The sequence below is a fragment of the Streptomyces sp. NPDC096013 genome (assembly GCF_044763565.1).
Classification (GTDB): domain Bacteria; phylum Actinomycetota; class Actinomycetes; order Streptomycetales; family Streptomycetaceae; genus Streptomyces.
In genome coordinates this window covers 57,672-114,597 of record NZ_JBIWGK010000022.1, presented here as the reverse complement: position 1 = coordinate 114,597, position 56,926 = coordinate 57,672, and the positions used below count along the sequence as shown (strand labels likewise).

Annotated in this window: 51 protein-coding genes (2 of these 51 only partly in view); 35 read left to right on the top strand and 16 right to left on the bottom strand. The window is 69.8% G+C overall.

Annotation, left to right across the window (positions count from 1 at the left end):
• The 24 genes from lysA to ACIRB1_RS42410 form a co-directional block, all read left to right on the top strand.
• Positions 1 to 992, top strand: the 3' portion of a protein-coding gene (gene lysA, locus ACIRB1_RS42525) for a diaminopimelate decarboxylase (RefSeq protein WP_352180599.1). The gene continues 400 nt to the left of window position 1, outside the view; 992 of the gene's 1,392 nt are visible here — the last part of the coding sequence; the start codon falls outside the window, past its left edge; its stop codon occupies positions 990 to 992.
• A 152-nt stretch (positions 993 to 1,144) separates the two neighbouring features.
• On the top strand, positions 1,145 to 2,437 hold the full coding sequence (locus ACIRB1_RS42520) for a homoserine dehydrogenase (RefSeq protein ID WP_352180598.1): 1,293 nt from the start codon (positions 1,145 to 1,147) through the stop codon (positions 2,435 to 2,437).
• Between the two features lie 6 nt (positions 2,438 to 2,443).
• Positions 2,444 to 3,502, top strand: a complete 1,059-nt coding sequence (gene thrC / locus ACIRB1_RS42515) for a threonine synthase (protein WP_403469340.1) — start codon at positions 2,444 to 2,446, stop codon at positions 3,500 to 3,502.
• 258 nt (positions 3,503 to 3,760) lie between these two features.
• Positions 3,761 to 4,690 (top strand): homoserine kinase, encoded by a 930-nt coding sequence (gene thrB / locus ACIRB1_RS42510; RefSeq protein ID WP_352180596.1) that lies wholly within the window; start codon positions 3,761 to 3,763, stop codon positions 4,688 to 4,690.
• Positions 4,691 to 5,092: 402 nt separating this feature from the next.
• Positions 5,093 to 7,144: a transcription termination factor Rho gene (gene rho, locus ACIRB1_RS42505; protein ID WP_403469339.1), complete on the top strand. Its 2,052-nt coding sequence runs from the start codon at positions 5,093 to 5,095 to the stop codon at positions 7,142 to 7,144.
• A gap of 182 nt (positions 7,145 to 7,326) precedes the next feature.
• Complete coding sequence (locus ACIRB1_RS42500; RefSeq protein WP_403469338.1) at positions 7,327 to 9,141, top strand: trypsin-like serine protease; 1,815 nt, start codon at positions 7,327 to 7,329, stop codon at positions 9,139 to 9,141.
• 219 nt (positions 9,142 to 9,360) lie between these two features.
• Positions 9,361 to 10,503 (top strand): LCP family protein, encoded by a 1,143-nt coding sequence (locus tag ACIRB1_RS42495; RefSeq protein ID WP_352180593.1) that lies wholly within the window; start codon positions 9,361 to 9,363, stop codon positions 10,501 to 10,503.
• Positions 10,504 to 10,663: 160 nt separating this feature from the next.
• Positions 10,664 to 10,888 carry a 50S ribosomal protein L31 gene (rpmE, locus tag ACIRB1_RS42490; RefSeq protein WP_019073185.1) on the top strand — a complete coding sequence of 75 codons (225 nt, stop codon included), beginning with the start codon at positions 10,664 to 10,666 and terminating at the stop codon, positions 10,886 to 10,888.
• A 106-nt stretch (positions 10,889 to 10,994) separates the two neighbouring features.
• The gene (prfA, locus tag ACIRB1_RS42485) at positions 10,995 to 12,071 is read left to right on the top strand and encodes a peptide chain release factor 1 (protein WP_352180592.1); all 1,077 of its coding nucleotides are present in this window, start codon (positions 10,995 to 10,997) and stop codon (positions 12,069 to 12,071) included.
• A gap of 88 nt (positions 12,072 to 12,159) precedes the next feature.
• Positions 12,160 to 12,999, top strand: coding sequence for a peptide chain release factor N(5)-glutamine methyltransferase (gene prmC / locus ACIRB1_RS42480; protein ID WP_234468096.1), 840 nt, complete (start codon positions 12,160 to 12,162; stop codon positions 12,997 to 12,999).
• Between the two features lie 79 nt (positions 13,000 to 13,078).
• Complete coding sequence (locus tag ACIRB1_RS42475) at positions 13,079 to 13,726, top strand: L-threonylcarbamoyladenylate synthase (RefSeq protein ID WP_266772590.1); 648 nt, start codon at positions 13,079 to 13,081, stop codon at positions 13,724 to 13,726.
• Positions 13,723 to 14,391, top strand: coding sequence for a protein-tyrosine-phosphatase (locus tag ACIRB1_RS42470; protein WP_352180591.1), 669 nt, complete (start codon positions 13,723 to 13,725; stop codon positions 14,389 to 14,391). The genes ACIRB1_RS42475 and ACIRB1_RS42470 overlap by 4 nt, the downstream gene beginning before the upstream one ends.
• 73 nt (positions 14,392 to 14,464) lie before the next feature.
• Positions 14,465 to 15,703, top strand: a complete 1,239-nt coding sequence (gene glyA / locus ACIRB1_RS42465; RefSeq protein WP_403469337.1) for a serine hydroxymethyltransferase — start codon at positions 14,465 to 14,467, stop codon at positions 15,701 to 15,703.
• Positions 15,704 to 15,831: 128 nt separating this feature from the next.
• Positions 15,832 to 17,151, top strand: a complete 1,320-nt coding sequence (locus tag ACIRB1_RS42460) for an MraY family glycosyltransferase (RefSeq protein ID WP_352180589.1) — start codon at positions 15,832 to 15,834, stop codon at positions 17,149 to 17,151.
• A gap of 294 nt (positions 17,152 to 17,445) precedes the next feature.
• Complete coding sequence (locus ACIRB1_RS42455) at positions 17,446 to 17,859, top strand: hypothetical protein (protein ID WP_352180588.1); 414 nt, start codon at positions 17,446 to 17,448, stop codon at positions 17,857 to 17,859.
• 210 nt (positions 17,860 to 18,069) lie between these two features.
• Positions 18,070 to 18,906 (top strand): F0F1 ATP synthase subunit A, encoded by an 837-nt coding sequence (gene atpB / locus ACIRB1_RS42450; protein WP_352180939.1) that lies wholly within the window; start codon positions 18,070 to 18,072, stop codon positions 18,904 to 18,906.
• 74 nt (positions 18,907 to 18,980) lie between these two features.
• Positions 18,981 to 19,217, top strand: a complete 237-nt coding sequence (locus tag ACIRB1_RS42445; RefSeq protein ID WP_067273352.1) for a F0F1 ATP synthase subunit C — start codon at positions 18,981 to 18,983, stop codon at positions 19,215 to 19,217.
• 41 nt (positions 19,218 to 19,258) lie between these two features.
• Positions 19,259 to 19,801, top strand: coding sequence for a F0F1 ATP synthase subunit B (locus ACIRB1_RS42440; protein ID WP_352180587.1), 543 nt, complete (start codon positions 19,259 to 19,261; stop codon positions 19,799 to 19,801).
• Positions 19,798 to 20,613, top strand: a complete 816-nt coding sequence (locus ACIRB1_RS42435; RefSeq protein WP_352180586.1) for a F0F1 ATP synthase subunit delta — start codon at positions 19,798 to 19,800, stop codon at positions 20,611 to 20,613. Before ACIRB1_RS42440 ends, ACIRB1_RS42435 begins: the two co-directional genes overlap by 4 nt.
• A 129-nt stretch (positions 20,614 to 20,742) precedes the next feature.
• On the top strand, positions 20,743 to 22,332 hold the full coding sequence (gene atpA, locus ACIRB1_RS42430; RefSeq protein ID WP_352180585.1) for a F0F1 ATP synthase subunit alpha: 1,590 nt from the start codon (positions 20,743 to 20,745) through the stop codon (positions 22,330 to 22,332).
• A 20-nt stretch (positions 22,333 to 22,352) separates the two neighbouring features.
• On the top strand, positions 22,353 to 23,294 hold the full coding sequence (locus tag ACIRB1_RS42425) for a F0F1 ATP synthase subunit gamma (protein WP_352180584.1): 942 nt from the start codon (positions 22,353 to 22,355) through the stop codon (positions 23,292 to 23,294).
• Complete coding sequence (gene atpD / locus ACIRB1_RS42420; protein ID WP_328828803.1) at positions 23,294 to 24,730, top strand: F0F1 ATP synthase subunit beta; 1,437 nt, start codon at positions 23,294 to 23,296, stop codon at positions 24,728 to 24,730. The genes ACIRB1_RS42425 and atpD overlap by 1 nt, the downstream gene beginning before the upstream one ends.
• Before the next feature lie 111 nt (positions 24,731 to 24,841).
• Positions 24,842 to 25,216 carry a F0F1 ATP synthase subunit epsilon gene (locus ACIRB1_RS42415; protein WP_352180583.1) on the top strand — a complete coding sequence of 125 codons (375 nt, stop codon included), beginning with the start codon at positions 24,842 to 24,844 and terminating at the stop codon, positions 25,214 to 25,216.
• Positions 25,217 to 25,354: 138 nt separating this feature from the next.
• Positions 25,355 to 25,801 (top strand): DUF2550 domain-containing protein, encoded by a 447-nt coding sequence (locus tag ACIRB1_RS42410; RefSeq protein WP_352180582.1) that lies wholly within the window; start codon positions 25,355 to 25,357, stop codon positions 25,799 to 25,801.
• Positions 25,802 to 26,041: 240 nt separating this feature from the next.
• Here the strand turns inward: ACIRB1_RS42410 and ACIRB1_RS42405 are convergent, their stop codons facing one another.
• On the bottom strand, positions 26,042 to 27,868 hold the full coding sequence (locus ACIRB1_RS42405) for a glycosyl hydrolase family 18 protein (RefSeq protein ID WP_403469335.1): 1,827 nt from the start codon (positions 27,866 to 27,868) through the stop codon (positions 26,042 to 26,044).
• Positions 27,869 to 28,087: 219 nt separating this feature from the next.
• Positions 28,088 to 28,660, bottom strand: coding sequence for a cob(I)yrinic acid a,c-diamide adenosyltransferase (locus ACIRB1_RS42400; RefSeq protein WP_352180580.1), 573 nt, complete (start codon positions 28,658 to 28,660; stop codon positions 28,088 to 28,090).
• A gap of 205 nt (positions 28,661 to 28,865) precedes the next feature.
• Here ACIRB1_RS42400 and ACIRB1_RS42395 point away from each other — a divergent pair, with 205 nt between their 5' ends.
• The 3 genes from ACIRB1_RS42395 to ACIRB1_RS42385 all read left to right on the top strand — a co-directional run bounded on the left by ACIRB1_RS42395 (position 28,866) and on the right by ACIRB1_RS42385 (position 32,985).
• A complete protein-coding gene (locus ACIRB1_RS42395; RefSeq protein ID WP_352180579.1) occupies positions 28,866 to 29,714 on the top strand; it encodes a 3-hydroxyacyl-CoA dehydrogenase family protein in 849 nt (282 codons plus the stop codon).
• Between the two features lie 145 nt (positions 29,715 to 29,859).
• Entirely contained in the window at positions 29,860 to 30,183 is a 324-nt protein-coding gene (locus ACIRB1_RS42390; RefSeq protein ID WP_054220485.1) for an STAS domain-containing protein, read from the top strand.
• 276 nt (positions 30,184 to 30,459) lie between these two features.
• Complete coding sequence (locus ACIRB1_RS42385; protein ID WP_403469334.1) at positions 30,460 to 32,985, top strand: ATP-binding protein; 2,526 nt, start codon at positions 30,460 to 30,462, stop codon at positions 32,983 to 32,985.
• Between the two features lie 86 nt (positions 32,986 to 33,071).
• On the opposite strand, the gene nucS is transcribed toward ACIRB1_RS42385, so the two are convergent.
• Positions 33,072 to 33,743 (bottom strand): endonuclease NucS, encoded by a 672-nt coding sequence (gene nucS / locus ACIRB1_RS42380; protein WP_352180577.1) that lies wholly within the window; start codon positions 33,741 to 33,743, stop codon positions 33,072 to 33,074.
• Between the two features lie 286 nt (positions 33,744 to 34,029).
• On the opposite strand from nucS, the gene ACIRB1_RS42375 reads away from it, so the two are divergent.
• A complete protein-coding gene (locus ACIRB1_RS42375; protein WP_019060740.1) occupies positions 34,030 to 34,422 on the top strand; it encodes an SCO5389 family protein in 393 nt (130 codons plus the stop codon).
• Positions 34,423 to 34,500: 78 nt separating this feature from the next.
• Here the strand turns inward: ACIRB1_RS42375 and ACIRB1_RS42370 are convergent, their stop codons facing one another.
• On the bottom strand, positions 34,501 to 35,529 hold the full coding sequence (locus tag ACIRB1_RS42370) for an LLM class flavin-dependent oxidoreductase (RefSeq protein ID WP_352180576.1): 1,029 nt from the start codon (positions 35,527 to 35,529) through the stop codon (positions 34,501 to 34,503).
• A gap of 221 nt (positions 35,530 to 35,750) precedes the next feature.
• Between ACIRB1_RS42370 and ACIRB1_RS42365 the strand changes: the two genes are divergently transcribed.
• Complete coding sequence (locus ACIRB1_RS42365; RefSeq protein ID WP_352180575.1) at positions 35,751 to 36,083, top strand: ATP/GTP-binding protein; 333 nt, start codon at positions 35,751 to 35,753, stop codon at positions 36,081 to 36,083.
• Positions 36,084 to 36,163: 80 nt separating this feature from the next.
• Here the strand turns inward: ACIRB1_RS42365 and ACIRB1_RS42360 are convergent, their stop codons facing one another.
• The 7 genes from ACIRB1_RS42360 to mce all read right to left on the bottom strand — a co-directional run bounded on the left by ACIRB1_RS42360 (position 36,164) and on the right by mce (position 46,052).
• Positions 36,164 to 37,009: an ABC transporter permease gene (locus tag ACIRB1_RS42360; RefSeq protein ID WP_352180574.1), complete on the bottom strand. Its 846-nt coding sequence runs from the start codon at positions 37,007 to 37,009 to the stop codon at positions 36,164 to 36,166.
• Entirely contained in the window at positions 37,006 to 38,319 is a 1,314-nt protein-coding gene (locus ACIRB1_RS42355) for an ATP-binding cassette domain-containing protein (protein ID WP_403469333.1), read from the bottom strand. Before ACIRB1_RS42355 ends, ACIRB1_RS42360 begins: the two co-directional genes overlap by 4 nt.
• Positions 38,320 to 38,432: 113 nt before the next feature.
• Positions 38,433 to 39,203, bottom strand: coding sequence for an ABC transporter permease (locus ACIRB1_RS42350; protein WP_352180572.1), 771 nt, complete (start codon positions 39,201 to 39,203; stop codon positions 38,433 to 38,435).
• A gap of 1 nt (position 39,204) precedes the next feature.
• The gene (locus ACIRB1_RS42345) at positions 39,205 to 40,185 is read right to left on the bottom strand and encodes an ABC transporter ATP-binding protein (protein WP_352180571.1); all 981 of its coding nucleotides are present in this window, start codon (positions 40,183 to 40,185) and stop codon (positions 39,205 to 39,207) included.
• Between the two features lie 248 nt (positions 40,186 to 40,433).
• Entirely contained in the window at positions 40,434 to 41,369 is a 936-nt protein-coding gene (locus ACIRB1_RS42340; protein WP_019073154.1) for a cellulose-binding protein, read from the bottom strand.
• 184 nt (positions 41,370 to 41,553) lie between these two features.
• Positions 41,554 to 45,402, bottom strand: a complete 3,849-nt coding sequence (gene scy, locus ACIRB1_RS42335; protein WP_403469332.1) for a polarized growth protein Scy — start codon at positions 45,400 to 45,402, stop codon at positions 41,554 to 41,556.
• A 209-nt stretch (positions 45,403 to 45,611) separates the two neighbouring features.
• Positions 45,612 to 46,052 carry a methylmalonyl-CoA epimerase gene (gene mce, locus ACIRB1_RS42330; RefSeq protein WP_352180569.1) on the bottom strand — a complete coding sequence of 147 codons (441 nt, stop codon included), beginning with the start codon at positions 46,050 to 46,052 and terminating at the stop codon, positions 45,612 to 45,614.
• A 149-nt stretch (positions 46,053 to 46,201) separates the two neighbouring features.
• Between mce and ACIRB1_RS42325 the strand changes: the two genes are divergently transcribed.
• The 3 genes from ACIRB1_RS42325 (at position 46,202) to ACIRB1_RS42315 (ending at position 49,814) form a co-directional block, all read left to right on the top strand.
• Positions 46,202 to 47,404 carry an acetyl-CoA C-acetyltransferase gene (locus ACIRB1_RS42325; RefSeq protein WP_403469331.1) on the top strand — a complete coding sequence of 401 codons (1,203 nt, stop codon included), beginning with the start codon at positions 46,202 to 46,204 and terminating at the stop codon, positions 47,402 to 47,404.
• Between the two features lie 35 nt (positions 47,405 to 47,439).
• A complete protein-coding gene (gene meaB / locus ACIRB1_RS42320) occupies positions 47,440 to 48,396 on the top strand; it encodes a methylmalonyl Co-A mutase-associated GTPase MeaB (protein ID WP_352180567.1) in 957 nt (318 codons plus the stop codon).
• Positions 48,397 to 48,581: 185 nt separating this feature from the next.
• Positions 48,582 to 49,814, top strand: coding sequence for an MFS transporter (locus ACIRB1_RS42315; RefSeq protein ID WP_403469330.1), 1,233 nt, complete (start codon positions 48,582 to 48,584; stop codon positions 49,812 to 49,814).
• A gap of 486 nt (positions 49,815 to 50,300) precedes the next feature.
• Here ACIRB1_RS42315 and ACIRB1_RS42310 read toward each other — a convergent pair whose 3' ends face one another.
• The 5 genes from ACIRB1_RS42310 to ACIRB1_RS42290 all read right to left on the bottom strand — a co-directional run bounded on the left by ACIRB1_RS42310 (position 50,301) and on the right by ACIRB1_RS42290 (position 53,254).
• Positions 50,301 to 50,777 carry a MarR family winged helix-turn-helix transcriptional regulator gene (locus ACIRB1_RS42310; protein WP_403469329.1) on the bottom strand — a complete coding sequence of 159 codons (477 nt, stop codon included), beginning with the start codon at positions 50,775 to 50,777 and terminating at the stop codon, positions 50,301 to 50,303.
• Positions 50,778 to 50,869: 92 nt separating this feature from the next.
• Positions 50,870 to 51,667 carry an AIM24 family protein gene (locus tag ACIRB1_RS42305; RefSeq protein WP_403469328.1) on the bottom strand — a complete coding sequence of 266 codons (798 nt, stop codon included), beginning with the start codon at positions 51,665 to 51,667 and terminating at the stop codon, positions 50,870 to 50,872.
• Entirely contained in the window at positions 51,664 to 52,314 is a 651-nt protein-coding gene (locus ACIRB1_RS42300) for an AIM24 family protein (RefSeq protein ID WP_403469327.1), read from the bottom strand. Before ACIRB1_RS42300 ends, ACIRB1_RS42305 begins: the two co-directional genes overlap by 4 nt.
• A gap of 1 nt (position 52,315) precedes the next feature.
• Complete coding sequence (locus ACIRB1_RS42295) at positions 52,316 to 52,948, bottom strand: AIM24 family protein (RefSeq protein ID WP_266776754.1); 633 nt, start codon at positions 52,946 to 52,948, stop codon at positions 52,316 to 52,318.
• Positions 52,949 to 53,026: 78 nt separating this feature from the next.
• Positions 53,027 to 53,254, bottom strand: a complete 228-nt coding sequence (locus tag ACIRB1_RS42290) for a hypothetical protein (RefSeq protein ID WP_403469352.1) — start codon at positions 53,252 to 53,254, stop codon at positions 53,027 to 53,029.
• Between the two features lie 124 nt (positions 53,255 to 53,378).
• On the opposite strand from ACIRB1_RS42290, the gene ACIRB1_RS42285 reads away from it, so the two are divergent.
• The 3 genes from ACIRB1_RS42285 to ACIRB1_RS42275 all read left to right on the top strand — a co-directional run.
• Positions 53,379 to 53,723 carry a DUF3817 domain-containing protein gene (locus ACIRB1_RS42285; RefSeq protein WP_403469326.1) on the top strand — a complete coding sequence of 115 codons (345 nt, stop codon included), beginning with the start codon at positions 53,379 to 53,381 and terminating at the stop codon, positions 53,721 to 53,723.
• Positions 53,720 to 54,016, top strand: a complete 297-nt coding sequence (locus tag ACIRB1_RS42280) for an MTH1187 family thiamine-binding protein (RefSeq protein WP_403469325.1) — start codon at positions 53,720 to 53,722, stop codon at positions 54,014 to 54,016. Before ACIRB1_RS42285 ends, ACIRB1_RS42280 begins: the two co-directional genes overlap by 4 nt.
• A gap of 1,721 nt (positions 54,017 to 55,737) precedes the next feature.
• On the top strand, positions 55,738 to 56,926 hold the 5' portion of the coding sequence (locus ACIRB1_RS42275; protein WP_403469324.1) for a glycosyltransferase family 2 protein. 614 nt of this gene lie beyond the right edge of the window; only the first 1,189 of its 1,803 coding nucleotides appear in the window; the start codon lies at positions 55,738 to 55,740; its stop codon lies beyond the right edge, outside the window.

The window sequence follows — 56,926 nt, the reverse complement described above, 5'->3', positions numbered from 1 at the left end:
GCATCGCCTTTCACGGCAACAACAAGTCCGTGAGCGAGATCACGAGGGCCGTCGAGGCCGGGGTCGGGCGGATCGTGCTCGACTCCTTCCAGGAGATCGTGCGGGTCGCCCATATCGCGCAGTCCCTCGGCAAGCGGCAGCCGGTGCAGATCCGGATCACCGTGGGCGTGGAAGCGCACACGCACGAATTCATCGCCACCGCCCACGAGGACCAGAAGTTCGGGATTCCGCTGGCCGGGGGACAGGCCGCCGAGGCCGTTCGTCGGGCTCTTCAGCTCGACGGGCTGGAGCTGATCGGCATCCACTCCCACATCGGGTCGCAGATCTTCGACATGTCCGGGTTCGAGGTCGCGGCCCACCGGGTGGTCGGGCTGCTGAAGGCCGTCCGCGACGAGCACGGCGTGGAGCTGCCCGAGATCGACCTCGGCGGCGGGCTCGGCATCGCCTACACCAGCGACGACGATCCCCGCGAGCCGCACGAGATCGCCAAGGCGCTCACCGAGATCGTCACCCGCGAGTGCGAGGCGGCGAAGCTGCGGACCCCGCGGATCTCCGTCGAGCCGGGGCGCGCGATCGTCGGACCGACCGCCTTCACGCTCTACGAGGTCGGCACCGTCAAGCCCCTCGACGGGCTGCGGACATACGTCTCCGTCGACGGCGGGATGTCGGACAACATCCGGACCGCGCTCTACGACGCCGAGTACAGCGTCGCGCTCGTCTCCCGCCGCTCGGACGCCGAGCCCATGCTCTCCCGTGTCGTCGGCAAGCACTGCGAGAGCGGGGACATCGTGGTCAAGGACGCGTTCCTGCCGGGGGACCTGGCGCCCGGTGATCTCATCGCCGTGCCCGCGACGGGCGCGTACTGCCGTTCCATGGCGAGCAATTACAACCATGTGCTCCGGCCGCCGGTCGTCGCCGTGAAGGATGGGGAGTCGCGGGTCGTCGTGCGCCGGGAGACGGAGGAGGACCTGCTCCGGCTCGACGTCGGCTGAGGCGGGCGGAGAAAAGGAAGGGGTGGAAGATCTCCGGTCTTCCACTTCTCTGGAAATGAAATCGATGTCTCACGATCCGGACCATGGATAGAAACTCCCGTCCGGTGAGTGAGACTGGTCCAACCGATGACGGTATGAGGAAACGAGGTCGGATGATGCGTACGCGTCCGCTGAAGGTGGCGCTGCTGGGCTGTGGAGTGGTCGGCTCAGAGGTGGCGCGCATCATGACGACGCACGCCGACGACCTCGCCGCCAGGATCGGGGCTCCCATCGAGCTCGCGGGCGTGGCGGTACGGCGGCCCTCCAAGGTCCGCGAAGGCATCGACCCCGCCCTCGTCACCACCGACGCGACCGCCCTCGTCAAACGCGGGGACATCGACGTCGTGGTCGAGGTCATCGGCGGTATCGAGCCCGCCCGCTCCCTCATCACCGCCGCCTTCGAGCACGGCGCGTCCGTCGTCTCCGCCAACAAGGCGCTGCTCGCCCAGGACGGCGCAGCGCTGCACGCCGCGGCCGGGCAGCACGGCAAGGACCTCTACTACGAGGCCGCCGTCGCCGGCGCGATTCCGCTGATCCGACCGCTGCGCGAGTCCCTCGCCGGCGACAAGGTCAACCGGGTGCTCGGGATCGTCAACGGGACCACCAACTTCATCCTCGACAAGATGGACAGCACCGGCGCGGGCTATCAGGAGGCCCTCGACGAGGCCACCGCCCTGGGATACGCCGAGGCCGACCCCACCGCCGACGTCGAGGGCTTCGACGCCGCCGCCAAGGCCGCCATCCTCGCCGGAATCGCCTTCCACACGCGCGTGCGTCTCGACGACGTCTACCGCGAGGGCATGACCGAGGTCACCGCCGCCGACTTCGCCTCCGCGCGGAACATGGGCTGCACCATCAAGCTGCTCGCCATCTGCGAGCGCGCCGAGGACGGCGGCAGCGTCACCGCGCGCGTGCACCCCGCGATGATCCCGCTCAGCCACCCCCTCGCCTCCGTCCGCGGCGCCTACAACGCCGTGTTCGTCGAGTCCGACGCCTCCGGACAGCTGATGTTCTACGGCCCCGGAGCGGGCGGCGCCCCCACCGCCTCCGCCGTGCTCGGCGACCTCGTCGCCGTGTGCCGCAACCGGCTCAACTCGACCACCGGGCCCGGCGAGTCGGCGTACGCCGCGCTCCCCGTGTCGGGCATGGGCGAGGTCGTCACGCGGTACCACATCAGCCTCGACGTCGCCGACAAACCAGGTGTTCTCGCACAGGTCGCCACCGTGTTCGCCGAGCACGGTGTCTCGATCGATACGGTTCGGCAGCAGGGGAAGGACGGCGAGGCCTCTCTCGTCGTCGTCACGCACCGCGCGTCCGACGCCGCCCTCACCGGGACCGTCGAGGCGTTGCGCAAGCTCGACACCGTGCGGGGTGTCGCCAGCATCATGCGGGTTGAAGGAGAGTAACCAGCAATGACCCACCAGTGGCGCGGAATCATCGAGGAGTACCGGGACCGGCTGCCGGTATCCGACAGCACGCCGGTCGTCTCCCTCCGCGAGGGCGGCACGCCCCTCGTGCCCGCGCAGGTGCTCTCCGAGCGCACCGGCTGCGAGGTCCACCTCAAGGTGGAGGGCGCCAACCCCACCGGGTCCTTCAAGGACCGCGGTATGACCATGGCCATCACCCGGGCCAAGGAGGAGGGCGCGCAGGCCGTCATCTGCGCCTCCACCGGCAACACGTCGGCCTCCGCCGCCGCCTACGCCGTGCGCGCCGGGATGGTCTGTGCCGTCCTCGTGCCGCGGGGCAAGATCGCGCTCGGCAAGATGGGCCAGGCCCTCGTGCACGGCGCGAAGATCCTCCAGGTCGACGGCAACTTCGACGACTGCCTCACCCTCGCCCGCCAGCTGAGCGACAACTACCCCGTGGCGCTGGTGAATTCGGTCAACCCGGTGCGCATCGAGGGCCAGAAGACGGCCGCCTTCGAGATCGTCGACATGCTCGGCGACGCGCCCGACATCCACGTCCTGCCGGTGGGCAACGCGGGCAACATCACCGCGTACTGGAAGGGCTACAAGGAGTACGCCGGTGACGGCATCGCCGCGAGGACCCCGCGCATGTGGGGCTTCCAAGCTTCGGGGTCCGCGCCCATCGTGCGCGGCGAGGTCGTCAAGGACCCCTCGACGATCGCCACCGCGATCCGCATCGGCAACCCGGCGTCCTGGCAGTTCGCGCTGGACGCGCGGGACGAGTCCGGCGGGTTCATCGACGAGGTGACGGACCGTGAGATCCTGCGCGCCTACCGGCTGTTGGCCGCCCAGGAGGGCGTTTTCGTCGAGCCCGCCTCCGCCGCCTCCGTCGCCGGTCTGCTGAAGGCGGCCGAGCAGGGCAAGGTCGACCCGGGCCAGACCATCGTCTGCACGGTCACCGGAAACGGCCTGAAGGACCCCGACTGGGCCGTCGCGGGCGCCCCGCAGCCCGTCACCGTCCCGGTCGACGCGGCCACCGCCGCCGTGCGCCTCGGTCTGGCGTAACCCCGTACGACAGGGAGATCCCTGACGGGGGTGCACAGGGGGCTTACGACACGCATCGTGCGCCTCCTGTGCGCCCTATGTCGCCACAGAACCTTCCTTCGATAGGCTGTACCGAACCCGCCCGCCGCATATGCCTGCGCGCATGTCCCGGCGCCGCGCCGTCTCCACGGCCCGAGGGTCTCCACGTACCCATCGGATGTCATCGAACTTCATCGAATGTCTTCGACAACCACGCAGCTCAAGGAGAGTCATCGAGCGATGGCCGGTCCAGCCTTCCGCGCCGCCGCCGTCCGGGTGCGCGTCCCCGCCACCAGCGCCAACCTGGGCCCGGGCTTCGACGCCTTCGGCCTCTCGCTGGGGCTCTACGACGACGTCGTCGTCCGTGTCGCCGACTCCGGGCTGCTCATCGACATCGCGGGCGAGGGCAGCGAGACCCTCCCGCGCGACGAGAACCACCTCCTCGTACGAGCCCTGCGCACCGCCTTCGACCTGCTCGGCGGGCAGCCGCGCGGCCTCGAGATCGTGTGCGCCAACCGCATTCCGCACGGCCGCGGCCTGGGCTCCTCCTCCGCCGCCATCTGCGCGGGCATCGTCGCCGCACGCGCCGTGACCATAGGCGGGGACTCCCGGCTCGACGACACGGCCCTGCTGGAACTCGCCACCGAGATCGAGGGCCACCCCGACAACGTGGCGGCCTGTCTGCTCGGCGGATTCACGCTCTCCTGGATGGACGGCGGAGCAGCGCGGGCGATCAGGATGGACCCCGCCGACTCCATCGTTCCGGTGGTTTTCGTGCCCGGCAAGCCGGTGCTCACCGAGACCGCGCGCGGCCTGCTCCCGCGCAGCGTCCCGCACGTCGACGCCGCCGCCAACGCGGGCCGCGCCGCACTGCTCGTCGAGGCCCTCACCCGGCGCCCCGAGCTGCTGCTGCCCGCCACCGAGGACCGCCTGCACCAGGAGTACCGCGCGCCGGCGATGCCCGAGAGCGCCGCGCTCGTGGACCGCTTGAGGGCGGATGGAGTTCCGGCCGTCATCTCCGGCGCCGGGCCCACGGTGCTGGCACTCGTCGACGCCGACAACGCCGACAAGGTGGCCCACCTCGCCGGCGAGGGCTGGGCCGCCAACCGGCTGGATCTCGACGCACAGGGTGCCTGCGTACTTCCGCTCGCGGCCCCCAGTGCCCCTTGACTACGTACCGTCGCCGGATTTCGAGAGGGGGAATGTTTGTTGGATCCGGTAGTGTTAATCTCAAGTCTGCACCCGACCCCACCATGGCGAGGTGCTTGTTGTCCCCGTCCGGGACAGACATTCTTCCGGGAGCCTCCCAAGCCGCACCGTGTTCCGTCCGGGCACTGAGCGGTTCGCCGGGCACGCTCCGGAAGCCGGGCTCGTTCCGGAATTGGTGCGACCAAGCCACGTGACACAGACATTCGGTGCCACGGTTTTCGGAAGCGCCGTCACCACATATCTCTTCCGCCGCTTTGGCGGACCACCGCCCCGGCACGGTTCACACAGCAAGAACCGAAGCCGGACAGCACAACCGGTCGCCGAGCCAGACAGGCCGACGTCCGCTCCAGGGAAGGACCCTTCGTGAGCGACACCACCGATCTGATGGGCGCACGTGTCGAGGAGACCGCTGCCGCGCCCGCCACGGACGCCTCCGCGCCTGCCACCGGTGCCGGCTCCCGGCGGCGCCGCGGTACCGGCCTCGACGGCATGGTGCTGGCCGAGCTGCAGCAGGTCGCAACCGGCCTCGGCATCAAGGGCACCGCGCGGATGCGCAAGAGCCAGCTGATCGAGGTCATCAAGGACGCGCAGGCGGGAGGGGGCGCTCCGGCCAAGGCCGAGACCGCCACCGAGACCAAGCCGAAGCGCCGCGCCACCTCCAAGACCCGCACGGGCGACGAGACGATCGCCCCGGCCGAGCAGAAGGCCGAGAAGGTCGCCACCGAGAAGGCCGTGGCCCAGCAGCAGATCGACATCCCCGGCCAGCCCGCCGGCGGCCCTTCCCGCGCGAGCGACGCCGAGCGCGGGGGAGACGACGCCCCCGCCGAGCGCCGCCGTCGCCGTGCGACCGCCGAGGCCGGCAGCCCGGAGACGGTCACCGCCGAGGCGAAGAACGAGCCCAGGGCCGAGACGCCCGCCGCCGCGCAGGGCGACGCCGGTGACGACGGCCGGCAGGGCCGCCGGGACCGCCGCGACCGCGGTGGCCGCCAGGACCGCCAGGACCGTGACCGCGGCGACCGCCGCAAGGACAACGAGCAGCAGGGCGGCGGCCAGCAGCAGGGCGGCGGACGCCAGGACCGGCAGGACCGTCAGCAGCAGGGCCAGCAGCAGAGCGGTGGCCGCCAGGACCGCCAGCAGCGCGACAACGGCCCGCAGGACGACGACGACTTCGAGGGCGGCCGGCGCGGCCGTCGCGGCCGGTACCGGGACCGCCGGGGCCGTCGTGGACGCGACGAGTTCGGTGGTGCCGCGGGTGAGCCGCAGGTCGCCGACGACGATGTGCTGATCCCCGTCGCGGGCATCCTCGACATCCTCGACAACTACGCGTTCATCCGGACCTCCGGCTACCTGCCGGGCCCGAACGACGTGTACGTCTCCCTCGCCCAGGTCCGCAAGAACGGCCTGCGCAAGGGCGACCACGTCACCGGCGCGGTCCGGCAGCCGAAGGAGGGCGAGCGCCGCGAGAAGTTCAACGCGCTCGTGCGCCTCGACTCCGTCAACGGCATGGCACCCGAACACGGCCGCGGGCGACCGGAGTTCAACAAGCTGACGCCGCTGTATCCGCAGGACCGGCTCCGCCTGGAGACCGACCCGGGGGTGCTGACGACCCGCATCATCGACCTCGTCGCGCCCATCGGAAAGGGCCAGCGCGGTCTGATCGTGGCCCCGCCGAAGACCGGCAAGACCATGATCATGCAGGCCATCGCCAACGCGATCACGCACAACAACCCCGAGTGCCACCTGATGGTCGTCCTGGTCGACGAGCGTCCGGAAGAGGTCACCGACATGCAGCGGTCGGTGAAGGGCGAGGTCATCTCCTCGACCTTCGACCGCCCCGCCGAGGACCACACCACGGTCGCCGAGCTCGCCATCGAGCGCGCCAAGCGGCTGGTGGAGCTGGGCCACGACGTCGTCGTGCTGCTCGACTCCATCACGCGTCTGGGCCGTGCCTACAACCTCGCCGCCCCCGCCTCCGGCCGCATCCTCTCCGGTGGTGTCGACTCCACGGCGCTGTACCCGCCCAAGCGCTTCTTCGGTGCCGCGCGCAACATCGAGGACGGCGGCTCGCTGACCATCCTCGCCACCGCGCTCGTCGACACCGGCTCGCGCATGGACGAGGTCATCTTCGAGGAGTTCAAGGGCACGGGCAACGCCGAGCTCAAGCTCGACCGGAAGCTCGCCGACAAGCGCATCTTCCCCGCGGTGGACGTCGACGCGTCCGGTACCCGTAAGGAAGAAATCCTGCTCGGCAGCGACGAGTTGGCCATCACCTGGAAGCTGCGCCGGGTGCTGCACGCGCTCGACCAGCAGCAGGCGATCGAGCTGCTGCTCGACAAGATGAAGCAGACGAAGTCGAACGCGGAGTTCCTGCTCCAGATCCAGAAGACGACGCCCACTCCCGGCAACGGTGACTAGTCGTCCTGTCGGCTGAGCCCGGTCTGTCGGCCGAGCCCCGCCTCCAAAGGGCCGCCCCCTCCTTTCCGAGGGGGCGGCCCTTTGGGTTGTCAGTGGCTCGCTGTAGGCTCTCGCCCTTCGGACTTGCTTTCGACGATCGTCCGAACTTCTGATCCCGAGGGGGGACTTGAGTGGGTACGCCCATGCCTGGGGCCGGTCGGCACAGACGCCGGATCCGTTTCGGACTTCCTGTCGCCGCGGCCGGTATCGCCGCCGCCGTGACCGCCGCCCTGCTGACGACGTCCGCCGGCGCGGCCACCGCGCTGCCGACGCCGACCGCGAAGCCCGTCGTGGCCCAGCCGTCGCTCACGACGCTGAAGGCGCGCATCGCGGGCGCGCAGGCCGGTGACGACACTGCCGGACAGACGACCAAGAAGTCGTCCCTGAGCGCGAGCACCACCGGCAAGGCCGTCGACCCGAAGATCATCGGGGGGACGACGACCACCATCAACACCGCGCCGTTCATGGCGCAGCTCTGGTACTACGACGACAAGGGCACCACCGCCACGTCCGACGACGTCGGCTTCTTCTGCGGTGGCTCGGTCGTCTCGCCGTCGAAGATCCTGACGGCCGCGCACTGCGTCAAGGGCTACAACTGGGCCAAGTACGGCGCCGTCGTCACCAGCGCCACCCAGCTGCCCACCGACGACGACCTGCACGGCGGCCAGGCCACCGCGGTCCTGCGCCAGTGGAACAACCCGTCGTACACCGTCTCGACGGACGGCGCCCCGAACAACGACATCGCGGTCCTCACCCTGGCGGCCCCCGTCAAGGCGACCCCGATCCGCATGACGACGAGCACCGACACGGCGTCGTACACGGGCACCCCCGCCAAGACCGCCAAGGTCTACGGCTGGGGCCGCACCAGCTCCACCACGCAGGACATCTCCGAGACGCTGAAGACGGCCACGCTGCCGATCAACTCGGACGCCACCTGCACCGCCGCCTACGGCAGCGTCGACTACGTCAAGGGCCACATGGTCTGCGCGGGCGAGCCCGCCACCGGCAGCGACACCGGTACGACGACCACCTGCAACGGCGACTCCGGCGGCCCCCTGGTCGTCGGCGGCCGGATCGTGGGCGTGGTGTCCTGGGGCGTCGAGGACTGTGTGGCGGAGGGCGCCTACAGCGTCTTCACGAAGGTCAGCACGTACGCCGGCGCGGCCTACGCGCAGATCGACGACGGCAACCTGAGCTACACCGACAACAAGGCCGACGTCTACGCCCGCAAGTCCTCCAGCAAGGTGGGCTACGAGCTGGACTCCAAGGGCACCTCGCTGGCCACCCGCCAGTCCCTCGGCGACTGGAGCGCGGTCAACCTGGTCCGCTCGGCCGACCTGAACCGCGACGGCTACCAGGACTGGATCTACCGGATCGGCAACGGCGCGGTCTACTGGGACCACTTCCAGCTCAACAGCGCCCGGGACGACGGCAGTTGGGTCAGCACGAAGATCTTCGCCAACTGGAAGACCCGCACCCGGATCGTCGCCCCCGGCGATGTCACCGGCGACTACCTGCCCGACCTGATCTCGGTCGACAGCTCCGGCGTGCTGTGGATCTACCCGGGCAAGGGCAACGGCACCTTCAGCTCGCCCTCGCGCGTCGGCGGCGGCTGGAGCCAGTACAACGTGCTCGTCGGCCACGGCGACTTCAACGGTGACGGCAACGCCGACCTGCTCGCCCGCAACAAGAGCACCGGCGTCGTCTACCTGTACAAGGGCGCCGGCAAGGCCGGCTCGGGTGCCTTCGCGGCCCGCGTGAAGGTGCGCACCTGGGGCAGCTACAACGCCTTCGACGCGGTCGGCGACTTCACCGGCGACGGCAAGGCGGACCTCCTGATCCGCAACGCGAGCAACGCGCTGTACCTGTACCCGGGCACCGGCAAGGCCACCAGCGAGATCTTCGGCACACCGAAGTCGCTCGGCACCGGTTTCCAGCAGTACGACATCTTCGGCTGAAATCGCAGGTGAGCGGGGCATGACCCGCTCACCTCGAATACACAGAGTGCCCATCGCCGTACGCGATGGGCACTCTGCGTTGTGCAACCCTTTCCCGAGTTTCCCTGTCTGACCTGGTGGAGCGACCATAGAGCGAGGATTGAGCGGTATCAGTCGCTTCGGCCAGGCCTGAACCCTGAAAGCAGGGGGTACCCGACCGGAACGAGATGCGAGGAGCCCATGTCCGCCGAGAGCACGCCGGAGCCCGCCATACCGGGCAAGGACGGCACCAACGGCAACAACGGCCCACGCCACCGCGCGGGAGGCCCCAAGAAGGACCGCAGCCCACGACACAAGGCCCTGCTGATCACCGCCTGGGTCGCCGCGGGCGTCGTGGTGCTGGGCGGTACCGGCGCCGGGTACGTGTACTTCAAGCTCAACGGCAACATCAAGAGCGTCGACATCAACCAGGCCCTCGGCACCGACCGGCCGGTCAAGGTCGACAACGGCTCCGAGAACATCCTGGTCCTGGGCTCCGACAGCCGCTCCGGCACCAACAAGAAGCTGGGCGGCGGCACCGACGACGGCAGCGCCCGCTCCGACACCGCGATGATCATCCACGTCTACAAGGGCCACAAGAAGGCCAGCGTGATCTCGATCCCGCGCGACACCCTCGTGGACCGCCCCCAGTGCACCGACACCAAGGGCGTCAAGCACGACGCGGCGTCCGGCGTGATGTTCAACGAGGCGTACTCCACCGGCGGCGCGGCCTGCACGGTGAAGACCGTCGAGTCCGTCTCCGGGCTGCGCATGGACCACTACCTCGAGGTCGACTTCTCGGGCTTCGAGAAGCTCATCAACGAACTCGGCGGCGTCCGGATCACCACCACGAAGGACATCAAGGACCCGCAGAGCCACCTGAACCTCAAGGCCGGCGCGCACACGCTCAACGGCTCGCAGGCCCTCGGCCTGGTCCGCACCCGGCACGGCGTCGGTGACGGCTCCGACCTCGGCCGCATCCAGCTCCAGCAGGCGTTCATCAAGGCGCTCGTCAACCAGGTCAAGCACATCGGCGTCCTGACCAGCCCCACCAAGCTGTACGAGCTCGCGAACACCGCCACCCAGGCCGTCACCACCGACTCCGACCTCGGCTCGGTCAACTCCCTCACGTCCTTCGCCAACGGCCTCAAGGGCATCAGCTCCACGAACATGAACATGGTCACGATGCCGGTCGAGTACGACCCGGCCAACCCGAACCGGGTCATCGTGGAGAAGGCGAAAGCCCAGATGGTCTGGACGGCCCTGAAGAACGACCGCCCGATCCCGGCGGCGGCCACCAAGGGCACGGCGACAGGCGAAGCCAAGGGCGTCGTGACGTCGTAGTTCGGCCCGCGACCAGCCCCCACCGACCCGCGGGGAATAGATCACCCAAGCCCCCGGTTTGGGGAGATGGCTCCAGTCCTGGCAGACTGGTACGTCGGCCCCGGTTCACGCCCCGCAACCCGCGGAGCGACCCGGCGCCCTCCCGAAACTAGGAGACACCTTGAAGCGCGAGATCCACCCCGAGTACGTCGAGACCCAGGTCAGCTGCACCTGTGGCGCGTCGTTCACCACCCGCAGCACGATCACGAGCGGCAACATCCGCGCCGAGGTCTGCTCCGAGTGCCACCCGTTCTACACGGGCAAGCAGAAGATCCTCGACACCGGTGGCCGCGTGGCCCGCTTCGAGGCCCGCTTCGGCAAGGCTGGGGCCGGCTCCAAGAAGTAGCGAGCCTCAATTTCGCCGGTCCACGGCCGCGCCCTCCACAGGCGCGCCGGGACCGGCGTTTTTGGTCGCCCGCCTTCCCTTTCTCCACCGCATTTCAGGAGCCCAAATGTTCGAGGCTGTCGAGGACCTCATCGGCGAGCACGCCGACCTTGAGAAGAAGCTCGCCGACCCGTCGGTCCACGCCGACCAGGCCAACGCGCGCAAGCTGAACAAGCGCTACGCCGAGCTCACCCCGATCGTCGCCACGTACCGCTCCTGGAAGCAGACCGGCGACGACATCGACACCGCGCGTGAACTCGGCGCCGACGACCCGGAGTTCGCGGCCGAGGTCAAGGAGCTGGAGAAGCACCGCGACGAGCTCACGGAGAAGCTGCGCCTCCTGCTGGTCCCGCGCGACCCCAGTGACGACAAGGACGTCATCCTGGAGATCAAGGCGGGCGCCGGCGGCGACGAGTCCGCGCTCTTCGCGGGCGACCTGCTGCGCATGTACCTGCGGTACGCGGAGCGCGTCGGCTGGAAGACCGAGATCATCGACGCCACCGAGTCCGAGCTGGGCGGCTACAAGGACGTCCAGGTCGCCGTGAAGACCAAGGGCGGCAACGGCGCGACCGAGCCCGGCCAGGGTGTCTGGGCCCGCCTGAAGTACGAGGGCGGAGTGCACCGCGTGCAGCGCGTCCCGGCGACCGAGTCCCAGGGCCGTATCCACACCTCCGCGGCCGGTGTCCTCGTCACCCCCGAGGCGGAGGAGGTCGACGTCGAGATCAACCCGAACGACCTCCGCATCGACGTCTACCGCTCCTCCGGTCCCGGCGGGCAGTCCGTCAACACGACCGACTCCGCCGTGCGCATCACGCACATTCCGACCGGAGTGGTCGCTTCCTGCCAGAACGAGAAGAGCCAGCTGCAGAACAAGGAACAGGCACTGCGTATCCTGCGCTCCAGGCTGCTCGCCGCGGCGCAGGAGGAGGCGGAACGCAATGCCGCCGACGCCCGCCGCAGCCAGGTCCGCACGGTCGACCGCTCCGAGAAGATCCGTACGTACAACTTCCCGGAGAACCGCATCTCGGACCACCGCGTCGGATTCAAGGCGTACAACCTGGACCAGGTCCTCGACGGCGACCTCGACGCGATGATCCAGGCGTGCGTGGACGCGGACTCGGCCGCCAAGCTCGCGGCGGCGTAAGGCACGGCACGGTTCGGCACGGACGAGTACGACACGGAGGACTTGCGTGCAGCAATCATTTGGGGAGCGACCCCCAAACCCCCGGGGGGTGCTGCTAGCAGAGGTGGCCCAGGCCACCCAGCGGCTGGCCGACGCCGGCGTGCCCTCACCGCGCAACGACGCGGAGGAGCTCGCCGCGTTCGTGCACGGCGTGAAGCGGGGCGAGCTGCACTCCGTGAAGGACGTGGACTTCGACGCCCGCTACTGGGAGACCATCGCCCGGCGCGAGCAGCGCGAGCCGCTCCAGCACATCACCGGCCGCGCCTTCTTCCGGTACCTGGAACTCCAGGTCGGGCCAGGGGTGTTCGTGCCGCGCCCCGAGACCGAGTCGGTGGTCGGCTGGGCCATAGACGCGGTCCGCGCGATGGACGTCGTCGAGCCGCTGATCGTCGACCTCTGCACCGGGTCCGGAGCCATCGCGCTCGCCCTCGCGCAGGAGGTCCCGCGATCCCGGGTGCACGCCGTGGAGCTGTCCGAGGACGCGCTCCAGTGGACCCGCAAGAACATGGAGGGCTCCCGCGTCGACCTGCGGCAGGGCAACGCCCTGGACGCCTTCCCCGACCTCGACGGCCATGTCGACCTGGTCATCTCCAACCCTCCGTACATCCCGCTCACGGAGTGGGAGTACGTCGCTCCCGAGGCCCGGGACTACGACCCCGAACTCGCCCTGTTCTCCGGGGAGGACGGCCTCGACCTGATCCGCGGCATCGAGCGCACCGCGCACCGGCTGCTGCGCCCGGGCGGTGTCGTCGTCATCGAGCACGCCGACACCCAGGGCGGCCAGGTGCCGTGGATCTTCACCGAGGAGCGTGGCTGGGCCGACGCGGCCGACCACCCCGATCTCAACAACCGCCCGCGCTTCGCGACCGCCCGCAGGGCGACGCCGTGACGGCCGCATTCGCCAGGCAGGCAGCGACAACAGGCGCCCCGGAGGCGAACCGAGCTACAAAAAAAGGAGACCGCTAGACATGGCACGGCGATACGACACCAATGACGCGACCGACCGCACGACGGGTCTGCGCGAGGCCGCGTCCGCCGTCCGCCGGGGTGAACTCGTGGTCCTGCCGACCGACACGGTCTACGGCATCGGGGCCGACGCGTTCTCCTCGGAGGCCGTCGCCGATCTCCTGGACGCCAAGGGCCGGGGCCGCAACATGCCCACCCCCGTCCTCATCGGCTCCCCGAACACGCTGCACGGCCTCGTCACGGACTTCTCCGAGCTGGCCTGGGAACTCGTCGACGCGTTCTGGCCGGGCGCCCTCACCCTGGTCGCCAAGCACCAGCCGTCCCTCCAGTGGGACCTGGGGGACACCCGGGGCACGGTCGCCGTCCGTATGCCGCTGCACCCGGTCGCGATCGAGCTGCTGACCGAGGTCGGCCCGATGGCGGTCTCCTCGGCGAACCTCACCGGGCACCCTTCGCCGGAGGACTGCGACGCGGCCCAGCAGATGCTCGGGGACTCCGTCTCCGTCTACCTCGACGGCGGTCCGACGCCCGGCAACGTGCCGTCGTCGATCGTCGACGTCACGCGCGAGGTGCCGCTGCTGCTGCGCGCGGGCGCGATCTCCGCGGAGGAGCTGCGCAAGGTCGTACCCGACCTCGAGGTGGCGAATTGACAGCCCCTGACGCGGGGCGTGGCATAGGCAACGGGGAAGTGACGGGGACCTTCGGGCTTCCCATGGACAACTTCCGCATCCTCCACGTCAGCACCGGCAACGTGTGCCGCTCGCCGATCACCGAGCGGCTGACCCGTCATGCCCTGGCGGACCGGCTCGGCGACCCGCTGTGGGGCGGGCTGATCGTGGAGAGCGCCGGGACGTGGGGCCATGAGGGCGCGCCCATGGAGACCAACGCGGCGACGGTCCTCACCGACTTCGGCGCGGACCCCTCCGGGTTCACCGGCCGCGAGCTGCTCGACGACCATGTGATCCGCGCCGACCTGGTGCTGACGGCCACCCGGGACCACCGGGCCCAGGTCATCTCGATGGGCCACTCGGCGGGCCTGCGCACCTTCACCCTCAAGGAGTTCACCCGCCTGGTGAAGGCGATAGACCCGACGACCCTGCCACCCCTGGAGGACGGCATGGTGGCCCGCGCCCGGGCCCTGGTCCGTGCTGCGGCGGCCCTCCGCGGCTGGCTCCTGGCCCCCACGGCGGAGGCGGACGAGGTCTTCGACCCCTACGGGGCACCCCTCCCGTTCTTCCGCTCCATCGGCGACGAGATAAACCAGGCGATCGACCCGGTGGTGACGGCGCTGACGGGTGTCCCCGCGAGGACGTAGGCAACGGCCGCGCGCCCCACCCGCCCCGGGCCTACATTGGACGTACGTCAACGTCGACGCCCCGGAGTCCACCATGTCGGTCGTCCCTGTCCTTGAGACCGATGTCCTGCGCCGGCAGGACCCCGAGCTGGCCGAGATCCTGCTCGGGGAGCTGACGCGGCAGTCGACGACGCTTCAGCTGGTCGCCGCCGAGAACTTCAGCTCGCCCGCCGTGCTGGCCGCGCTCGGCTCGCCGCTCGCCAACAAGTACGCCGAGGGATACCCCGGCGCCCGCTTCCACGGCGGCTGCGAGATCGTCGACGTCGCCGAGCGCGTCGCCGTAGAGCGGGCGAAGGCGCTGTTCGGGGCCGAGCACGCCAACGTGCAGGCGCACTCCGGGTCTTCGGCCGTGCTCGCCGCCTACGCCGCGCTGCTGCGGCCCGGTGACACCGTCCTGGCGCTGGGCCTGCCGTACGGCGGGCATCTCACGCACGGGTCGCCGGCGAACTTCTCCGGGCGGTGGTTCGACTTCGTGGGCTACGGGGTCGATGCCGAGACCGGGCTCATCGACCACGCGCAGGTGCGTTCCCTGGCCCGTACACATCGGCCCAAGGCGATCGTCTGCGGGTCCATCGCCTATCCCCGGCACATCGACTACGCCTTCTTCCGCGAGGTCGCCGACGAGGTGGGCGCCCATCTCATCGCCGACGCCTCGCATCCGATCGGCCTGGTCGCCGGGGGAGCGGCGCCCAACCCGGTGCCGTACGCCGACATCGTCTGCGCGACCACGCACAAGGTGCTGCGCGGGCCGCGGGGCGGGATGCTGCTGTGCGGGAGCGGGCTGGCGGAGCGGGTCGACCGGGCGGTGTTCCCGTTCACCCAGGGCGGGGCGCAGATGCACACCATCGCCGCGAAGGCCGTCGCGTTCGGCGAGGCGGCGACCCCGGCCTTCACGGCGTACGCCCATCAGGTGGTCGCCAACGCCCGGGTGCTCGCGGCGGGTCTCGTGGGGGAGGGGTTCGTCGTCACGACGGGCGGCACCGACACCCACCTGATCACCGCCGACCCGCTGCCCCTCGGCGTCGACGGACGCGCCGCACGCGGTCAACTCGCCGCCGCGGGGCTGGTGTTGGACTGCTGCCCGCTTCCGCACGGAGACGCGCGCGGGCTGCGCCTCGGCACCGCCGCGGTGACCACGCAGGGCATGGGCGAGGGCGAGATGGCGACCGTCGCGGCACTGCTGGCGGGCGTCCTGCGCGGCCGGGTCGACACCCGGCGGGCCCGTGACGAAGTGCGGGATCTTGTGGGTGGATTCCCGCCCTATCCGGGCTGAACGGGGGTACCTGTACGAGGTGCACAGCCACACGTGCAACCATCGTCGCTACCCGGAAGTCCCCAACCATATGCGCGCCTCGCTAGGGTGTGGGGCTGTGATGGCCAGCGAGACCTGTGGGGAAGCCTGTGCGTGAATACCTGCTGACGCTCTGCGTGACGGCCGCGGTGACGTATCTGCTGACCGGGCCGGTGCGTAAATTCGCGATCGTGGCCGGAGCGATGCCGGAGATCCGGGCCCGTGACGTGCACCGGGAACCCACTCCGCGGCTCGGCGGTATCGCCATGTTCTTCGGACTGTGCGCCGGCCTGCTGGTCGCCGACCACCTGACCAACCTCAGCGAGGTCTTCCAGAACTCGAACGAGCCGCGCGCCCTGCTCTCCGGAGCGGCCCTGATCTGGCTGATCGGGGTCCTGGACGACAAGTTCGAGATCGACGCCCTGATCAAGCTGGGCGGCCAGATGATCGCCGCCGGCGTGATGGTCATGCAGGGTCTGACGATCCTGTGGCTGCCCGTCCCGGGCGTCGGCAACGTCGCGCTGACCCAGTGGCAGGGCACCCTGCTCACGGTCGCCCTGGTCGTCATCACCATCAACGCGGTCAACTTCGTCGACGGCCTCGACGGCCTCGCCTCCGGCATGGTCTGCATCGCCGCCGCCGCGTTCTTCCTGTACGCCTACCGGATCTGGTACTCGTACGGCATCGAGGCCGCCGCCCCGGCCACGCTCTTCTCGGCGATCCTGATGGGCATGTGCCTCGGCTTCCTGCCGCACAACATGCATCCCGCCCGGATCTTCATGGGCGACTCCGGCTCGATGCTGATCGGCCTGGTGCTGGCCGCGGGTGCGATCTCCATCACGGGGCAGGTCGACCCGGACGCGCTCCAGCTGTTCGTCGGCTCCGAGAAGGCGGCGGTGCACCAGACGGTGCCCGTGTACATCCCGCTGCTGCTGCCGCTGACGATCATCGCGGTGCCGGCCGCCGACCTGGTGCTGGCCATCGTCCGCCGCACCTGGCGGGGCCAGTCGCCCTTCGCCGCGGACCGCGGCCATCTGCATCACCGGCTCCTGGAGATCGGCCACTCGCACAGTCGGGCGGTGCTGATCATGTACTTCTGGTCGGCGCTGATCGCGTTCGGCGCCCTGTCGTACTCGGTCAACTCGGCCTCGATGTGGATCGTCCTCGGCATCGTCATCCTGAGCGCGCTCGGGCTCGTGCTGCTTCTGCTGCCGCGCTTCACGCCGCGTACTCCGCGCTGGGCCGAGCACCTGGTGCCGCCGCGATATCGCCGTCGCAGGGCCGGAGTTGACCCCGTCGTGGTGCTGGCGGAGGAAGACCGTGACCCGCGCCCGCCGGTTGTCTCCGGTGTGTCAGGAGTCAACGGAGCGACCGCCGTCGGGGCCCGTTCACGCCTTCTCGACGGTCGTAAAGCGGAGTCCTCACGCTGACGCCAAGGTAAGAATCTGACTAAAGCGTTGCCATCTCGTGGGGGGACAAAGCCTCCCCATACCAGACAAGTTGGCCGCTATTTTGCACAGACGCGCACTGTCACTCTCATGTGTGACAGCAAGCACACCTTCTAGGTAAAGACCGCATCAAATAGTTTGTGATACGGTTCACGAGAACCCGGGACAGAGCCGAAGGACCGTAGTGCGACGGTCCATTGGCGTGAGGTTCTCTCTCATCCCGGGACTACGCTCGTCCATGACGACACGCCCCCCTTAGTAAGCGGAGTTGCCGCCATGCCGTCCAATGACGCCCGGATTCTCCTTCAGGCCGCTGTGCCCACAGCTGCCGTCGGCGCGATTGCCGCCGTCGTCAGTGGTGTGGTCGCCGGCGGCAAAGGAGCTATTGGGGCAGCCGTTGCGACGCTGATCGTGATCCTCTTCATGGGAATCGGGCTCTACGTTCTGCAGCGCACTGCCAAATCGCTTCCGCACCTGTTCCAGGCGATGGGCCTCATGCTCTTCGCGGCGCAGATTCTGCTGCTGTTCATTTTCCTCGCCGCGTTCAAGCACACCTCGCTCTTCAATCCCAAGGCCTTCGCGTTCACCCTGCTCGTCGACACCGTCATCTGGACCGCCGCGCAGACCCGTGCCCACATGAAGGCCAAAATCCTCTATGTCGAGCCCGACAAGTCGGGGCACTCGTCGTGAGAGGTAGGGCCGGGATAAGAGGGCGTAAGAGACCCTGCTATCGTCCGGTGCCAACTGCGGCATCGCGGGCGCGGGCATCTGAGCTGACGCCTGCTCAATCGCGAGGCTTGATGCCCCACTGCCGCCCCCACATCCGTAACACCAGTCCAGTGCCGAACCGCGGCCGCGTGCCGCGCCGACACAACGAGGTTGCCGTACCTATGCGCCACGCTGAAGGAGCCCGCGGTGAGTGCTGACCCGACGCAGGTGCTCGCCTTCGAGACCGACTGCCACATCTTCGACGGCTGTGGCTTCCCGGCTCCCGGCCTGCACTCGTTCCTGTTCAAGCCCCTTCTCGGGGACGGCGACAGCAACTTGTACTTCAACAAGACGATGCTGCTGGCGCTGCTCGGCTCGATCATCGTCGTCGGCTTCTTCTGGGCCGCCTTCCGCAAGCCGAAGGTCGTCCCCGGCAAGCTGCAGATGGTCGCCGAGTCCGGCTACGACTTCATCCGCCGCGGTGTCGTCTACGAGACGATCGGCAAGAAGGAAGGCGAGAAGTACGTACCGCTGGTCGTCTCGCTCTTCTTCTTCATCTGGATGATGAACATCTGGTCGATCGTCCCGGTCGCCCAGTTCCCGGTGACGTCGATCATTTCGTACCCGGCCGTCCTCGCGGGCATCGTCTACATCGTGTGGGTGTCGCTGACCTTCAAGCGGCATGGATTCGTCGGCGCCTTCAAGAACTTCAGCGGTTACGACAAGTCGCTCGGCGCGGTTCTCCCGCTGGCGATGGCCATCGAGCTGCTCTCGAACCTGATCGTCCGGCCGTTCACGCACGCGGTGCGACTGTTCGCGAACATGTTCGCGGGCCACACCCTGCTGCTGCTCTTCACGATCGCCAGCTGGTACCTGCTCAACGGCATCGGCATCGCCTACGCGGGTGTCTCGTTCGTCATGGTCCTCGTGATGACGGCCTTCGAACTCTTCATCCAGGCCCTGCAGGCGTATGTCTTCGTGCTGCTGACCTGCACCTTCATCCAGGGCGCGCTCGCCGAGAACCACTGAGCACCCCCACCAGAACCCCCCTTAGCGTCCGGTGGCCAACCCCCGCCGGTCCGTACAGATAAGGAAGAATCAGCATGGCTGCCACTGAGACCCTCGCTGCCGTCTCCGGTTCGCTCGGCTCCATCGGCTACGGCCTCGCCGCCATCGGTCCCGGCGTCGGCGTCGGCATCATCTTCGGCAACGGCACCCAGGCGCTCGCCCGTCAGCCCGAAGCTGCCGGCCTGATCCGCGCCAACCAGATCCTCGGCTTCGCCTTCTGTGAGGCCCTTGCCCTCATCGGCCTGGTCATGCCGTTCGTCTACGGCGTCTGATCAGTCGATCAGCAACAGCCCACTAGACGAAAGGCACTGACATGAGCCAGCTGCTCATTCTGGCGGCCGAGAAGGAAAACCCTCTCATCCCGCCGATCCCTGAGCTTGTCATCGGCCTGCTCGCCTTCGTCATCGTCTTCGGCTTCCTCGCCAAGAAGCTCCTCCCGAACATCAACAAGGTTCTGGACGAGCGCCGCGAGGCCATCGAGGGCGGTATCGAGAAGGCCGAGGCCGCCCAGACCGAGGCACAGAGCGTTCTTGAGCAGTACAAGGCTCAGCTCGCCGAGGCCCGGCACGAGGCCGCGCGTCTGCGCCAGGAGGCGCAGGAGCAGGGCGCGACGCTCATCGCCGAGATGCGCGCGGAAGGCCAGCGGCAGCGCGAGGAGATCGTCGCCGCCGGTCACACGCAGATCGAGGCCGACCGCAAGGCCGCTTCGCAGGCGCTGCGCCAGGACGTGGGCAAGCTCGCCACCGACCTGGCCGGCAAGCTCGTCGGCGAGTCCCTTGAGGACCACGCCCGGCAGAGCCGCGTGATCGACCGTTTCCTCGATGAACTCGAGGAGAAGGCCGAGGCCGCACGATGAACGGAGCGAGCCGCGAGGCCCTGGCAGCCGCACGTGAGCGTCTCGACGCGCTGACGGACTCCACGTCCGTGACCGCGGCGCAGCTCGCCGACGAGCTGGCCGCCGTCACCGCGCTGCTCGGCCGTGAGGTGTCCCTGCGCCGGGTCCTCACCGACCCGGCGCAGGACGGCGAGGCCAAGGCCGCGCTGGCCGAGCGTCTGCTCGGCGGCCAGATCGGCGGCCCCGCGCTCGACCTGCTGTCCGGCATGGTGCGTTCCCGCTGGTCGCAGTCCCGCGACCTGGTGGACGCGCTGGAGGAGCTGGCGGCCACCGCCGACCTCACCGCCGCCCAGCAGTCGGGCGAGCTCGACGACGTCGAGGACGAGCTGTTCCGGTTCGGCCGGATCGTCTCCTCGAACACCGGGCTGCGCGCCGCGCTGACCGACCGCGCCGCCAGCGCCACGGCCAAGAGCGAGCTGCTGCGCAGCCTGCTCGGCGGCCGGGCCAAGCCGACCACCGAACGACTGGTGACGCGCCTGGTGACCGCGCCCCGAGGACGTAGCCTGGAAGCGGGACTCGAGTCCCTGTCCAAGCTCGCCGCCGAGCGCCGCAGCCGCCTGGTCGCGGTCGTCACCACGGCGGTCCCGCTGAGCGACCCGCAGAAGCAGCGCCTGGGCGCCGCCCTCGCGAAGCTCTACGGCCGCACCATGCACCTGAACATCGACGTGGACCCCGAGGTCCTCGGCGGTATCCGGGTGCAGGTCGGCGACGAGGTCATCAACGGCTCCATCGCGGACCGCCTCGATGACGCCACCCGCCGCATGGCGAGCTAGCAGCACCACAACAAAGACGTAGTAAGGCGGCCCGAGTTGGGCCGTGCAGAGGATTCACCTCGTTCAGGGGGGAGTCCCCCATCCCCCCAAGTGAAACTTCGGGCCCAACAAGGAGAGCAGGGAACCCAGATGGCGGAGCTCACGATCCGGCCGGAGGAGATCCGGGACGCGCTGGAGAACTTCGTCCAGTCGTACAAGCCGGACGCGGCCTCGCGCGAGGAGGTCGGTACGGTCACCCTTGCCGGCGACGGCATCGCGAAGGTCGAGGGCCTGCCCTCGGCCATGGCCAACGAACTGCTGAAGTTCGAGGACGGCACCCTCGGTCTTGCGCTCAACCTCGAAGAGCGTGAGATCGGTACCGTCATCCTCGGCGAGTTCAGCGGTGTCGAGGAGGGCCAGCCGGTCACCCGCACCGGAGAGGTCCTGTCCGTCGCCGTCGGCGAGGGCTACCTCGGCCGCGTCGTCGACCCGCTCGGCAACCCGATCGACGGCCTCGGCGAGATCGAGACCACCGGTCGCCGCGCGCTCGAACTTCAGGCCCCGGGCGTCATGGCCCGTAAGTCGGTGCACGAGCCGATGGAGACCGGCTACAAGGCCGTCGACGCGATGACCCCGATCGGCCGCGGCCAGCGCCAGCTGATCATCGGCGACCGCCAGACGGGCAAGACCGCCCTGGCCGTCGACACGATCATCAACCAGCGCGACAACTGGCGCTCCGGCGACGTGAACAAGCAGGTCCGCTGCATCTACGTCGCCATCGGCCAGAAGGGCTCCACCATCGCCTCCGTGCGTGGTGCGCTCGAAGAGGCCGGCGCCCTGGAGTACACGACCATCGTCGCCGCCCCGGCGTCCGACCCGGCCGGCTTCAAGTACCTGGCGCCGTACACCGGTTCGGCCATCGGCCAGCACTGGATGTACGACGGCAAGCACGTCCTCATCATCTTCGACGACCTCTCCAAGCAGGCCGACGCCTACCGCGCCGTGTCCCTGCTGCTGCGCCGTCCGCCGGGCCGCGAGGCCTACCCGGGCGACGTCTTCTACCTGCACTCCCGTCTGCTGGAGCGCTGCGCGAAGCTCTCCGACGAGATGGGCAAGGGCTCGATGACCGGTCTGCCGATCGTCGAGACCAAGGCCAACGACGTCTCGGCGTTCATCCCGACCAACGTCATCTCCATCACCGACGGCCAGTGCTTCCTGGAGTCGGACCTCTTCAACGCCGGTCAGCGCCCCGCGCTGAACGTCGGTATCTCCGTCTCCCGAGTCGGTGGTTCCGCGCAGCACAAGGCGATGAAGCAGGTCTCCGGCCGACTGCGCCTCGACCTCGCCCAGTACCGCGAGCTGGAGGCGTTCGCCGCCTTCGGTTCCGACCTGGACGCCGCGTCGAAGGCCCAGCTGGAGCGCGGTCAGCGTCTGGTCGAGCTGCTCAAGCAGCCGCAGTACCAGCCGATGCCCACCGAGGACCAGGTCGTCTCCGTGTGGTCCGCGACCACCGGCAAGATGGACGACGTACCGGTCGAGGACATCCGCCGCTTCGAGAAGGAGCTGCTCGAGTACCTGCACCGCAAGGAGCAGGGCCTCATGACCTCCATCAAGGAGGGCGGCAAGATGTCGGACGACACCCTCACCGCCGCCGCGGACGCGATCACCGAGTTCAAGAAGCAGTTCGAGACCTCGGACGGCAAGCTCCTCGGCGAGGACGCCCCGGCCGCGGCCAAGTGACGTAGGAAGGGACCTGACTCATGGGAGCCCAGCTCCGGGTCTACAAGCGTCGCATCCGATCCGTCACCGCGACCAAGAAGATCACCAAGGCGATGGAGATGATCGCCGCCTCGCGCGTCGTCAAGGCGCACCGCAAGGTGCAGGCCTCGACGCCGTACGCGAAGGAACTGACGCGCGCGGTCACGGCGGTCGGTACGGGTTCCAACACCCGGCACCCGCTGACCACCGAGGCGGAGACGCCGACCCGTTCCGCGGTCCTGCTCCTCACGAGCGACCGCGGTCTGGCCGGCGCCTTCAACGCCAACGCCATCAAGGCCGCGGAGCAGCTGACCGCGCGTCTCGTGGCCGAGGGCAAGGAGGTCGACACGTACATCGTCGGCCGCCGCGGTGTCGCCCACTACAACTTCCGTGAGCGCAAGATCTCGGAGCAGTGGACCGGCTTCACCGACGAGCCCACGTACGCGGACGCGAAGAAGGTCGCGGGTCCGCTGATCGAGGCCATCGAGCGGGACACGGCGGAGGGCGGCGTGGACGAACTCCACATCGTCTACACCGAGTTCGTCTCGATGATGACGCAGACGGCGATCGACAGCCGGCTGCTGCCCCTCAGCCTCGAAGAGGTCGCGGAGACGGATCGATCTGCGGCTGCCGCCGCGGGCACGCCCCAGGGCGAGATCCTTCCGCTGTACGACTTCGAGCCGTCGGCGGAGGACGTCCTGGACGCCCTTCTGCCGCGGTACGTCGAGAGCCGTATCTACAACGCGCTGCTCCAGTCGGCCGCCTCCAAGCACGCGGCCACGCGCCGCGCGATGAAGTCGGCGACCGACAACGCGGGAGACCTGATCACCACGCTCTCCCGTCTTGCCAACGCGGCCCGCCAGGCCGAAATCACCCAGGAAATCAGCGAGATCGTCGGTGGCTCCGCAGCCCTGGCCGACGCGACCGCGGGGAGTGACAAGTAATGACGACGACAGTTGAGACGGCCGTTGCCACGGGCCGCGTCGCCCGGGTCATCGGCCCGGTCGTCGACGTGGAGTTCCCCGTCGACGCGATGCCGGAGATCTACAACGCTCTGCACGTCGAGGTGGCCGACCCGGCCCAGGACGGTGCGAAGAAGACGCTGACCCTGGAAGTCGCCCAGCACCTGGGTGACGGCCTGGTCCGCACGATCTCGATGCAGCCCACCGACGGTCTGGTCCGCCAGGCCCCGGTCACCGACACCGGCGACGGCATCACCGTCCCGGTCGGCGACTTCACCAAGGGCAAGGTGTTCAACACCCTCGGCGAGGTGCTGAACGTCGACGAGAAGTACACGGGCGAGCGCTGGTCCATCCACCGCAAGGCCCCGAACTTCGACGAGCTCGAGTCGAAGACCGAGATGTTCGAGACCGGCGTCAAGGTCATCGACCTGCTCACCCCGTACGTCAAGGGCGGCAAGATCGGCCTGTTCGGCGGTGCCGGCGTCGGCAAGACGGTGCTCATCCAGGAGATGATCTACCGCGTCGCCAACAACCACGACGGTGTCTCCGTGTTCGCCGGTGTCGGCGAGCGCACCCGTGAGGGCAACGACCTCATCGAGGAGATGGCCGACTCGGGCGTCATCGACAAGACCGCGCTTGTCTTCGGTCAGATGGACGAGCCCCCGGGCACCCGTCTGCGCGTGGCCCTCGCGGGTCTGACCATGGCGGAGTACTTCCGCGATGTGCAGAAGCAGGACGTGCTGTTCTTCATCGACAACATCTTCCGCTTCACGCAGGCCGGTTCCGAGGTCTCGACCCTGCTCGGCCGTATGCCCTCCGCGGTGGGCTACCAGCCGAACCTGGCCGACGAGATGGGTCTCCTCCAGGAGCGCATCACCTCGACCCGCGGTCACTCGATCACCTCGATGCAGGCGATCTACGTCCCCGCGGACGACCTGACCGACCCGGCCCCGGCCACCACCTTCGCCCACCTCGACGCGACGACGGTTCTCTCCCGTCCGATCTCCGAGAAGGGCATCTACCCGGCCGTGGACCCGCTGGACTCCACGTCCCGCATCCTCGACCCGCGCTACATCTCGGCGGAGCACTACGCCACCGCGATGCGCGTGAAGACGGTCCTCCAGAAGTACAAGGACCTCCAGGACATCATCGCGATCCTCGGTATCGACGAGCTGGGCGAGGAGGACAAGCTCACCGTCCACCGTGCCCGTCGCGTGGAGCGCTTCCTGTCCCAGAACACCCACGTCGCCAAGCAGTTCACCGGCGTCGACGGGTCGGACGTCCCGCTGGACGAGTCGATCGTGGCCTTCAACTCGATCATCGACGGCGAGTACGACCACTTCCCGGAGCAGGCGTTCTTCCTCTGCGGTGGTATCGAGGACCTGAAGGCGAACGCGAAGGAGCTGGGCGTCTCCTGACCCCTTGCTTCACCTGAGGGGGTGGGGTGTGTCCCACCCCCTCAACCACGCCCACTAGAATTTGACCCAACACCCGGCACGACCGCCGGGTGGTGACCCGAGGAGCCCACCTTGGCTGCTGAGCTGCATGTCGAGCTCGTCGCCGCGGACCGCCAGGTCTGGTCCGGCGAGGCCACCCTGGTCGTCGCGCGCACCACGTCCGGCGACATCGGCGTCATGCCCGGTCACCAGCCGCTGCTCGGTGTGCTGGAGTCGGGCCCGGTGACCATCCGTACGAGCGACGGAGGGACGGTCGTCGCCGCGGTGCACGGCGGTTTCATCTCGTTCGCGGACAACAAGCTGTCGCTGCTCGCCGAGATCGCCGAGCTGTCGGACGAGATCGACGTCCAGCGCGTGGAGCGTGAGCTGGAGCAGGCGAAGGCGGAGGGTGATGCCTCCGCCGAGCGCCGCGCGGACGTCCGACTGCGTGCGGTGGAGACCCGCTGAACCCAGAAGTGACGCGATGACGTGACTCAGCCGCGGCTGGGACCGGAGGAATCCGGCCCCAGCCGCGGCTGAGGCGAATGTGGGTGTTTTTTCCGTTCCGTTACCTGTTTTACCTAGGAGACGAGGAGGTCGGTGTCGATGGTCCTCGCTCTGACTGTGTGCGGAATCGTGGTGGCCCTGGTAGTCGTGGGGCTGTTCGTCTTCGGCCTGCGCCGCAGACTCATCCAGCGTTCCGGCGGCACCTTCGACTGTTCGCTCCGCTGGGACGTCCCGGAGAAACCCGACACCAACGGCAAGGGCTGGAGCTACGGCGTCGCCCGCTACAACGGCGACCGCATCGAGTGGTACCGCGTCTTCTCCTACGCCTACCGCCCGCGCCGCACGCTGGAGCGCTCGGCGATCGAGGTGGCCGGCCGCCGTCTCCCCGAGGGCGAGGAGGAACTCGCCCTGCTCTCCGACGCGGTGATCCTGACCTGTCTGCACCGGGGCACCCGGCTCGAACTCGCCATGAGCGACGACGCGTTGACGGGTTTCCTGGCCTGGCTGGAGGCGGCCCCGCCCGGCCAGCGGGTCAACGTGGCGTGACCGGGCACACCGGGTTTGGCCCGTCGGCCTGACTGACGGCGGCGGCGACCGCCGTGGCGAGGGCACTCTGTCGTAGGCCCAGGTGCCCACATCGAACAGCTCGCTACCGGCGCCGATCGGCCTTCGCCCCGGGCCGAAGGGCCCCGTGCGGCGCACGCCGGGGGCGCGCGGTGCGGACAACGCACCGCGGGCGGACCGGAGAGGTCCGCCCGCGGCGTTCGGTGCTGAGCGGTGTGGGGATCAGCTCAGCCCGCTGTTGATGGCGGTCACCAGCTCACCGTTGCTCGTGTCGCCGCTGAAGTCCCAGAAGAACGCGCCGCCCAGACCCTGGGTCTTGGCCCAGCTCATCTTTCCGGCGATGGTGCTCGGGGTGTCGTAGGACCACCAGTTGTTGCCGCAGTGCGCGTACGCCGTGCCCGCGATGGTGCCGGTGGCCGGGCAGGACGTCTTGAGGACCTTGTAGTCCTCGATGCCCTGCTCGTAGGTGCCGGGCGCCGGGCCGGTGGCGGTGCCGCCGGGGGCGTCCTGGGTGACGCCGGTCCAGCCTCTGCCGTAGAAGCCGATGCCGATCAGGAGCTTGTTCGCGGGGACCCCCTTCGCCTTGAACTTGGCGATCGCGTCAGCCGTGGTGAAGCCGGGGGTCGGGATGCCGCTGTAGGTGGTGAGGGGGGAGTGCGGGGCGGTGGGGCCGGTCGCGTTGAAGGCGCCGAAGAAGTCGTACGTCATGACGTTGTACCAGTCGACGTACTGGGCCGCGCCCGCGTAGTCGGCGGCGTCGATCTTGCCGCCGGAGGTGCCGTCCGCCGTGGTGGCGGCGGTGACCAGGTTGTTGGAGCCGAACTTGGCGCGCAGGGCCTGCATCAGGTTCTTGTAGGCCGCGGCACCGCTGGTGTCGCAGGACAGGCCGCAGGCGTTCGGGTACTCCCAGTCGATGTCGATGCCGTCGAAGATGTCGGCCCAGCGCGGGTCCTCGACCAGGTTGTAGCAGGAGTTGGCGAACGCGGTCGGGTTGGCCGCGGCCTGGCCGAAGCCGCCGGACCAGGTCCAGCCGCCGAAGGACCAGAGGATCTTGATGTTCGGGTACTTGGCTTTCAGCTCGCGCAGCTGGTTGAAGTTGCCCGCGACCGGCTGGTCCCAGGTGTCGGCGACGCCGCTGACCGACTGGTCGGCGGTGAACGTCTTCTGGTAGTCGGCGTAGGCGTCACCGATCGCGCACTGGCCGTTCGTCACGTTGCCGAAGGCGTAGTTGATGTGCGTGATCTTCGCGGCGGAGCCGGAGGTCACCAGGTTCTTGACCTGGTAGTTGCGGTCGTAGGTGCCCCACTCGGTGAGGTACCCGAGCTTGACCTTGCTGCCGCCGGTCGGGGGAGTGGTCGTACCGCCCGTGGTGTGCACGGCGACGGCGCCGCTGACCGGTCCCGTCTGGTCGGCGGTGTCGCGGGCCTGCACGGTGTACGAGTAGTCGGTGCCGGCGGTGAGGCCGGTGTTCGTGTACGACGTCGTCGTGACGGTGGCGACCTTGGTGCCGTCGCGCAGGACGTCGTAGTTCTTGATGCCCTTGTCGTCGGTGGCGGCCGACCAGGAGAGGTTCACCGAGGTGTCGGTGATGCCGGAGGCGGTGGGGGTGCCGGGCGCGGAGGGCGCCGAGTCACCGGGGACCGTGGTGCCGCCGTCACAACTGCCGCCGTTGAGGCGGCAGTTGGAGGGCGCTCCGGGGCCTGCGCCATTGAAGCCGAAGGAGACGGAGGCGCCCGCGGCGATGGTGCCGTTGTAGGACTTGTTCTTCGCGGTCCAGTGGTTGCCGGAGCTGGTGACGTCCGCGTCCCAGGCCGACGTGACGGACGTGCCGGAGGGGAAGTCCCACTCGACCGTCCATGAACTGATCGCGCTGGTACCGGTGTTCTTCACGGTCCACTGACCGCCGAAGCCGGTGCCCCAGTCGCTGGACTTGGTGAAGGTGGCGGTCGCGGTGGAGGCGGCCTGGGCGGGGGCCGCCAGTCCGACGAGCGCGGCGAGCGGAAGCAGCAGGGTCGCGAACCCGGCAACTGCTCGATGTCTGAAGCGCATTGAGCGCCTCCTCGGGGTGTCGGGGGGTGTCTCGAGGATCGGGGCGCGACTGAGCCTTCGCACCACGGTGCCGTGAGAATAGAAAGGTCTGGACCACGGGTCAATAGGTCTGGACCACTTCCGCGACAGTGCGCTAAACCCCCAACTCCTCCGCCAGTACGGCCGATTGCCCCCGTCCGCCCATGTGAAGGGAGACGAGGGCACCGCCGCATCGCCCGCCTAGCGCTCCCCGCCCGGTACCCACAACACGTCCCCCGTCTCCTTGTTGGCCGTGCGGGCCAGGATGAACAGGAGGTCCGAAAGCCGGTTCAAGTACGTCGCCGTCAGCGGGTTCATCACCTCACCGTGGGCTTCCAGCGCCGACCAGGTCGAGCGTTCCGCGCGGCGGACGACCGTGCAGGCCTGGTGGAGGAGGGCCGCGCCCGGGGTGCCGCCGGGGAGGATGAAGGAGCGGAGTTTCTCCAGCCGCTCGTTGAAGTCGTCGCAGTCCGACTCCAGTCGGTCGATGTAGAACTGCTCGACCCGCAGGGGCGGGAACTCCGGGTTCTCCACCACCGGGGTGCACAGGTCCGCGCCGACGTCGAAGAGGTCGTTCTGCACGCGGGTGAGGACCTTGACGATGTCCTCGGGGAGGGCGCCGAGGGCGATGGCCGTGCCGATCGCCGCGTTCGCCTCGTTGGTGTCGGCGTACGCCGAGATCCGGACGTCGGTCTTGGCGACCCGGCTCATGTCGCCGAGGGCGGTGGTGCCCTGGTCGCCGGTCCTGGTGTAGATGCGCGTCAGATTGACCATACGGCCAGCGTAGTGAGGCTCCCGGGTTTCGGCGCAGGGGGCCAACTAGGCCGTACGGGCGGTCGAATGGCCCGAGCCGGTGTGATGTCCGTCAGATGAGACGTGACGCGCGTTACTAACCGGTCACACAGCGCCGCAGCTTCGCTAAGGTCCGCCGAGAGGCATACGGATACACGCTGTAAGCGTTTCAAAGGGGAGTCGCACAGTGGCACGGAAGCTTGCCGTCATCGGCGCCGGACTCATGGGTTCCGGAATCGCCCAGGTCTCCGCGCAGGCGGGCTGGGACGTCGTCCTGCGCGATGTCACCGACGAGGCGCTCAAGCGCGGTACGGACGGCATCAAGGCCTCGTACGACAAGTTCGTCAGCAAGGGCAGGCTGGAGGCGCACGACGCCGACTCGGCCCTCGGGCGGATCACGGCCACCACCGATCTGGACGCCGTCGCCGACGCGGACATCGTCGTCGAGGCCGTCTTCGAGAAGCTGGAGGTCAAGCACGAGATCTTCCGCGCGCTGGACAAGATCGTGCGCGAGGACGCCGTCCTCGCCTCCAACACCTCCGCCATCCCGATCACGAAGATCGCGGCCGTGACGGAGCGTCCGGAGCGTGTCGTGGGCGCGCACTTCTTCTCGCCCGTCCCGATGATGCAGCTGTGCGAGCTGGTGCGCGGCTACAAGACGAGCGACGAAACCCTCGCCGCCGCACGGGAGTTCGCCGAGTCGGTCGGCAAGACCTGCATCGTCGTCAACCGCGACGTCGCCGGGTTCGTGACGACCCGTCTCATCTCGGCGCTCGTCGTCGAGGCGGCGAAGCTGTACGAGTCGGGCGTCGCCACCGCCGAGGACATCGACCTCGCCTGCAAGCTGGGCTTCGGTCACGCGATGGGCCCGCTGGCCACCGCGGACCTCACCGGCGTCGACATCCTGCTGCACGCCACGAGCAACATCTACACCGAGTCACAGGACGAGAAGTTCGCCCCGCCGGAGCTGATGCGCCGAATGGTGGACGCCGGTGACATCGGGCGCAAGAGCGGGCAGGGCTTCTACAAGCACTGAATCCGTACAGCCCCCTGGCCTGTCACACGCAGGGGTGAATTCGGTATCGGTTCGCTCACAGACGGCAACCTCCCGGCACTTCACACAGTCAGAGGTTGCATCACCTGCATCACGGAGTACGCCACCGCACTCACGGGGAGCGCATATGCACATCAGGGGCGACCACGTCGAGCTGGTCGTCGGGGGCCGCCTCGACGTCCGCAGCGCGGCGGACGCCCGTACGGTCCTGCACTCGGCCGTCGACGACGGAGTCGGCGATCTGGTGCTGGACCTGTCCGAGCTCGACTCATGGGACGCCACCGGCCTCGGCGTGATCATGGGAGCCCATCGACGGGCCGGCCGCTGCGGCCGCCGCCTGGTGCTGCGCGACGTACCGCCGCAGATGCAGCGCCTGCTCGTGGCCACCCGGCTGCACCGCATCCTCGCCATCGAGGGCGGGATCGGCGTGGAGTCGCTGCCCAGGGTGTGACACTTTCGGAGAAAGTGTCACGTTCTCCCGAAGAGCCCACGTCAGCCGCCCCGGACATGTGCACCGCGCACAATCCTCACGAGACTGTGACGTCTCGGACGGCGCGGTACCCCGGCCTGTCGTAGATACTGTGCGAAGGTTTAGGGTTCGGTCGCCCGCTGCCACACAACCCTTCGAGCGGGCCCGGACCAGAAGCGACAGCGCGGTGTGCACAAGGCCGGGAGGGGCCCTGGGTCCTGTCGACCCGCACACGACGCTTTTGGGGGGCTTGGACCTATGGACCCGATCGACCGGGGACCCGAGGAGTACGGCCATGACGGCGACGACACGTCGTCGCGTCAGCGCCCGCCGCGGGAACCCCTCACATCCGACTTCGGCCAGCACGCACCCGCGCTCGCCCGCACCGTGCAGCTGGTCACCGGCGACTTCCTGCTCACCGTCAACCCCGTCGACGGCAGCGAGATCGAGGCCTGCCCGCCCGGCCGGCGCCCCGGCACGCCCGCGAAGCGCACCGCCGCCGACCGCGCCGAGACGGACCGCGCCGCCAGACCACCCGTCCCGCCGGGCCTGAGCCGCCCCGCACCGCCCCTCCTGGAACGCCAGGAGGAGCGCGAGCGTCTGGTACGACTGCTCGCCCGCGGCCGTTCCGTACGCCTCACCGGACCCTCCGGCTCCGGGCGCACCAGCCTGCTCGACCTGGTCGCCGAGGACTGCCTCGACCTCGCCCCCGACGGCGTGATCCGCCTCAGCGGCTTCCACCGCACCGCGGGCGACCTCCTCCACGACCTCTTCCACGCCGTCTACGACGCACCCCTGTACCGGCCCGACCGGGACGAACTGCTCGCCCTGACCCGGGAGATCGGCGCGGTCGTCGTCCTCGACGACATCGAGTTCGGCGCCGCCGCCCTCGACGAACTCCTCGACGCGACACCCGAGTGCGCCTTCCTGATCGCCGCGACCCCGGAGGTCCCGGCACCGTCCGCGGACTCCGCCGTCGAGGAGATCTTCCTCGGCGGTCTCGGCAGGCCCGGCGCCGTGGAGGTCCTGGAGCGTGCCGTGGGCCGCGTCCTCACCGAGGAGGAGGCGAACTGGGCGGGCGACCTGTACTTCGAGTCCGAGGGCCTGCCCCTGCGCTTCGTCCAGGCCGGTGCCCTGCTCCGGCAGCGCGACGAACTGCGCGTCGGCACCAGCGCCGTCGAGGAGTTCGGCGTCTTCCAGGACACGCCCCCGGCCGACGCCCCGCCGCCCGACCTCGACGAGGCCGACGCCGTACCCCTGCCGTCCCTCGGAGAGGCCGCCGCGCCCGCGGCGCTGCTCGCCTCGCGGCTCAGCACCTCCGCCCGGGCCACCCTGCGCTTCGCCGTCGCGCTCGACGGCGAGGTGCCGCACCAGGCGCATCTGCCCGCGCTGGTCGGCGACACCCACGCGGACGCCGCCCTCGGTGAACTCGCGGGCTGCGGACTGGTCTCCCCGGTCGGCTCCCGCTACCGGCTCGCCGCCGGTGTCCAGACCCAGCTGGAGGCCGCCGGGTACGCCGACGACATCGCGTCCGGCGCCCTCATCGCCGCCCTGCACTACTCCTGGTGGGCCGGGCACCCCTCGGTCACGCCCGCACGCGTCTGCGCCGAGGCGGACGCCCTGCTCGCCGCCCTCGTCACGCTCCTGCCGGCGACGACCCCGCCCGGCGACGGCGAGGAGAGCACCACCGTCCACCTCGCTCGCACGGCGGCCCCCGCGTTCGCCGCCGGGCTGCACTGGAGCGCGTGGGAGCGTGTGCTGCGGTCCGGTGCCGAGGCCGCGCAGCTCGCCGGCGATGTGAGTGAACAGGCCTATTTCCAGCACGAGTTGGGGGTCCTCGCGCTCTGCGAGGGCGACCTCGACCGGGCCCGCGCCGAGCTGGAGTCGTCCATCGGCCTGCGCGCCGTCGTCGCCGACAAGCGCGGCACCGTGGCGGGCCGCCGTGCCCTCGCCCTGGTCGCCGACCGCTCCGGCGTCGCGCTCGGCCTCGGCGCCGAGGCCGGTGAGGAGGTGCCGGACGCGCGCCACGAGGAGTCGGCGTCGCCGCCCGGCGGCACACCGACGCCCTTCCCGCCGCTCCAGCTGCCCGCCGACACGTACACCCTCGTCTCGCACCAGCCGGCCCTGCCCACGGCTCACAACAAGGCCCGGGGCGGTCTGCGCGGCTACGCCCGGCGCAACCTCGTCGCGGCCGGCGCGGGCGTCCTGCTCGCCGCCGTCCTCGGCACGGTCGTCACCCTCGGCGCCACGTCCAACAACAACGCCGACAACCCGTCCGACAAGGTCGGCGTCAACCCGTCGGCCAGTCAGGGCGGCGGCGACGACAGCCTGGGCGCCGACCCGGCGAAGAACGACGACGGCAGCAACACGGGCACGGCGACCAGCCGGCCGACCGATCCGGGGCCCGACGGGACGTACGGCACGTCGGACGATCCGACACCGCCGGCCGGCAATGGTCAGCCCTCGGACACGCCGAGCGGGACGAGCAGTTCGGGGGGCGGGCACACGAGCCCGTCGCCGACGAAGTCCACGAGCAGGCCGACTTCGCCGACCCCGACCACCTCGCATTCGGCGTCTCCGAGCCCGACGGCATCGCAGAGCTCGCCGCCGCCCACGGACACCGGCTCGCCTGCGCCGACGGACTCCTCCACCGCCCCGTCCACCAACACCTCGGCAAGCGGTGTCGCCTCAAGTGCCCCCGTGCAGACGGCCAGTTCGGCCGCGCCCGAGAGCAGCACCGCGGGCACCCCGAGTTCCGCCGCCGCCTCGGGAAGCGTCATCTGACCCTCCGTACGACACGAAAGGGCCGGCTCCGATGATCGGAACCGGCCCTTTTCGGCGGGGTGAGGTCGGTGTCCGCCGACGTCTGTTCAGAACAGCCGCAGTTTGTCGTCCTCGATGCCGCGCAGGGCGTTGTAGTCCAGGACCGCGCAGCCGATGCCGCGGTCGGTGGCCAGGACGCGCGCCTGGGGCTTGATCTCCTGGGCGGCGAAGATGCCGCGGACCGGGGCGAGATGGGGATCGCGGTTCAACAGCTCCAGGTAGCGCGTGAGCTGCTCCACGCCGTCGATCTCGCCGCGCCGCTTGATCTCGACGGCGACGGTCCGGCCCTCGCCGTCCCGGCACAGGATGTCGACCGGGCCGATGGCCGTCATGTACTCGCGGCGGATCAGCGTGTAGCCGTCGCCGAGGGTGTCGATGCGGTCGGCGAGCAGCTCCTGGAGGTGCGCTTCCACGCCGTCCTTGATCAGGCCGGGGTCCACGCCGAGTTCGTGCGAGGAGTCGTGGAGGATCTCCTCCATCGTGATGATGAGCTTCTCGCCCGCCTTGTTGATGACGGTCCAGACGCCGTCCTCGTCGCCGGAACCCTCCTTCAGCGTGCAGGGCGGCGACATCCAGTTGAGGGGCTTGTAGGCCCGGTCGTCCGCGTGGATGGAGACGCTGCCGTCCGCCTTCACCAGGATGAGACGGGGGGCGGAGGGAAGGTGGGCGGTGAGCCGGCCCGCGTAGTCCACGGAACAGCGGGCAATGACGAGACGCATGGTCGGCAACGCTACTCGACGGGCGAGGGTCCACGCGATTCGCCCACCCGCCGTCCCCGGGCGCCGCCCCTGTTGTCCTGGAAGACCCGTGACGCCCCTTGTTCATTAGTGGCCGATTGTGGGCCCATTGGGAGTTCCCTATGTACGCATTCTCCTGGTGCCGCCATCCTCCGTTGCCTACCGTATAAACGGGAGGTCGCGAGACGTGTACGCAGCGTGTTCGCAAGCGCGGTCTCCCTCATCTGTCCGGCAACCCCTGCGTGTTGGGGGTGCGAGAGGAGAACCCATGTCGCTCGACGTCTCACCGGCCCTACTCGAAAAGGCCGAGCGAGGCGAGGTCGACGAAGCTGAATTCGTCGACTGCGTCCGGACCTCCCTGCCTTACGCATGGGAGATGATCAGCTCCCTGGTGGCTCAGCTGAAGGTCGACGGCGGTGCGTTCGCCGACAACCAGACGCCGCCGCCGGACGAGCAGGCACGCGGTCAGCTGCTGCGTGCGCTCGCGAGTGACGCGATACGCGGCGCGCTGCAGCGGCACTTCGGTGTACGCCTGGCCTTCCAGAACTGCCATCGGGTGGCGGTGTTCCCGTTGGACGGCTCGGTGGACGAGACGCTGGCCCGCTTCACCTCGGTGCGCAGTCAGCTGCTGAACCAGTCCCCGGAGTTCAGGGACTGCTGACGCGGCGGACGGCGCACTGCTTGCCGCTCCGTGCGCGGGAGGTGTTCTGTACGGGGCGGCAAGCTCCCCGCGGTCCGGTCAGCCGAGGTGGGGGAGCACCTCGGCACCGAGCCGCCGTACGTTCTCCTCGGTGGCCGCGAGGTCTCCGGAGCCTTCGACGAGCAGGGCGAAGCGGGAGATGCCGGTCCGCTCGGAGGTCGCCGCGAGCCGGTCGGCGCACAGCCGCGGGGTGCCCACCGGGTGCAGCCCGCAGAGCAGTTCGGTGTACGCGAGCGGGTCGCGCATCCGGCGCTCGCGGTCGTCCACCGTGACATGGGCGCCGAGCCCCTGCCGCAGCCAGCCCGGCATCGCCTTCACCAGCGCCTCCACGGCGTCGGCGCGCCGGTCCGCGATCTGGCAGACGCCGGCCGAGACGTGGGCCACGCCGCTGATCTCCTCCGCCGGACGGCCCGCCGCCCGGGCCAACTGCCGCCACAGGGCGACCATTTCGGCTTTCTCCTCGTCCCCGACATGCATGCCGAGCAGCATCGGCAGGCCCCGCTCGGCCGCCAGCCGCACGCTCGCGGGTGAGGTGCAGGCGACGACGACCTCGGGGCCAGGCGTGTCCGACAGCGCCTCCGACGGCCTTGGTACGACGGGTACTTCACGGAACGCGAAGCGGTCGCCGGTGCCCGCGACCGACGGCTCGCGCAGCCAGCGCATCAGCAGATCGAGTGATTCCGGGAATCCCTGTTCGTACGCGGCGAGGCCCGCGCCGAACACCTCCAGGTCGACCCACGGGCCGCCGCGCCCCACGCCCAGCGAGAAGCGGCCCCCGCTCGTCACGTGCAGCAGCGCGGCCTGCTCGCCCAGGGCGACCGGATGGACGGTGGGCAGCACGCTGACGGCGGTGCCGACGCGGATGCGGCGGGTCCGGCCCAGCAGTAACGCCGCCAGGGTGACCGCGGACGGGCAGGTGCCGTAGGGCACGAAGTGGTGTTCGGCCAGCCAGGCCGTGTCGAGACCGGCTTCCTCCGCGATCTCGACCGAGCGCACCGCGCGGTGCAGTGCCTCCCCCTGGCCCTGCCCCGGGAACTGGGCCGCCAACACAAAACTTCCGACGCGCATGGCACTTCCTGCTTCCTTGGCTCCGACACGGAGCTCCCCCACCGGGCATAACCGTCCGACACGTGCCGAGGACACGGCCTGGCAAAGAGATTTGCGGATTGTCTGCAGAATGCGCGGCCCCGAGGGGGACTTGTGCGGGTTGATGCCCTTCGCGTACCCCTGTCCGCGCCACGTACGCTGGACACAGCCCTTGCCTCCTGTATAGCCCCGTGAGGTGTCCCGTGTCCCCGCGTCGCAACCGACCCAAGGAGTCCGGTTCCGCCGGCCAGAGTGCCGACGACGACCGCGCGGGCCGCTACGGCGGCTGGCAGTCCACGGAGCAGTGGCGGGGCGAGGAGTGGAGCGTGCGCCATGTCGCCGGGGCGAGCGCGGAGGGCAAGACGTACCGTTGCCCCGGCTGCGACCAGCAGATCCCGTCCGCCGTCCCGCACGTCGTGGCCTGGCCCGAGCACTCGGGCGTGGACGACCGCCGCCACTGGCACAAGGCCTGCTGGAACGCGAAGGACCGCCGCACCACACGGGTGCAGCGGTCCAGGAACGCGCCGAGGTTCTAGGCCGTGTCCGCAAAGTCCCGCCTGCCTCCCTCCGGGCGGACGACGGGACTTCGCGGACACGATCTAGCCCGTCCTACGGCTCACACGTCCCGCTTCTCCAGCAGCGCGACGGCGCCCGCGAACACCAGGGCCGTCACACCGACGATGATCCACAGCGGGTCCCAGCCCGAAGGGCCGGAGTCCGTGAGGGAGTTGGAGTAGAAGACGCTCAGCTGGTTCGGGATCGAGTACTCGAACAGCTTCTGGCGTACGCCCTCCAGGGACTGCGAGAACATGAACAGCGCGATGACCAGCGGGGCGAGCACCGCGCCGATCATGACGGTGATCGCGCCCGCCGAGTGCCGGATGATCGAGCCGATGATCAGCGAGAGCAGCCCGAGCAGGGCGACGTAGAGCGAGACGCCGACCGTCCCCTTGAGCCACTCGCTTGCGGACGGGTCCTTCGCGCCGTTGCTCTCCAGCAGCGAGACGTCCACGAAGGCGATGAACACCGAGGACACCAGCGTGACCACGAAGGCGACGGCGAAGAACACGATCGACTTCGCCGCGAGGACCCGGCCGCGGCTGGGGCAGGCGGTCATCGTGGTGCGGATCATGCCCGTGCCGTACTCCGAGGCGGTGGTCAGGACGCCGAGCGTGATGATGCACATGCAGCCCAGCAGCAGGCCGAAGAAGCCGTAGGAGAGCGGGTTGTCGCCGTTCAGCTCCGAGGAGGAGTTGCTGACCACGACGGCGGCGAGCAGGCCGATGCCGATGACCAGGACGACGAACACGCCGAGCGTCCAGAGCGTCGAGCGCACCGACTTGATCTTCGTCCACTCGGAGGCGAGCGCGTGCCCGAGATGCGTGCGCACCACCGGGATCGGCGAGGTGTACCCGGCGTACGGCGCGGCTGCCTGTGGCATCGGGGGCTGGGGCGTGCTCATCGGGCGTCCTCGGGCTTGGTCAGGTCGGCGGCGGGGGAGGGGGCGGGAGCGGCGGGGGCCGGGGTCGCGTCCGCGGCCGGAGCCGGTGGGGCCGCCGGGGCCTGCACCGCCGGGGCACCCTGAGCCGGGGCCTGGGGCGGCTGTGCGGGCGTCTGCGGGACCAGGGGCGGCACAGGCCCGTACGGGCCCGGTGCCACAGCGCCGGGCGCCGCAGGGGCGCCGTACGGGTTCGGGGCGCCGTAAGGATTCGCCGGGGGCATGCCCATGGCGAAGGGCTGGCCGCCGTGCTGCGGCGACGGCGGCGCGTACCAGCCCGGCTGGCCCTGGCCCGGTACCGGCATCGGCGGCTGCGCGCCCGGGGGCAGCTGCTGCATCAGACCGGCCTTCTGGTCGATCGTCGAGCGGTAGTCGACGGCCCCCTGCGTCATCCGCATGTACGCCTCCTCCAGCGAGGCCTGATGCGGGGACAGCTCCCACAGCCGTACGCCCGTGTCGTGCGCGATGTCGCTGATGCGCGGCAGCGGCAGTCCCGTGACGCGCAGCCCGCCGTCCTGCTCGGGCATCACATGGCCGCCGGCCTCGGTCAGCGCCGAGGTGAGCTTCTCGCGCAGCTGGGGCTCGGTGTCGGGGGTGCGCACGCGGGCGAAGTCGGCGGAGTTCGCCGAGATGAAGTCCCGCACGCTCATGTCGGAGAGGAGCTGTCCGCGCCCGATCACGATGAGCTGGTCGGCGGTCAGCGCCATCTCGCTCATCAGGTGCGAGGAGACGAAGACGGTACGGCCCTCCGCCGCGAGCGCCTTCATCAGGTTGCGCACCCAGAGGATGCCCTCGGGGTCGAGGCCGTTGACCGGCTCGTCGAAGAGCAGGACCTGCGGGTCGCCGAGGAGCGCGGCGGCGATGCCGAGCCGCTGGCCCATGCCGAGGGAGAAGCCCTTGGAGCGCTTTCTCGCCACGTCCTGGAGGCCCACGACCCCGAGCACCTCGTCCACGCGCCGGGCCGGGATGCCCGAGAGCTGGGCCAGGCTCAGCAGATGGCTGCGGGCGCTGCGGCCGCCGTGCACGGCCTTGGCGTCGAGGAGGGCGCCGACCTGTCTGGGCGCGTTCGGCAGCTTGCGGTAGGGGAAGCCGCCGATCGTCACCTGTCCTGACGTGGGGTTGTCCAGGCCGAGGATCATGCGCATCGTCGTCGACTTGCCCGAGCCGTTGGGCCCGAGGAAGCCGGTGACGGCACCGGGCCGCACCTGGAAGGAAAGGTTGTACACGGCGGTCTTGTCGCCGTAGCGCTTGGTCAGGCCGACAGCCTCGATCATGCTCCGCACCCATCGAAAGGATCAGGACAGCAGGGCACACGCCCCCGTAAGGGTTAGGAGGATATCGGGGCGCTGACGGTTCCGCCCAAGAGAAAGTAAAGCAACGTTCCGCGTCAGGCGTCCCGGCGCTTCAGCAGGACGTAGGCGCCCACCAGCGAGGCGAGCACCCACAGGGCCATGATCCCGAAGCCGCCCCACGGTCCGTACGGCGAGGAGTCGTCGACCGGCGTGACCACCTGCATGATCTTGCTGCCGGCCTGGTCGGGCAGGTACTGGCCGATCTTCTTCGTCGCGGAGACGTTGCCGAGGATGTTGGAGATGAGGAAGAAGAAGGGCATCAGGATGCCCAGCGACAGCATCGGCGAGCGGAGCATCGAGGCGACGCCCATGGAGAACATCGCGATCAGGGTCATGTAGAGCCCGCCGCCGATCACCGCGCGCAGCACGCCCGGATCGCCGATCTCCGCCTTGTGCGAGCCGAGCATCGCCTGCCCGAGGAAGAACGTGACGAAGCTGGTCACGAGGCCGACGACGAGGCAGAGCCCGGTGGCCACCGCGATCTTGCTGAACAGGAAGGTGCCGCGCTGCGGTACGGCCGCGAGCGAGGTGCGGATCATGCCGGTGCTGTACTCGTTCGACACGACGAGCACCCCGAACACGATCATCGCGAGCTGCCCGAGACTCATCCCGGCGAAGCTGATGAACGTCGGGTCGAAGGACAGCTTGTCCTTGGCGCTCATGTCGTCGAACTGGCTCTTCGACAGTGCCGAGATCAGCATGCCGAGCCCGATCGTCACCACCAGGGCCAGCGAGAGCGTCCACACCGTCGACGCGACGGAACGGATCTTGGTCCACTCCGAGCGGATGACCTGGGTCGCCGCCATGTCAGCCCTTCTTCCAGCCGTCGCCCCAGCCCTGCCGCGGAGCAGGTGCCGCGGCCGGAACCGCGGTGGGAGGTGCGTCGGAATGCGCGTGGTACTCCACCGACTCCGCGGTCAACTGCATGAACGCCTCCTCCAGGGAGGCCTGTTGGGGACTCAGCTCGTGCAGCACCAGCTGGTGCGACGCGGCCAGCTCACCGATCTGCTCGGACTTGCCGCCGTCCACTTCGAGGGCCCCGCTGCCGGACTCGACCACCGTGATCCCGGCCTGGTGCAGCACGTCGAGCAGCCGCTCGCGCTGCGGGGTGCGGATCCGGACGTACGACCGCGAGTTCTGGTGGATGAAGTCCGCCATCGAGGTGTCCGCGAGGAGCCGGCCCTGGCCGATGACGACGAGGTGATCGGCCGTCAGCGCCATCTCGCTCATCAGGTGCGAGGAGACGAAGACCGTACGGCCCTGCGCGGCAAGGGACTTCATCAAATTGCGGATCCAGTGGATGCCCTCGGGGTCGAGACCGTTGACCGGCTCGTCGAACATCAGGATCTCCGGGTCGCCGAGCAGCGCGCCCGCGATGCCGAGCCGCTGCCCCATGCCGAGCGAGAACCCCTTGGCCTTCTTCTTCGCCACCGAGGTGAGCCCGACGGTGTCCAGCACCTCGTGCACCCGGGCCTTCGAGATGCCGTTGCTCTGCGCGAGACACAGCAGGTGGTTGAAGGCGCTGCGACCGCCGTGCACGGCCTTGGCGTCGAGGAGGGCGCCGATGTACTTCAGCGGGTCCTTGAGATGGTCGTAGTGCTGGCCGTCGATGCGCACGTCACCGGCGGTCGGCCGGTCGAGACCGAGCATCATCCGCATGGTCGTCGACTTGCCGGCGCCGTTCGGGCCGAGGAAGCCCGTGACGATGCCGGGTCTGACGGTGAAGGTCAGGTTGTTGACCGCCACCTTGTCGCCATACCGCTTGGTCAGCCCCTCGAGCTCGATCATGCGGCCACGCTAAGACCGCCGTTCGGCGGATGCCACCCGAACGGGCAAACAGAGTCCGACGAGGCAGGCAACAACCGTGAACGCCGTCGCCCAGGCGAACGCGACTCGCGCGGGCTCCCTCGACCCGGTCGCCGACCCCACCCTCGTCGGGATCGTCGACGACGTCTACCTGCCGTTGCTGCGCGGACACGGCTGAGGCCCGCACCCCGTGAGGGAATGCGGGCCTCGGCCGTGTGACAAACGCTTGCTTACCGGGACTGCTGAGCCGGAACCCCGCGGGAGATGGGCTCGTCCTCGACCGGCGAGCTCGCGGCGGCCACCGCGGCTCCGGTGAGGGTGGCGAGCATCTCGCGCACGTTCGTCAGCTGAGCGTTGATGCTGTCGCGACGGTTCGTCAGGGCGGCCAGCTCGCGCTCGGACTCCGAACGGATGCGGTCGGCCTTGGCGTTGGCGTCGGCCACGATGTCCTCGGCCTGGCGCTGAGCCGTCTCCACCGTCTGACGGGCGCGGCGCTCCGCGTCCGTCCGCAGCTTCTCGGCCTCCAGCCGGAGCTGCTCCGCGCGGTGCTCGATCTCCGCGAGGCGCTTCTCGGCCTTCTGCTGACGCGACGCCAGATCGCGCTCGGACTGCTCGCGACGCTTGGCGAGGTTCGTCTCGAAGTCGGCGGCGGCCTGCGCGGCCTTGGCGCGGGTCTCCTCGAAGAGGGCGTCGGCCTCCTCGCGCTTCGACTGGGCGTCCTTCTGAGCCTCGCCACGGAGCTGGGAGGCGTCGCTCTTGGCCTTCTCGACGATCCGGACGCCCTCGTCCTCCGCCTTGGCCTTGCGCTCCGCAGCGAACGATTCTGCGTCGTTACGGACCTGCTGGGCAGCGGACTCCGCGAGTTCGCGGTGCTGCTCGGCCGCGCGCCGTGCCTCCTCGCGCAGGTCCTTGGCCTCTTCCTCGGCGAGGCGGAGGATCTTCTCGACCCGCGCGCCGAGACCGGCGTACGACGGCTCCGCGTCGCTGACCTGGGCCTGGGCGTTCTGCGTTTCGAGGTGGAGCTCCTCGATGCGCTTTTCGAGAGCGGTGATACGGGCCAGAGCGCTGTCACGGTCGGAGACGAGCTTCGAGATGCGTTCGTCCACCTGAGCGCGGTCGTACCCACGCCGCACAAGCTCGAAGCCGTAGGGGGAAGTGTCGCTCATGGGGTTCCTGTCGAATGAGACCGGTGAGGTGATAGGTGGAATCCTAGGGGCCGAAGCGGTGTGTCATCGAGCGGATGCGTGTTTGATCTGGAGAATGACACCCCTTTTGAGTGGCTAACCGTCGGACCGCTTGCCAAAGACTCGGTCAAAGGCCCCAGAACCCCCCGAACTTCACAGGGTCTTCTTAACCTTCAACAGACTTGCCACCCGAACGAGTCGCGCCCGCCGTGGCCGCCGCCTTGACCCCGCCGTCCTTGGCCGCTGTCGGGGCCTCGAAGGATTCCAACGCCTCCAGGACGTCCTGGACACGGGAGATCTCGGCGTTGATGTCCTCGCGGCGACGGACCAGCACCTCGAGGTCGCGCTTGCCCTCCTCGACCGTGCGGCGGGCCTCGCGGATCGCCTCCGCCTTCAGCTCCTCGGCCTCGCGGATCAGCGTGGACTTCTTCTGCTCGGCCTCCTTGAGGAGACCCTCGGCCTTCTTCACCGCGGCGATACGGACCTTGCCCGCCTCGGAGTTGGCCTCCGACACCAGCTCCTTGGCCTTCGCCTGCGCCTTGCCGAGCTGCTCCTCCGCGGCCTTGATGAGCGCGTCGCAGCGGTCGCCGGCCGACTTCATCGTCTCGGCCGACTCACGGCGGGCCCGCTCGTGCAGGTTCTCGATCTCCGCCGTGATGCGGTCGCGCAGCTCCTCGGACCGCTCCCTTATGGCGGTCGCGTCCCGGCGCGCGCCGACGAGCAGCTCGTCCGCGTCCGCACGGGCCTGCTCCACCCGGGAGTTGCCCTCGACCGTGGCCTCGGACACCAGCCGCTCGGCCTCGGCGCGGGCCGCGCCCACCATGGAGTCGGCCTGCGCCTCGGCGTCCGCCGTCGTCTTCTGCGCCTGCTGCTGGGCCTCGTTGAGGAGTTTGTCGGCCTCGGCCGCAGTCTCCGTGATGAGGGTGTCGACCTGCTCGGCCGCCTCGGAGCGCCGCTTGTTGGCCTCCTTGCGGGCCTCGTCCAGCGTCCGCTCGGACTCCTCGCGCGCCGCCGCGGTGACCCGCTCGGCCTCCGCCTCCGCCTCCGCCTTGAGCCGTGCGGCCTCGCTGCGAATCCGCTCGGAGTGCTGCTGCGCGGACCCCACCGTGTCGGCGGCCTCGGCGCGCAGCCGCTCCGCGTCCCCGGTCGCGTCCGAGATGAGCTTCTCGGCCTTGGCCACGGCCTCGGCCCGCACCCGCTCGGCCTCGTTGATCGTCTCCGTCTGGAGCCGCTCCGCCTCCGCCGTCACCTCGGTGATCAGGGTGTCGGCCTGCGTCGCCGCGTCCGAACGGATCCGGTTGGCGTCCTCACGGGCGTCCGCGCGAGCCCGCGCCGCGTCCTGGTCGGCCTGCGCGATCGCGTCCGACGCCTCCGTGCGCACCCGCTGGGCGTGCTCGGCGGACTCCGCCCGCAGCTGCTCCGCCTCCGCGATCGCCTCGGCGACGGTGCGCTCCGCGAGGGCCTTGGCCGCGTCCGTCTCCTCGGCCGCCCGGCGCCGGAGCCGGTTGGCGTCCTCGGTGGCCCGCTCCCGCTCGCTGTACGCGTCGGCGCGGACCCGGTCCGCCTCCTCCTGCGCCTCGCGCCGGGTACGGTCCGCGACATGCTCGGCGGCCGAGCGGATGCCGGCGATCTCCTCCTGCGCCTGCTCGTGCAGCCCGGCGACGGACTCCCGAACCTGCTGGGCGTGCTGCTCGGCGCCCGACACCATCTCGGTGGCGCGCCGGTCGGCCTCCTCGACCAGCCGTACGGCCTCGGACTGCGCCTCCTCGACGCGATTGCGCGCCGAGGCCAGCAGCTCCTCGCTCTGCTCCCGGGCCCGCTCGCGCTCCTGCCCGGCCTCCTCACGGGCCGACCCGAGGAGTTCCTCGGCCTCACGACGACGTCGTACGGCCTCCTCCTGGGCGGCGGCCAGCGTCTCCGACGCCTCCGTGGCCAGCCGCTCGGCGGCGGCCTGGGCCTCCGTGCGGACCCGGTCGGCGGTGTCCTGCGCCTCGGTCTTGAGCCGCTCGGCCTCCGCGGCCGCCTCGGACCGCAGGCGTACGGCGATGGCCTCGCCCTCGGCGCGGGACGCGGACGCGTCGGCCGCGGCCTCGTTGCGCAGCCGCTCGGCCTCCGCCTCGGCCTGCGCCTGGAGGGAGCGGATGCGCTCGGCGGCCTCGCCGCGCAGGCGTTCCGTCTCCTCGGCGGCCTCGCGGCGGATCCGCTCGGCCTCCTCGCGGGCGTCGGTGAGCGCCTGTTCGGCGGCGGCGAGCCGTTCCTCGGCCTCCGTGTGCAGCCGGCGCAGGCCCTCGGCGGCCTCCTCGCGGCGCGCCTCTATCGCCCGCTCGGTCTCCTCGCGCAGCTCGCGCGCGGCCTGCTCGGCGTCCGCCTTGATGCCCTCGGACTGCTCGACGACCTCCGCGCGGTGCCGCTCGGCCTCCTTGCGGGTGCGGTCGAGGGTCTCCTCGGCCTGCCGGCGCAGAGTGGTGGCGCGCTCGATGGCCTCGGTGCGGACCTTCTCGCTGTCCGTGGTCGCGGTCTGGCGCAGCTCGTCGGCGTCCGCGCGGGCCTTGGACAGCAGCTCCTCGGCGGTCTTGGCCGCCTCCTCGATCTGCTGGACGGCCTCCCGGCGGGCCTCGGCGCGGATGCGCTCGCCCTCGCCGACCGCGTCGGCACGCAGCTGCTCGGCCTCGCCGCGGAGCCGCCGCGCCTCCTCCTGAAGCTCGACCGTCTTGGCGCGGTACTCCTTGGTGTCGTCCTTCGCCGCGCCCTTGAGGCCCTCGGCGATGTCGTGCGCCTGGGCGCGCAGCCGGTCGGCCTCGGCCTCCGCCTCGGAGCGGATGCGCTCGGCCTCCTCGGTGGCGGCCTTCGTGGTGTTCTTGGCCTCCTCGGCCGCCTTGTCGAGGACTTCCTCGGCGGTACGGGCGGCCTTGGCGAGCTGGGAGGCGGTCTCCTCGGCGGTGAGGCTGCGCGCGTTCTCCTCGGCCTCCGCGATGATCTTGTCGGCCTTGGCCTGCGCCTCGGCGACGACCTGCTCGGCGTCCGACTTGGTGGCCTCGGCCTCCTTGGTGGCCTCCGTCACCAGCCGGGCGACCTGCTCCTTGGCGGTCCGGGTGCGCTGCTCATTGGCCGACTCGGCGCTCGCGAGGGCCTTGGCGGCGGCTTCCTTGGCCTCGCTGAGGACCTTCTCCGCTTCGAGGCGCGCCTCGCGCAGTGAGGTTTCGGCCTCGGCCATGCGGGTCTCGGCGGCCCGGCTCAGCTCGGTGGCCTGACGGCGGGCGGAGTCCGACTCGCTGACCGTGGAGCTGCGCAGCTGCTCGGCGTGGTCGGTGGCCTCCTGGGCCTGGGTGGAGGCCGCGTTCAGCAGGCGCTCGGCGTCCGTGCGGGCGCGGCGCAGGAGCTGCTCGGCCTCCGCGCGGGCCGCCTCGGCGTCCATCTCCAGCCGCTGCCGTGCCTCGGTCGCGACCCGCTCGGCCTCGGCGCGGGCGGCGGCCAGCGCCTGCTCGGCCTCGGCGCGCGACTCGTCCACGAGACGGCGGGCCTGCGACTCGGAGCGGGCGCGGAGCTGCTCGGCCCACGCCACGTTCTCGTTGACGTGGGACTCGACGGTCTGCCGGCGCTCGGCGAGCTCCTGGTCGAGCTGCTGGCGCCGGGTCACGGCCTCCTGGTGCAGCTCCGCCTGGAGGCGCGCGGCCTGCTCGGCGTGCTCCTGGAGGATGCGCTGGGTCTGCGCGCGGGCCTGGCTCAGCTCCCGCTCGGCGTCCTGCCGCAACTGGTCGGCCTGGACCTGGGCATTACGAAGCATCTGCTCGGCCTGATAGCCGATGTCACCGCCGTCGTAAGCCGGTCGGGACATGAGGGTGCGGCGCGCCTCGTGCAGCTTGGCGCGCAGCACCTCGACCTGGTAGCCGAGGTCCTCGGCATGCTGGATCGCCTTTTCCCGCTCGGTCTTCAGCCGCTCCATCTCGGCCTCGAACCGAGAGAGGTGGTCGACGTCAGCCGCCGGCTCTCGCTCCTGGCGTTCGTAGCCCCGCACTGCGCGGTCCCATCCGTCCCCTGGTCGCGGTTTACTCCAACGAGCGCCGTCCATCCGCCGAACGGTGCTCCCGGGGAATGGTGTCAGATCTACGACGGAGCATGGGCTGCTGCCCGACGCTCGCCCCCCGAAACCCGGACCCCGGCATGCCGTAGCCCTGGTTGCGAGCGACGACCGAGCCCAACCCTACCGGCCCATATGTACGAGGGTCAGTGCTCAGGTGACTCAACAGGCGCCGAAGTGACCAGTTCTGTCAGTACGCCATGGCAATCCTTTGGGTGCAGGAACGTGATCCGTGACCCCATGGAGCCGTGCCGGGGCTCGTCGTACAGAACGCGTACGCCCTTTCCCCGGATGTCCGCGGAGTCGGTGTCGACGTCCGCCGTACCGAAGGCGATGTGGTGGACACCCTCCCCGTTCTTCGCCAGCCACTTGCCCACGGCGGAGTCCTCGCGGGTGGGTTCGAGGAGCTGGAGGTAGGAGGCGCCGCCGTCGTCCGTGTTGTTGATCTTCAACATGGCCTCGCGCACGCCCTGCTCCTCGTTGATCTCGGAGTGGAACACCTCGAAGCCGTAGGTGGCCCGGTAGAACTCCACCGTCTTGTCGAGGTCGAAGCAGGCGATCCCGATGTGGTCGATTCGAGTCAGCATGTATGTAGTGCAGCGCTCGCGCGGTGGTTACGCAACGTGCGCGCGATCACACCGACGGCCCGATGACGGGGTGGACTACCGCTCAGTACATTTCAAGTAAACCCTCGTTCACTCCTCAGCTGAAACACGCTGGAAGGGGATCGCACCTCATGTCTGGAACGAACAGCACGACCTCGGTGATCGTCTCGGGCGCCCGGACGCCCATGGGACGTCTGCTGGGCTCCCTGAAGTCCTTCTCCGGAGCCGACCTCGGCGGCTTCGCGATCAAGGCCGCCCTCGACCGTGCGGGTATCGGTGGCGACCAGGTGCAGTACGTGATCATGGGCCAGGTGCTCCAGGCCGGGGCAGGGCAGATCCCGGCACGCCAGGCCGCCGTCAAGGCGGGCATCCCCATGAGCGTCCCGGCGCTCACCATCAACAAGGTCTGCCTCTCGGGCCTCGACGCCATCGCGCTCGCCGACCAGCTCATCCGTGCAGGTGAGTTCGACGTGATCGTCGCGGGCGGCCAGGAGTCCATGACCAACGCCCCCCACCTGCTCCCCAAGTCCCGCGAGGGCCACAAGTACGGCGCGATCGAGATGCTCGACGCGATGGCCCACGACGGCCTGACCGACGCCTTCGAGAACATCGCCATGGGCGAGTCCACGGAGAAGCACAACACCCGCCTCGGCATCCAGCGCCCCGAGCAGGACGAGATCGCCGCCCTGTCCCACCAGCGCGCCGCCACCGCCCAGCAGAACGGCGTCTTCGAGGCCGAGATCACCCCGATCGAGATCCCGCAGCGCAAGGGCGAGCCGGTCGTCTTCAGCAAGGACGAGGGCATTCGCGCGGAGACCACGGTCGAGTCCCTGTCCAAGCTGCGCCCCGCGTTCAGCAGGGAGGGCACGATCACCGCCGGCACCTCCTCGCAGATCTCGGACGGTGCGGCGGCCGTGGTCGTGATGAGCAAGACCAAGGCGCAGGAGCTGGGCCTGGAGTGGATCGCCGAGATCGGCGCGCACGGCAATGTGGCGGGACCCGACAACTCCCTCCAGTCGCAGCCGTCCAACGCGATCCTGCACGCCCTCAAGAAGGAGGGCCTGGAGGTCGAGAGCCTCGACCTGATCGAGATCAACGAGGCCTTCGCCGCCGTGGCCGTGCAGTCAATGAAGGACCTCGGGGTGTCCACGGAAAAGGTGAACGTCAACGGCGGCGCCATCGCCCTGGGCCACCCCATCGGCATGTCCGGCGCCCGCCTGGTGCTGCACCTGGCCCTGGAGCTGAAGCGGCGCGGCGGCGGGGTCGGCGCGGCGGCGCTGTGCGGCGGCGGCGGTCAGGGTGACGCCCTGATCGTGCGGGTACCCAAGGCCTGACCAGCAGTACCTTCTCGTAACGGAACGGAGCCGTGATGCAGGACGTCGCCTCGCTGGTGGCCCAGGCCAGGGAAGGCCGGCCGCGCGCCGTGGCCCGCCTGATCTCCCTGGTGGAAGGGGCCTCCCCGCAGCTCAGGGAGGTCATGGCGGCGCTCGCACCGCTGACCGGCGGGGCGTACGTCGTGGGCCTCACCGGCTCGCCGGGCGTCGGCAAGTCGACGTCGACGTCCGCGCTGGTCACGGCGTACCGCAAGCAGGGCAGGCGGGTCGGCGTCCTGGCCGTCGACCCGTCCTCGCCGTTCTCCGGCGGCGCCCTGCTCGGCGACCGCGTCCGCATGTCGGACCACTCCTCCGACCCCGGCGTCTACATCCGCTCGATGGCCACCCGCGGCCACCTCGGCGGCCTCGCCTGGTCCGCCCCGCAGGCCATCCGCGTCCTGGACGCGGCGGGCTGCGACGTGATCCTGGTGGAGACGGTCGGGGTGGGCCAGTCGGAGGTCGAGATCGCCTCCCAGGCCGATACCAGCGTGGTACTGCTGGCCCCCGGCATGGGCGACGGCATCCAGGCGGCCAAGGCCGGAATCCTGGAGATCGGCGATGTCTACGTCGTCAACAAGGCCGACCGCGACGGAGCCGACGCGACCGCCCGCGAGCTGAACCACATGCTGGGCCTCGGCGAGTCCCGCGGCCCCGGCGACTGGCGCCCCCCGATCGTCAAGACGGTCGCCTCCCGCTCCGAGGGCATCGACGAGGTCGTGGAGGCCCTGGAGAAGCACCGGGCGTGGATGGAGGAGCACGGCGTCCTCGCGGAGCGCCGCGCGGCCCGGGCGGCTCGCGAGGTCGAGACGATCGCGGTCACCGCCCTGCGCGCCCGCATCGGTGACCTGCACGGAGACCGCCGGTTGAGCGCTCTCGCGGAGCGGATCGTGACGGGGGAGCTGGACCCGTACCGCGCGGCGGACGAGTTGATCGAGGGCATCACGCAGAGCTGATCCGATGGCGGCGGCCGACACCCGGCCGGTACGCTCACCCCATGTTCCTCCTCTTGGCATAGGGCCCGCCCGGCCCGCGCACGGCAGCGATCACACCGAATCACATCGGATCGGATCGCATCCCATCGCCGTCGCGCGGCGCACAGGCGTCCCTTTCTCCTGCCTCCAGTTGAGGAACCTCTCGCATGTCCGCGCCTTCCTCCACGCCGACTTCGGCGTGCCCTTCGTATGCCGCCGTACTCCACGTTCCGTACGCCCGCCGCACGTTCGCCGCCGCGCTCGTCGGCCGTCTGTCGTACGGCATGGTCTCCCCGGCGGTCCTCCTCGCGGTCGTCCGCGCCACCGGCTCCTACGCCGCCGCCGGCACGATCATGGCCGCGTTCGGCACCGCGACCGTCCTCCTCCTGCCCCTGCGCGCAGCCCTGGTCGACCGCCACGGCCCCCGCCGAGCCCTCCCGCCCATGGCACTCCTCTACGGCGGTCTCCTGTGCGCCCTCGCGGCCGTGACCTGGAGCCCCGGGACGCCGGAGGTGGTGCTCGGCGCCGTGGCCGCGCTCACCGGTATGTGCGCGCCCCCGCTGGGACCCACGATGCGCTCCGTGTGGGGCGAACTCGTGGGTGACCGTGGGCTGTTGCAGCGCGCGTACAGCCTGGACGGGGTCGCCGAGGAACTCCTCTACGTCGTCGGCCCGTTGGTGGTCGGCGGGGTGCTCGGCTTCGCTCCACCGGCTGCCGGGGTGCTGCTCAGCGCGGTTCTCGTCGTCACCGGGACGCTCGCGTTCGTCATGTCACCGGCGCTGGCCGGAGTGCGCGTATCCGCGGGCGGAGGGCGGGAGTTGAGGCTCGCCCGGGTCCGCGGGCTCCTCGGCCCGGTCGTCGTGGCCGGGGGGACGGGGCTCGCGCTGAGTGCAGCCTGTCTGCTGGTGATGGCGTTCGTGGAGCAGCGGGGGTACGGCGATGACGTCGTGCCGTGGGTGCTGGCGGCGCTCTCCGCGGGCAGTGCGGTGGGTGGACTGCTGAACGGGGCGGTCAACTGGCGTACGGCCGCGCGGGTTCGGTTGTCCGGGGCGGCGGCGGGGCTCGGGCTGGCGTTGGCCGCCGCCGGGTTCGCCACGGGGGTCTGGTCGCTCACCGTGGCGGTGGGGTGTGCCGGGTTCTTCGTGGCGCCGGCGTTGACCACGGCGTATCTGCTCGCCGACGAGACCGCGGTGCCGGAGGCGCGGACGCAGGCCGGGGCGTGGGTCAACATGGCGGTGAACGCGGGGAGTTCGGGTGGGTCGGTGGTGACGGGGCTGCTTGTCGGGCGGCTGCCGTTGGGGGTCTGTTTCGTGGTGGCCGGGGTGGTGGCTGGGGGTGCGGGGGTCGTCGGTTGTCTGCCGGCGCGTCGTGGCTGGTCGCGCAGTTCCCCGCGCCCCTGAGGGGGTTGGCGTGCGGCGGCCGGGGGTCGTGGGTTGTCTGCCGGTGCGTTGTGGCTGGTCGCGCAGTTCCCCGCGCCCCTGAGGGGGTTGGCTTGGGGGGGTCAGTGGTGCGGGGGTGGTGGCCGGGGGTCGTGAGTTGGCTGCCGGTGCGTTGTGGCTGGTCGCGCAGTTCCCCGCGCCCCTGGGGAGTTGGCGTGGGCGGGGCTTGTTGGTGCGGGGGGTTGTGGCTTGGGTGCTGGCTCGCTGTGGCTGGTCGCGCAGTTCCCCGCGCCCCTGAGGGGGTTGGCTTGGGGCGGGGTTCAGTGGTGCTGGCGGCAGGCGGTCCGGCCGGTGTCTCTCCAGCACGGGGTGGCAATGATCAGGCCGCGCCGCGCCTCTCCAACGCGGGCCGCGCGTACTCAGCCCGTCCGGCGTTTGAGGACGAGGCCCCTTCAGGGGCGATCGGGGGTCTGGGGGCGGTGCCCCCAGACGGTCCCGTCAGGGGGGTCAGGGGCGTCCCCGTTGGCCTCGCAGGTGGTCCGCGATCGGCTTCAGCGTTTTGTTCAGTTCCGACAGACCTTCCGGCGTCACGAGGTCGATGAAGTGCCGCCGGACGGACGCGACATGATGCGGCGCGACCTTCTTCATCGTCTCCAGGCCGTGCTCGGTCAGCACCGCGTACAGCCCGCGCCGGTCCGACTCGCAGTTCTCCCGCCGGACCAGATCCGCGTTCTCCATTCGGGTGATCTGATGCGAGAGGCGGCTCTTGGACTGGAGCGTGGCGGCGGCGAGATCGCTCATCCGCAGCCGTACGTCCTCCGCCTCGGAGAGATTCACCAGAATCTCGTAGTCGTTCATCGTCAGGCCGAACGGCTGCAGATCTTTCTCGAGTTGGTATGTCAGCAGCCTGTTGACCTCCAGGTGGGTGCGCCAGGCGCACTGCTCCTCATCGGTCAGCCAGCGCGTGGCCGTCTCGGTCTCCATGAATGAAGTCTACCTAAAATGTTGAAAGGCGAACTAGTGAGGGTGGCGTGACGGCGCGCACATGTTCGACGTCACACTCCGCAGACTACCGCTCACAGCCCGAAGCGACGCTGGAGATCCCCCAGCTGTCCGGGAAGGCGCGGTGCGCCCGCTTGCTGTGCGGGGCCTGTGGAGCCCCCGCCCCCGCCGGGTACCCCGGGCTCGTGCGGAACAGCCCCCGTGGCCTGCTCGGCCATCAGCGCCTCGGACGACTGGAGCAGCACCGTGCCCGCCCCGACGAACTCGAACTGGTGCTCCTCGCCGGACGCCCCGCCGATGCCCGTCATCGCACGTAGGCCGCCCATCAGGCCGGTCATGTACCCGTGGTCGTAGTGATGGCACGGGGAGGGGCAGTCGGCCCAGCCGACGAGGGCCTGGGGGTCGACTCTGATGGGGGGTTCCATGAACACCACCGGGCCGTTCGAGGCGGCCACGAACTTTCCGGTTCCGATGAGTGTCAGAAAGCCGGGAACAATCGACTGCTTGAGAGCGAGACTTGGCTGAAAAGCGAGCAGGTTGCCCGAGCGAATGGTCAGGTTGCCGTCGTCGAGGTCGTACGAATTGACGTCGAAGGCCCGGTCGGCGAGGAGCATCTTGCCCGAGCCCTCCGCCACGACCCAGTCGCTCGCGTGCAGAGGCGAATGGAAGGACGTACGGACAAGTCGGTCGAGTCGCCCGTGCCCGATGCCGTTGAACTCCATCGAGCCGTAGTAGGCGATCATCTTCCCCTTCTGGAGGAACCACTGGCTGCTCTTGAGCTCCACGCAGAAGGTGTACTTGTTGACGTTGTCGTCGACCGGGAGGGTCATCGGGTCGTAGACCGTGGGGCCGGACCCCGCGTACTGGCTCACAGCTTCTCCTCCGACGCCTGGACGTACACCGCGCCGTTGCCGCTCAGCTCCAGCTGGAAGGCCTCGCCGGAGCCCCGGCCCACCATCTCGCGCCAACCGAGCGCCGCGGACAGCTTGTTGCGTACGTCGCCGTGGTGGGCGACGTAGGCCTGCGGGTCGACATGGACGGGGCGGCCCGGGGTGATCGGGACCTCGAAGACACCGCCGTGGGCCATCACGGCGACCGAGCCCTGCCCCTGGAGGGTGGTCGTGAACAGGCCCTGGCCGGTGACCTGGCCGCGGACCATGCCCATGACGCCGCCCTGCGAGCCCATGAACATCGTGCCCTGCTGGAGGGTGCCTTCGAAGGCGAGGAGGCGGTCGGCCTCCACGTACAGGGTGTCTCCGGTGAGGTTGATGATCTGGATGTGGTGGCCGCCGTGACCGAACATCACGGTGCCGCTGCCCTCGACGGTCATCAGCGGGGTCGCCTCGTTCGCCACGCGGCGCCCGATCATCGACATGACGCCGCCCTGGCCGCCCTGGATGTTCGGGGTGAAGGAGACGTCCCCCTTGTAGGCGAGCATCGCGCCGCGCTGGCTGTACAGCCGCTGGCCCGGCATGACCGTGGCCTGGATCATCTTCGAGTTGATCTCGGTGAACGCCATGTCAGATGTCCCCCGCGATTGTGTTCCGCTCGCTGGGCTGGACGTAGACGAGGCCGTCGCCCTCGAAGCGGATCTGGAACGCCTCGCCGCCGCCCTCCCCGAAGAGTGTGCGGAAGGTCACACCGGACTGGAAGGACTGCTGCAAGTTCCCCTGGTGCGCGATGTACGCGCCGGGGTCGACCGTCAGCGGGTACTGCCGGCTGACCCGGAGCACGACGGCCGGGCCGTCCGACATGATCGCCGCCTGGCCGTGTCCCTCGACGGTCGTCGTGAACAGACCGTTGCCCTGCGAGGCGCCGCGCAGCCCGGTGAACGTCGTGCCCGTCCGCAGTCCCGCGTCGGTCGCCAGCAGGTTGCTCGACTCGACGTACAGCTTGTCCCCCTGGAGGCTCACGAGGTTGATCTCGGAGGCCCGGTCCGCGAACCAGCAGGTCCCCTGCCCCCTCACCTCCATCACCGTCATCTGCTCACCGGTGAGCCGCCGGGTCACCATCCCCCGGATGCCCTCACCGCCGCCGCTCATCTTCTTGAAGGCCATCTGCCCGTCGTACGCGACCATCGAGCCGTTCTTCGCCTTCACGGCGTCCCCGGTCATGTCGACGGCGAGCACCTTGCTGCCCTGGAGTCGAAACATCGCCACGCAGCGAAGGTAGCCGGAGGGGTGCGGTGGAGGACAGGGCCCGTGGGTGGAGAACGACCCTGATCTGTCCCCCTAAGGGCGGTTCCACGGCTTGAGGGCGGGTCTACGGGGTGTCGCGGGCGCGTTCGCGGTCAGCCTCAGCCGGACGACGGCGGTGCCCAGGGCGCTCTGCCGTTCCTCCAGCTCGGTCTGCCGGTCCGGCGACGGGCTCGAGTGCAGCTGCTCGAAGCCGGTCGCGGACATCTGCCCCGGCCGGCCGGGGTTCCGCCGGGGCAGGGTCGTGCAGGACGCGCACCGCACGGGCGCTCCCCGGAACGTCGGCTGCGGACCCCCGGTCTCGACGCGCTCAGCCGTTTGCCACAATGGGTGAACGTTTGTGCTCGCGTTCACAAACTGTGGACGTCTCCCTCTCCGAAGGTGACCCGTGGACATCAAGACCGCCACCGCCCTCCGCCGCCTCCGCCTGGTGTCGGCCCCCGAGGCCGTGTCCTTCCTCCTCCTGCTCGTCTGCTCGGTACTGAAGCGGACCACGGACTTCAACGCGGTGCCCGTCATGGGCATGGTCCACGGCGTCCTCTTCCTCCTCTACGTCATCTTCTGGGCCGACGCCTGGAACCGGACCAAGTGGGGTGCCAAGACGGCCGCGTTCTACTTCGTCCTCTCTGTGCTGCCCACAGGCGGCTTCTTCGCCGAGCGCAAGCTCAAGCGCGAGGCCGAGAACGCGGTCATCGCCTCCCGCGCCCGCCAGGAAGGGATCGTGAACGCATGATCGTCGCCTTTTCCGTGACGCCGCTGGGTGTCGGCGAGGACGTGGGGGAGTACGTCGCCGACGCCGTCCGCGTGGTCCGCGAGTCCGGCCTGCCCAATCGCACCGACGCGATGTTCACGTCCATCGAGGGCGAGTGGGACGAGGTCATGGACGTCGTCAAGCGCGCCGTCGCCGCGGTCGAGTCCCGCGCCCCGCGCGTCTCCGTCGTCCTCAAGGCGGACATCCGCCCCGGCGTGACGGACGGCCTCACGTCCAAGGTGGAGACGGTCGAACGGCATCTGGCGGCGGAGTAGGACGAGCTCCCTTCGGGGGCGGGTCGGCTTCGGGCAGGGGTGGTTCCCGTCGGTTGGGCGAGTCATCCTCGGGGGCGAATTCCCTTGGGCTGGGCGAGTCGCCTCCGGGTGGGGCGAGTTCACGTCGGTGGGGTGCATTCCCTTCGGGTGGAGCGGGTTCCCTTCGGGTAGGCCGGGTCCCCTTCGGGTGATGCGAGTCCCCTTCGGGTGATGCGGGCCCCTCGGGTAGGGCGAATTGCTTCAGAGTGGGGCGGGGGAGCGGGGACAGCCGGAAGAGTTGGGGGTACCGGGAAACCAAGGACCCGCAAGACTCACGGGTTCCGGTGTTCCGGGCCCCGCCCCGCTGCCCCGGCATCGCAGCCTGTGTTCCTAGCCCAGACCCACCGTCCCAGCAGCGCGCCCGGCGCGCCAGCTCGCCCCACCGACGAGCCCGCACCCGCGCCGCCGGGACCACAGCGAGCACCACAGCGTGTTCAACGCCGCGGGCGGGCAACGGCTGACGCCGGGTCGGCCATGGACCACGGCGATCATTTCCTCGCCGCGCTCCATCGCCCATGACGTCGACCTAAACGGCACGAGCGCGTCCGCGATCACGACGCCGTAGCCGCGCACTGGAACCGCCGGGACGACCAACGCCGGCGCGCGAGCAGCGCCTCCGGCCTGGCAGTGTCCGTCGCCTCCCCGAACTACTCGTCTGCCACGGCGAATTCGGGCCGGTGAGGACCTCCGCGGTGGGGGAGTTATCGCCCCGCAGCCCCGCAGCCCCGCAGCTCAGTGCTCACTCCCCAACGCCGAGCTCCGCGCCGAGCCCAGAGCCGCCGTCACCCCGCCGGAGGCAACCCGTTCCACCGCCGAAGGCGCCTCACCCCGGTGCCGGAGGCACCCCGCTCCGCCACCGACAGCGCCGCGCTCCAGCACGGCGAAGCCTCCGCCTCACTGCCGGAGGCACCCCGATCAGCCGCCGGAGGCGCGCAGTTCCACAGCCGAAGGCACCTCGCCCTACTGCCCGAAGGACTCCGCTCCGCAGTCGACGGCACCACGCCTCATCGCTGAAAGCACCCCGCTCCAGTGCAGGAAGGCCTCGCCCCACTGCCGGAGGCGCCCGGCTCCACCGCCGGGGGCATCTCGCCCCAGTGCCCGAAACTCTCCGCTCCGCCGCCGACAGCGCCCCGCCTCGCTGCCGGAGTCGCCCCCCCCAGCAGAGGGAAGCGTCCGCCCCACTGCCGGAAGTGCTCCGCCCCACTGCCGGAGGCAACTCGCTCCAGCACGAGGAATCCTCCGCCCAACCGTCGACGCCGCCTCGTCCCACCGCCGAAGCCACCTTGCCTCACTGCCGGAGGCACCCCGCTCCAGCACGCCAAAGCCCCCGCCCCACCACCGGAGCTGCCCCGCCCCACCACCGGAGCCGCCTCGCCCTACTGCCAGCGGCGCCTCGCTCCAGCACGGGAAGCTCCCGCTCCAGCACACCAAAGCCCCCGCCCACCCACCGAAGGCCCCCCACCCCACCGCCGAACTCACCCCCGCCCGCACATCAAAGCCCCCGCCCCGCCACCGCACGCCCCCGCTCCACCGCCGGAGGCAACTCCCACCCACCTGGACGCGCCCAGTTCGACACGCCCTCAGATGTCCACTTGTGTGTGGGTATCGGCCCGGTCGATCTTCGGAACGTAGCGGTTCCCTGGAGCCGGGCGTCGATCACTCCTCAATCATTGGAGGGCGCTGTGCGGCCGGAGGGCTACGACTACGACACCTACAGCCGACTGGCGGGGCCGCTCACCGAGCCGTCCGGTGGGTCGTACCAGGTGCAGTACACCTCGCTCCTCTCGCGCGAGCCCCACCGAATACGCGCTGTCCTCCTGATGAGCCTCGCCCCGGTGCTCACCGCCGCCCTGCTCGTCTATCTCGTCTGGCCCTCCCACTGGGTCGAGCGCGAGGGCGGTCAGGAGTGGATGGTCGGGCTCGACGTCACGATGCTGATAGCCATCGGCCTCATCGAACTGTTCATGGTCGTCAACGTCGCCTCCGTCGCCCACGCCACGCTGGTGGCCCGCGACCCGATCCCCGTCGTCCCCGCCCCCGGCACCCGTGTCGCCTTCCTCACGACGTACGTCCCGGGCAAGGAACCTCTCTCCATGGTCCGTGCCACCCTCGAAGGCGCGGTCAGTGTCAGGCACACCGGGCCCGGCAACGTCCTGGACGTGTGGCTTCTCGACGAGGGTGACGACGAGCAGGCCAAGGCCCTGTGCGCCGAGTTGGGCGTACGGCACTTCACACGGCACGGCGTCCCGGAGTGGAACCGGTCCAAGGGCGTCCACAAGGCCCGTACGAAGCACGGGAACTACAACGCCTGGATCGCCATGCACGGCGGCGACTACGAGTTCTTCGCCTCCGTCGACACCGACCACGTCCCGCTCCCCAACTTCCTTGAGCGGATGATGGGTTACTTCCGCGACCCGGACGTCGCCTTCGTCGTGGGACCGCAGGTGTACGGGAACTACCACAACCCCGTCACCAAGGCCGCCGAGTCGCAGCAGTTCCTCTTCCACGCGCTGATCCAGCGTGCCGGCAACCGCTACCGCGCCCCCATGTTCGTCGGCACGAACAACGTCGTACGGATCGCCGCCGTCAAGCAGATCGGCGGGCTGTACGACTCCATCACCGAGGACATGGCCACCGGGTTCGAGCTGCACCGGCACCGCAACCCCCTGACCCGTACGCACTGGCGGTCCGTCTACACCCCGGACGTGCTCGCCGTCGGCGAGGGCCCCGCCTCCTGGACCGACTTCTTCACGCAGCAGATGCGGTGGTCGCGCGGCACGTACGAGACGTTGATCAAGCAGTACTGGAAGGCGCCGTTCACGATGCCTCCGGGGCGGCTGTTCTCGTACACGATGATGCTCGTCTACTACC

What these genes read in the sequence shown, in the direction of transcription:
- ACIRB1_RS42310 (WP_403469329.1), bottom strand. Translation starts at nt 50,777, where the DNA reads ATGGAGACCGAGACGGCCACGCGCTGGCTGACCGATGAGGAGCAGTGC.
- glyA (WP_403469337.1), top strand. Translation starts at nt 14,465, where the DNA reads ATGTCGGTCGTCCCTGTCCTTGAGACCGATGTCCTGCGCCGGCAGGAC.
- atpA (WP_352180585.1), top strand. Translation starts at nt 20,743, where the DNA reads ATGGCGGAGCTCACGATCCGGCCGGAGGAGATCCGGGACGCGCTGGAG.
- ACIRB1_RS42475 (WP_266772590.1), top strand. Translation starts at nt 13,079, where the DNA reads ATGGCACGGCGATACGACACCAATGACGCGACCGACCGCACGACGGGT.
- ACIRB1_RS42385 (WP_403469334.1), top strand. Translation starts at nt 30,460, where the DNA reads ATGGACCCGATCGACCGGGGACCCGAGGAGTACGGCCATGACGGCGAC.
- ACIRB1_RS42315 (WP_403469330.1), top strand. Translation starts at nt 48,582, where the DNA reads ATGTCCGCGCCTTCCTCCACGCCGACTTCGGCGTGCCCTTCGTATGCC.
- atpD (WP_328828803.1), top strand. Translation starts at nt 23,294, where the DNA reads ATGACGACGACAGTTGAGACGGCCGTTGCCACGGGCCGCGTCGCCCGG.
- ACIRB1_RS42455 (WP_352180588.1), top strand. Translation starts at nt 17,446, where the DNA reads ATGCCGTCCAATGACGCCCGGATTCTCCTTCAGGCCGCTGTGCCCACA.
- meaB (WP_352180567.1), top strand. Translation starts at nt 47,440, where the DNA reads ATGCAGGACGTCGCCTCGCTGGTGGCCCAGGCCAGGGAAGGCCGGCCG.
- ACIRB1_RS42300 (WP_403469327.1), bottom strand. Translation starts at nt 52,314, where the DNA reads ATGGCGTTCACCGAGATCAACTCGAAGATGATCCAGGCCACGGTCATG.
- ACIRB1_RS42360 (WP_352180574.1), bottom strand. Translation starts at nt 37,009, where the DNA reads ATGAGCACGCCCCAGCCCCCGATGCCACAGGCAGCCGCGCCGTACGCC.
- ACIRB1_RS42440 (WP_352180587.1), top strand. Translation starts at nt 19,259, where the DNA reads ATGAGCCAGCTGCTCATTCTGGCGGCCGAGAAGGAAAACCCTCTCATC.
- ACIRB1_RS42400 (WP_352180580.1), bottom strand. Translation starts at nt 28,660, where the DNA reads ATGGTCAATCTGACGCGCATCTACACCAGGACCGGCGACCAGGGCACC.
- ACIRB1_RS42325 (WP_403469331.1), top strand. Translation starts at nt 46,202, where the DNA reads ATGTCTGGAACGAACAGCACGACCTCGGTGATCGTCTCGGGCGCCCGG.
- ACIRB1_RS42410 (WP_352180582.1), top strand. Translation starts at nt 25,355, where the DNA reads ATGGTCCTCGCTCTGACTGTGTGCGGAATCGTGGTGGCCCTGGTAGTC.
- ACIRB1_RS42350 (WP_352180572.1), bottom strand. Translation starts at nt 39,203, where the DNA reads ATGGCGGCGACCCAGGTCATCCGCTCGGAGTGGACCAAGATCCGTTCC.
- mce (WP_352180569.1), bottom strand. Translation starts at nt 46,052, where the DNA reads ATGCTGACTCGAATCGACCACATCGGGATCGCCTGCTTCGACCTCGAC.
- ACIRB1_RS42280 (WP_403469325.1), top strand. Translation starts at nt 53,720, where the DNA reads ATGATCGTCGCCTTTTCCGTGACGCCGCTGGGTGTCGGCGAGGACGTG.
- prfA (WP_352180592.1), top strand. Translation starts at nt 10,995, where the DNA reads ATGTTCGAGGCTGTCGAGGACCTCATCGGCGAGCACGCCGACCTTGAG.
- ACIRB1_RS42435 (WP_352180586.1), top strand. Translation starts at nt 19,798, where the DNA reads ATGAACGGAGCGAGCCGCGAGGCCCTGGCAGCCGCACGTGAGCGTCTC.
- ACIRB1_RS42370 (WP_352180576.1), bottom strand. Translation starts at nt 35,529, where the DNA reads ATGCGCGTCGGAAGTTTTGTGTTGGCGGCCCAGTTCCCGGGGCAGGGC.
- ACIRB1_RS42500 (WP_403469338.1), top strand. Translation starts at nt 7,327, where the DNA reads ATGCCTGGGGCCGGTCGGCACAGACGCCGGATCCGTTTCGGACTTCCT.
- ACIRB1_RS42340 (WP_019073154.1), bottom strand. Translation starts at nt 41,369, where the DNA reads ATGAGCGACACTTCCCCCTACGGCTTCGAGCTTGTGCGGCGTGGGTAC.
- ACIRB1_RS42405 (WP_403469335.1), bottom strand. Translation starts at nt 27,868, where the DNA reads ATGCGCTTCAGACATCGAGCAGTTGCCGGGTTCGCGACCCTGCTGCTT.
- ACIRB1_RS42375 (WP_019060740.1), top strand. Translation starts at nt 34,030, where the DNA reads ATGTCGCTCGACGTCTCACCGGCCCTACTCGAAAAGGCCGAGCGAGGC.
- ACIRB1_RS42445 (WP_067273352.1), top strand. Translation starts at nt 18,981, where the DNA reads ATGGCTGCCACTGAGACCCTCGCTGCCGTCTCCGGTTCGCTCGGCTCC.
- thrB (WP_352180596.1), top strand. Translation starts at nt 3,761, where the DNA reads ATGGCCGGTCCAGCCTTCCGCGCCGCCGCCGTCCGGGTGCGCGTCCCC.
- thrC (WP_403469340.1), top strand. Translation starts at nt 2,444, where the DNA reads ATGACCCACCAGTGGCGCGGAATCATCGAGGAGTACCGGGACCGGCTG.
- ACIRB1_RS42520 (WP_352180598.1), top strand. Translation starts at nt 1,145, where the DNA reads ATGATGCGTACGCGTCCGCTGAAGGTGGCGCTGCTGGGCTGTGGAGTG.
- ACIRB1_RS42425 (WP_352180584.1), top strand. Translation starts at nt 22,353, where the DNA reads ATGGGAGCCCAGCTCCGGGTCTACAAGCGTCGCATCCGATCCGTCACC.
- ACIRB1_RS42345 (WP_352180571.1), bottom strand. Translation starts at nt 40,185, where the DNA reads ATGATCGAGCTCGAGGGGCTGACCAAGCGGTATGGCGACAAGGTGGCG.
- ACIRB1_RS42390 (WP_054220485.1), top strand. Translation starts at nt 29,860, where the DNA reads ATGCACATCAGGGGCGACCACGTCGAGCTGGTCGTCGGGGGCCGCCTC.
- nucS (WP_352180577.1), bottom strand. Translation starts at nt 33,743, where the DNA reads ATGCGTCTCGTCATTGCCCGCTGTTCCGTGGACTACGCGGGCCGGCTC.
- ACIRB1_RS42295 (WP_266776754.1), bottom strand. Translation starts at nt 52,948, where the DNA reads ATGTTTCGACTCCAGGGCAGCAAGGTGCTCGCCGTCGACATGACCGGG.
- ACIRB1_RS42355 (WP_403469333.1), bottom strand. Translation starts at nt 38,319, where the DNA reads ATGATCGAGGCTGTCGGCCTGACCAAGCGCTACGGCGACAAGACCGCC.
- ACIRB1_RS42495 (WP_352180593.1), top strand. Translation starts at nt 9,361, where the DNA reads ATGTCCGCCGAGAGCACGCCGGAGCCCGCCATACCGGGCAAGGACGGC.